This window comes from Flavobacterium sp. TC780 (assembly GCF_056783245.1).
On the sequence record NZ_JBXBAV010000017.1, the window covers coordinates 1 to 57671 of the forward strand.

Here is a 57671-nt window from a genome sequence, read left to right on the forward strand (position 1 = left end):
TTACGTATTGCTAAGGTTAATACATGCTCCTGTTGTTAGGGAGGCAGCACCTTTTTTCTATGTCAGCTCAGGACGATTCAAATATCCTCTTGCTAAACCAGAACCTCCAATATGAAGTTCTCCTATAACTCCTATTGGAACTATATTTTTAGATTCATCAAAAATTAAACAACTCAAGGTAGGTATAGGTCGTCCTATATTTGATTGCTCTGAATTTATTTCTTCTCTGCCAATTTCTTTATAAGTAACATGAACTGTAGTTTCTGGTAATCCCGTACATGTTTACCAATTTTGTTTCAGAGTACCTATTGAACCAATCAGATAGCATAAAAGGATTTAAAGCTTCGCCTCCAAAAATTATATATCTTAATTTAAAATTTCTCTTTTTGCTAAATCGGTCACATTCTATAAAATTATAAAAGGCTGAAGGAGTCTGATTTAATACAGTTACTGATTCATTACATACTAATTCTAAAAATTCAAGCGTGTTTTGAGCTAAGGTTTTCGGAATTACTATTAACTTTCCTCCAAATAGTAGTGCACCATACATTTCCCATACAGAAAAGTCAAAACTATAAGAATGAAACATCGTCCAAACATCTTTATCATTAAAATCGAATAAAGGTTTATCTGTAAAAAATAATCTTACCACATTTTTATGCTCCAATAGCGCTCCTTTAGGATTACCTGTTGTCCCTGAAGTATAAATTACATAGGCTAAATTGTTTGGTTTTACTTTCTTATCTAAATTAATCGTTGAATATTTGTTTTTTCCTGAACGAAATCTATTCAACTCATAATCATCAATTATAACTTTACAATTACTATCTTTTTCAATATAATCCTGTCTGCTCTCTGGATAACCTGGGTCTATTGGCACATAAGCTCCTCCTGATTTTAGAACAGCTAAGATTGAAATGATTAATTGCTCACTTCTTTCCAATTTTATACCTAATAAATCATCTGGCTGAATATCATATTGCTCTCTTAAATAACGGCCTAACTGATTGGCCTGCTCATTAAGCTCTTTATAAGTAAGTGCTCTCTCATTAAAAGCAACTGCAATATTATTAGGTGTTTTTTCTACCTGTTCCTCAAATAGATCTATTATTGTCTTATCATTAGGATAGTCAACTATAGTATCATTAAAATCAACTAAAAGATGATTCTTTTCTTCACCACTTAAATAATCAACTTGCTGAATCTTAGCCTCTGGTTGCTCCATCATTACACTAAGCAGCTGCTCAAAATGGGTAAACATTTTTTCTATAAATGAAGCCTCGTAAATATCTGTATTGTATTCAATTCCTAACATAAGGCCATCCGTTTCCATAAAAGCAAAAATCAAATCGAATTGTGCCGTTTTATGGATTACTTCCTGCTCATTAATCTCCAGTCCTAACAATTTATCATTCTCAAAATTATTAAGCTTAGACTGGCTCTGCAACACAACCATAATATCAAATAAAGCTGATCTGCTACTATCTCTTTTTATCTCCAGTTTGTCTACTAATTCATCAAACGGATATCCCTGATGTTCATAACCACCTAAGATTATCTCTTTTTCATGACGCAATAGATCTAAGAAATTGAAATCTTTATCCATTTGCGTACGCAAAGCCAAAGTGTTCAAATAAAGTCCAATTTGATTTTCTAAATCAGAATGTTCTCTTCCCGCTATAGGTGAGCCAATAACGATATCTTGCTGTCCAGTATACCTGTTCAATAAAGCATTTATTCCTGCCATCAATGCCATAAATAATGTGACATCCTGCTTTTTAGAAAAAGCTTTTAATTTTTCTGTAAATCCTTCAGGAAACTGATAGCTTAAATATGCCCCATTATACGTTTTTACCAAAGGACGCTTTTTAAATCCTGGCAACTCAATTATAGGAAGTGAACCTGAAAATTGATTCAACCAATATGTTTCTGACGTTTTATAGTGCTCTTGTTGTGCTTCCTGATTTAACCATTCTGCGTAATCCTTATATTGAATTCTTAATTCAGGTAAGTTTACTTCTTTCGACTGAATCAGTGAATTATAAATCGTTACCATTTCTCTGAATAATACAACAGATGACCAGCCATCTCCTATGATATGGTGCATTGCCATAAAGAAAGTATATTCCTGATCTCCCGATTTAATAAGCGAAACACGAAGTAAAGGGGCTTGCTCCAAATTAAAAGCAATCGAATTTTCTTTAGAAAGAAAAGCAGCGACAGCCTTTTCTTTTTCATTACTTAAACTTAAATCAACATAATTAAGACCAAAATCCAAATCATCCATTGAAGTAATGAACTGACGTACCTCACCTGTTTCATTTAATTTAAAAGAAGTACGCAACACTTCATGTCTGTTGATTAAGAAAAGAAAAGACTCTTCTAATTTTGACACATCTAAATCTCCGTTAAATTGAAGTGGCATTGATAAATTATAAGCTAAAGAAGCATCTCCAACCTGACTTTGTACCCAAAATCTGTACTGTGAAGCTGTTAAAGGATAAGAATTTAATACTGGAGATTTCTCAATAGGTATGTATTGTTTATCTTTTAATTGTTTAGATAAAGCTGCTATTGTTGGATTCTCGAAGAATGTTTTTACGGAAGTATTTAATCCTAATTCTTTTTTAATCCTGTTAATTGCTCTAACTGCTAGCAAGCTATGTCCTCCTAAATCGAAGAAATTATCTGTTACTCCAATTCTATCAATTTTTAAGACTTCTTGCCAAACAACTGCTAACTTTTCTTCTGTCTCATTCTGTGGTGCAACATACTCTTTTGCAGCTAAATTCTCCAATTGGACAGCTGGCAATCTATTTTTATCAATTTTACCATTTTTAGTCAACGGAAAACTTGACATATGTATAAAAGCTGACGGAATCATATATTTAGGAAGTTTTTTTACAAGCTCTTCTTCCATCAAAACCTTATCCAATTCTAAATCAGAAACATAATACAGTACTATGATTTGCTTATCTGTATGAGCAATTGCTTTTACGCTTTTAACTCCTTTAATATCAGCTGCAATGTTTTCTATCGCATCTAATTCTATTCTATGTCCTAATATCTTAACCTGATTGTCATTTCTGCCAATAAACTCCATCGTTCCATTAGGCATAAATCTTCCAAGATCTCCTGTTTTGTATATTCTTTCCTGATTTGTAATCCCTTCTATTGGTCCCTTTAGAAAAGCTTCTTTTGTGCGTTTCTCATCATTAAAATAACCTCTTCCTACGCAAGGACTTGCCAGATAGATCTCTCCTTTAACTCCTACAGGAACTCTTTGCTTATTTTCATCTAAAATATGAATTTCAAAATTTTGTATCGTCTGTTTCAATACGGGAACCGAATAGCTTTTAGGAACGTCATGCATGATAAAATGCGACATATCATCTGAAACCTCTGTAGCTCCATACGTATTTACAATTGGTATTTTTGAATAAGCTTCCAACCATCTTTTTACCATCCCTTTTGTTAAGGTCTCGGCATTTAAGATTAATATATTTAACGCTAGTTCTATTTTTTCTTCTTCACTTTCGATATAATTAAGCATTTCTAAAAGGTAAGAAGGTACTAGTTCTAATAGTGTGACTTTATCTTTCGCTATTCTCGTTACAAATTCATTAATCTCGAGAATAGTATCTTCATCATATATAATACTGGTACCTCCGGCTACTAATGGTGCAAAAAATTGCCAAACAGAAATATCAAAAGTATGAGGTGCATTTTGAGCAACAATACTATTTTTATCTATACCCATTTCTGTGATCTTAGACATAATATGATTTAGCATTCCATAGTGCTCAATCATGGCTCCTTTTGGCCTGCCAGTTGATCCACTGGTATAAATTACATATGAAAGATCTTCTGCTCCTATTGTTACATCTAATGGTGCATTAGATAAACCTTTTAGTAATTCGCTACTACCATTTAAATCAATAACTGCAATGTCAATAGATAATCCTTTCAATTGATCTATAACATTCTGATCATCTGTAATTATAGCTTTAAGATTCGAATTTTCGATAATATGCTGAAGCGCATCATCACCCAAGTTTGTAGCAACAGGAACATAAGCACTTCCTGCTTTCCAAACAGAGAGGATCCCACTTACCATATTGATCGATCTAGATAGCATTATACCGAAAAGATCATCTTTTCCAGCTGCAAATTGATCCTGGATGTATCGTGCTAATCTATTAGTCTGTTGATTTAGTTCCTTATACGTTATTGTTTGGGCATTGCTTAAAATTGCAACTTTATCACCTTGATTTTCACACTGCTCCGTAAGTAATTCAATAACATTTTTATCTAATAAGAAATTCGTCTCAGGCAAATTTATCTGACTTAAAACATGTAGTTCCTTATTTCCTCTGAACTCTATATTACTTATAGGTTCATATAAATTTTGAAGTGTTTCATTCAATAATTTATTAAAATTTTCTCCAAAAATATAAAGCAAATCAGCATCTATAATTTCTCCTTTACAGCGTATTTCTAGCGATGGAGTTGTGCTTTTAAAATCAAAAACAAACAGTGTTTTAACAATATCAAGGATATCGTTGTTTATTCCGTCTATAGTTATTCCAAATGAAATTTTATTTTTAAAGTCTTCAAAGTTTAAAAAAGAATCGTCAAAAATATCCAGTTCAAAGCTATTTTCAATCGATTCTAACAAAGAGCTTTTACTGGTTGAAAAATGGCTTTTAAAATTTTCAGATTTATCCAATTGATGCTGTAAAACAAAAAGCTGATTACTACTTTCTGCATACTCATCAAACTGTGATAAAGGTGAAATAAAAAAAGATGTTTCTTCATATTTATGAAGTAAAACACTTAAAACACAGCAATAAAAGTTATAAATCAAAATATCTGATCCATTACAGATTTCTTTTATTTTTTGTACATCCTTTATCTCTAACTGTAATTTAACATGAGAGTTACCTTCTTCATTTTTTATATGAATTCCTTCAAAAAACGGATTTGAATCAGTATTTTGATTGTCGTTTAAAAAACGATTTAAAAACTCTTCTGTTTTAGCTTTATTAAGACTCAATACTTTCATAACTTGCTGTAGTTTTTTTGATTTTAGACATTACTTCTTTAAAACATTGTTTTAAGACATCAACGATTTCATCTAATTGTTCTTCATTAATTACCAACGGTGGTGTAATTTGAAGGTGATCTCCTAGAGTTCCATCGACAGAACCTCTTCCAGGATATAAAACGACCCCTTTTTGAATAGCCATCTCGCCTATCATTTTTGAAATAGCCATAGATGCAGGAAATGGTTCTTTTGTATATTTATTTTGTACGATTTCAACACCGCACAACAGTCCAACACCACGAATATCTCCTACAATGTCAAACTCATTTAATACTTTTAGTTTTTCACGAAACAGAGTACCCATTTTCTCAGCATTACCAATAACATTTTCTCTTTCTAAAATATCCATTACTTTATTTCCTACAGCACAACCAACTGGATTACAGGCAAAAGTATAGCCTCCTAAAAATGTTGTTTTTGTGTCTACAAATGCTTGAGTTACATAAGACGAAGCAATTACTGCTGATAAAGGAAAATAACCTCCGCTCATCCCTTTTCCTGCTGCAATTATATCTGGTACTACGCCAAAGTTGTCCATACCGAAATTTCTTCCAGTTCTTCCAAAACCTGTCAATATCTCGTCTGTAATAAATAAGATTCCATATTTTTTACATATTCTTGAGATTCCTTTAAAATAATTTGCAGGAGGTGGAACTGCTCCCATAGCTGAGGCAATAACTGGTTCTGCTACAAATGCAGCTATTGATTCTGGACCTTCTTCAACAATAGTTGTTTCAAATTCCATAAGTAAACTTTGTACAAACTCTTCTTCATTTAAGCCATCAGGTCTTCTGTAATTATAAGCTGGAGAAATATGTGGGAAATTATTAAGCCATTGACTATAAAGCTCTCGTCTTATCTTCATTCCTCCAATATCAAGCATAAAAACAGAATTACCATGGTACGTATTCCATCTCGAAATAACTTTGTAACGATTAAATTCGCCTCTTATCTGATGGAATTGTAATGCCATTTTAACTGCACTCTCTACTGCTTCTGTCCCACTCATAACTGTCCAAGCTTTACTAAATCCTGGAGGTGCAAAAGACACTAAACGATCTAAATAATTTTCTACTACTTCTGAACTAAAAGCATGAGTTGGTAAAACAGATATTTTAGAAACCTGCTGGTGAATTACATCTGCTATTTCGCTTCGGCCATGCCCTATATTTGAAACTGATGAGGCTCCTGATGAACCATCTAAATATCTTTTGCCATTCTGGTCGTATATATATACTCCTTTACCGTAATCAATTTTAGGATAAACTTTGTTCATATCTGGGCATACTGCCATAGATTGTATTAATGACTTAATCATGATTTTTTAATTTAATGGTTAATTAATTGTATGTATTTAATAGATAGACTGGATTTTACTAGAAGTTTTCTTCGAGTAAAACTTTATTTTCATTTGGTAGTTTTTTACTCTGGAAATCAAAACTAATATTGTCAATATTGAACTGGCTGAACTCTTCTGGGTTCTCTAGTAGCTGATTGATAATAATGTTAAATCTTTCTATGAAAAGCATGATGTGACTCTTATCATACATCTGATTATTGTATATCAGAACACAATTAATCTCAGATTCATTTTCATAAAAATTGAATGACATATCGTGCACACTACTAACACTTTCTGTAAAAATGATATTTGAAGCAAATTCCTTTTCATTTTCTAAATACTGAAGGCTGTCAAGAGTCTGATTTTTAAAATAATTACATTTTATGTTGCATGTCGTTTCTTCGTTATTTTCATAAAAAGCATTCACCGCTTTTTCTGCCATCTGAAAATCTGCAAAGAGGGTCGTTTTTATTTCTTCTACCTCTCTATTTAACCTATCGTATATATCCTGTAGTAATTCTTTATTACTGATACTGCTAGCAACAGGCAAATCAAGTTTATGCCATTCATTAGGCTTTTCTTCAGGAAACGAAACTCCTAACACTACTAAATCATTATCAATATATTTTCGAATTGTAATTTTTAATAAGAATAATAAAGATGTAAAAAGGTTCCCGTTGTTAGCAATTGAGAATTTTTCTAACCTTTCTTTTAGTTCTTTCTTTATAGTAAATTGAAACTGAGATCCTGATGTTTCTAGTTTTTTAGAAACTGGTTTTTCAAAAGGAAATGCAACTGCTGGAAATACATTTTGAAATACATTTTTCCAATAACAAGACATTGCCATTTCTTTTTTCTCATTTTCCGAAAGGAACTCTATCGACAGTAATTTTGTTTCTGGTTTGGCTATTAATTCCGAAACCAATTTTTCAAAATGTATAAATATTTTCTCTATAAAAGATTTATCATAAATATCTGTGTTATAATTTATCTCTAGATACAAGGCTTCATTATCTGAAAATCGGAATGATAGATCAAACTGTGATGTTTTACGGCTTGATTCATAAGGTGCGATATATAAATCTACCAGTTTTTCTTCTTCAAACTTATTTAGTTTTGTCTGATTATGTAAAACCACCAATATATCAAACAACAATGATTTACTTGTATCTCTTTTCAGATGTAGTTTATCAATCAATTCATCAAATGGATAAACTTGGTGTTCATAAGCTCCCAAAATGACATTCTTTTCATGATCCAGTAATTCTAAGAAATTGTATTCTTTGTTTATTTTAGTTCTTAAAGCTAAAGTGTTCAGATAAAGACCAATTTGATTTTCTAAATCAGGGTGTTCTCTTCCTGCTACGGGAGTTCCAACAATGATATCATCCTGACCTGTATATCTGCTCAACAGCGTATTAATTCCTGCTGTTAAAACCATAAATAATGAAACATTATGCTGATTAGAAAATTCATTCAATCGCTCTGAAAATATTTCTGAAAACTGATAACCTAAATTATCTCCGTTATACGTTTTTAACAAAGGTCTCTTTTTGGCACCTGGCAATTCAATTGTAGGAAGTGTTCCAGAAAATTGATTTAACCAATATTGTTCTGAAATTTTGTAACCTTCTTTTTGAACTTCAGCATTCAGCCATGCTGCATAATCTTTATATTGAATTCTCAGCTCTGGCAATTCTACTTTTCTATCCTGAACAAAAGAATTATAAATAGACACAACTTCACCTACTAACAATTCTGAAGACCAGCCATCACCAATAATATGATGCATCGATATAAAGAATACAAACTTACCTTCTGCAACCTTGATTAATGAAGCACGAACTAGAGGTGCTTTTTCTAAATCAAATCGAACCGCATTTTCTTTCAGAACATAAGCTGCAACATCATCTTCAGTTGATTCGTTAAAACTTAAATCTGTATAATTAATGCTAAAATCTAGATCTTCTGTTGGTGTTATAAATTGTCTTAATTCTTCTTCTTCATTTAACTTAAAAGATGTTCTTAAGCTCTCATGTCTATCCATAAGAAAAGTAAAAGACTCTTTAAACTTTGGAATCACTAAATCTCCCTCAAGTCTAAATACGGTTAACATATTATAAGCCAACGATGCGTCTTCAAATTGGCTTATTAACCAAAACTTATATTGTGAAGCAGTTACTGGATAAGATTCAGATTCCATTACTTTTTCAATAAAATACGATTCTGCTTTTTTATCTTTTAATTGCTCTGATAAAGCATCTATCGTTGGATTTTCAAAGAATGTCTTTACAGATATATTTAACCCTAATTCTTTCTTAATCTGATTAATAATCCTAACTACCAATAAGCTGTGTCCTCCTAAATTAAAGAAATTGTCTGTTATCCCTATTGTATCTACTTTCAGTATTTCCTGCCAGATTTGGGCTAATTTTTCTTCCGTTTTATTTCTTGGCGCTACATATTCTTTTCTGATAATATCTTGATCAGATATATTAGGTAATGCTTTCTTGTTTATTTTCCCATTAGAAGTTAATGGTAGACTCTCCAATTCTACATAGTAAGACGGAACCATATATTCTGGTAGTACTGTAGAAAGATGAGACTGAATTTCTTTTTTATCCAGATGTGTTTCTGAAACATAATAAGCCACTAAAGTCTTTTCTTCGTTTTTTTGTTTTACAACAACTATTGATTGACTTATACCTGGTATCAAGAAAGTTTTCTTCCTATCTCTCCTAATTCTATTCGGTGTCCTCTTATTTTTACCTGATCATCAAATCGTCCTATATATTCTATATTTCCATTTGGACATTGAACTACTTTATCTCCTGTTTTGTAAAGCTTTGAATCGGTTTTATTAAGTAAGGTATCGGCAACAAATTGCTCTTCTGTCAATTTTAAATTATTCAGATAACCATTTGATACTCCATCTCCTCCAATTACTAATTCTCCTTCGACTCCTATAGGACAAAGCAAAAAGTTTTTATCGACAACAAATAAACTTGTATTTGAAAAAGGTCGCCCAATAGGAATGCGGACATATGAATTATCTAAATCAACTACATGAAGTAATTTTCCAATAGTTGTTTCTGTAGGTCCGTAATGATTAACAATAGTTATTTCTGGTTTTTCGGATTTAATTTTCTCTACAACATCAACTGTCAGTTCTTCTCCTCCAAAAATAATCATCTTGTTAGGTGACTGCCCTTTTATGTTTAATGACTTCCAATAACTCGGTACAATTTTTATACAATCGATAGAATTATTATCAAAATATTCTTCAATGTAATTTACATCTCTTAAGCTGTCTTTTGAAAATAAATGCAGTGTCTTCCCTGTCAGTAAAGAGCCAAATAGAACGGTATTTCCTAAATCTGTAGCTATTGTAGACATCAAACCAAAAGAATCATTCTTTGCTAGTTGAATCTTTGATGATAAACCAAAAACATAATCATTTATATTTTTATGACTAACTAATACACCTTTCGGATTTCCTGTTGAACCCGAAGTATAAATTATATAGGCGTTGTCTAAAATTTCTGCCTTTTTATAAGTGATTCCTGAAACGTTTTGAATTACTTCCAACTCGTCCAACACTATTAAATCAATAACTGTATTTTTGAAAATTGTAGAATCATTACTATTAGTGATTGCTACTTTGGCTTTAGTATCCTGAAGAATAAAATTGATTCTTTCTGCTGGATAATCCGAAATCTACTGGAACATACACAGCTCCTATTTTTAAGATCCCTAATATTCCTGCAATTGCTTTTTCTAGATGACTGTTAAAACAAATTACAACTTTATCCCCTTTTTCTATTTCTCTATCAGACAATTGTGCCATTACTGCATTTACTTCGTTAGATAAAGCTGCGTAAGAAACTTTCTTGCCTTCAAATACTATTGCTGTTCCCTCTGGATTAATAGCTGCTTGTTCCTCAAATAAATCAACAATAGTTTTGTCTTTTGGATAATCTATAATCGAGTCATTAAAATCAAATAATAATTGTTTTTTTTCAGCCTCCGTCAGGTAATCGGTCTTGTCTATAGCAATAGTTGGCTGATTTATAAGTTGATTTAAAAGGTTCTCAAAATGTGGAAACATCCTCTCGATTAAGAACTGATCATAAATATCTGTATTATAAGAAATTGACAAATTCAAGCTTTCTGTTTCAACAAAAGTGAATGTCAAATCAAACTTTGAAAAATTATTTTCAAAATCAACTGATTCTATTTTTAAACCACTCAATTCTTCTTTCGTATCCAGATCTGCAACCTGGTTTTGGTTTTGCAACACCACTAAAACGTCAAATAAAAATGAGCGGCTGTTATCTGGTTTTAAATTCAATTTCCATACTAATTCATCAAAAGGATATTCCTGATGCTCATAAGAATTTAATAACAATTGTTTTTCTTTTACCAATAAAGAATTAAAACTTTCGTTCTCTTCCAATTTTGTGCGAATAGCAACTGTATTTAAATAAGGGCCAATTTGATTTTCTAAACTTGGATGCACTCTCCCTGCAACAGGAGTCCCGATAATAATATCATCTTGTGATGAATATCTTGCCAATAACACATTTATACCTGCCATTAAGGTCATGAATAAAGTAGCATTCTGAGTTTCTGAAAATGATTTTAATTTTTGGGTGAATTCTGTTGAATAAACATGTTCTATCTTATTCCCGTTATTTGTTTTTACTAAAGGGCGTTTTTTAAAACCTGGTAATTCCAATATTGGTAATTCTCCTTCAAATTGATCAAGCCAATATCTTTCGGAAATTTTATTTTTCTCTAAATGGGTTTCATTCTGTGACCATGCCACATAATCTTTATACTGAACATTTAATGCTGGTAATGCTAATTCAGTACTCTTTAATAAGCTATTATAGGTGCTTATTATTTCTTTAAACAAAATCAGTGACGACCAGCCATCTCCAATAATATGGTGCATTGTAAAGTAAAATACATGCTCATTTTCGGCTACTTTAATTAAATAAGCTCTTAAAAGAGGTCCCTGCTCTAAATTAAATGGTTCTGCATTTAAAGCAATTAAATATGATTTAATTTCATCTAATGAATTGCTATTTGTAAAATCCTTTTGGGTAATATCAAACGCTACTTCTTGGATTGGTTTAATATATTGATGCACTTCGCCATCTCTATTTGATTTAAAAGAAGTTCGCAAAATTTCATGACGCTCTATAATATTTCTAAAAGATGCATTAAATTTTAAAACATCAATTTCCCCTTTAAAAAGAAAAGCATTAGGCATATTATAAGCAATTGAGCTACTTTCGATTTGTGACAAAACCCACATTCTATATTGTGTAGAAGACAGATCATAATATTCCTTAGTTTCAGCTTTTGCAATATGCTCAAAAACCGATTTTTTTGATTGAGCAATTAATGCCGCCTGTTCTTTTAAAACAGAATTGCTGAACAAATCATAAATACTGAGTTCTACATCAAATTTTTGCTGAATTCTAAGCCTTAATTGGATTAACTTGATGCTATTTCCTCCTAAAAACAGGTAATTATCATTCAGTCTAATTTTATCTACATTTAGTATTTCTTTCCATATCTGGATTAGTTTTTTCTCTGTTTCGTTAGCTTCATTTTCATCTGTAACTTCATTGTTATCTGCACTTAAAGTATCATCAATTATCTTTTTAAGGACAACTGGGTCAATTTTACCATTTGCATTAATTGGTACTTCATCAAGAGCTATAAAACGTGAAGGGATTTCATACTGTGACAAGTATTCAAGGCAATGTTTTCTTATTTTATTTTCGTCAATACTGTTTGATTTATAAAAGCATACTAAAATAACATTCAACAAATCCTGCTGATAAGTCAGACATTTTACCATGTCAACTTCTTTTAATTTCAATATGGTTTGTTCAATTGTATTAATATCAATACGCACTCCATTAATTTTTACTAAGCCATCTTCTCTGCCAGTAACAATTGTATTTCTTTGAGAATCATACTTTCCATAATCACCTGTCTTATAAATAATATCTGGAGAAGCAGATAATGGATTTTGCACAAATTTATCTGCTGTAAGCTCCGCGTTTTTATAATATCCTTTTGTTAAAAATGGAGTTTTTATATAAATACTTCCTACCTCATCAATTTTACAAAGTCTATTCTCTTTATTTAAAATTAATATTGCTGTATTTGATATAGGCTGTCCAACGCAAAACACATCAGATAATTCGCCTTGAAGCTCTGCCTCTATTCTATAAAATGTACTAAGTATTGTAGCTTCTGTTGTTCCATAAAAATTAATAATTTCTGTATTGCTACCATGACATTCTCTCCAGTTCACAACATCTTTTTGGTACAATTTTTCTCCTGCCAATAGTATATATTTCAAATCAGGAAAAGAAAGACTATTAATTTCTCCTTCAGAATAAATACTCAAAATTCTAAATAACGTTGGCACCATATGCAGTACCGTTACATTATAATTTCTTATCCAATTTTGTAATTGAATAATATCTTCTTGGTTCTGAATTGATTAAACAAAGTGTACTTCCATTAATTAATGCCATGAAAATTGCCTGAATAGAAGCATCAAATCGAAATGAAGGCAGTAGTCCTACTTTATCAGATTCTTTTATCTCCCAAGTTCTTTACGTTCCCAGTGTACGAAATGACTAAGACTTTTATGGCAACCCAAAACTGCTTTAGGATTACCTGTAGAACCAGATGTGAAATAAATATAATTAGAAATCATTATCCCCAAATTCTAGTTCTGGATTTTCAACAGATAACTGACCTTTACGTGTAATATCTACATAAGTATCTTTTGAATATTCATATAGTTTATGATGTAATACCTCGTCACTATCCATTGAAAGGGTAATGATATATGGAATAGAATAATCAAACGAATCACTAAATTGGTGAAGTAAACTAAAATTTCTGTGCTGTATGTGAAACTTTTGGGCGTATCGTAGTATACAATTCTTCCAGTGGTTTCTCTTATACTTTTTGTCAATTGGCAAATATATTACCCCCGACTTAAATGCACCAAGCAATGAAATAACCTGTAATCTCGGATCAGAAAAATAAACCGTAGCTATCTCATTTTTTGATATGTTGCTATTAAGCAAAAGATGAGCTAGTTTATTTGAATATTGATTTAACTCCTGATAAGATATATTTCCTTTATCACCTTGTAAAGCAATATTCTCTCCATAATTTTTAACTATATTTTCAAATACAGTTGTGGAATGATTTTTTTATTCATTTCTATACATTTAATTATTAAAGGTCAAATAGAATATTATGACTTCTATTCTTGGTGTTGATTCTTGTTTATGAGCTATTTTCTATTAAATCATTAAAAGCTAACTTCAAAAGATTTATCCAAAATTAGCAGTATGGTTCATCTAAATATTACGGGTATTTCGTGAAATCATTACGGCATTTAAAATACCCTAAGCACAACTGTATAAAGTGTATAAATTAAAAAAGACATTAAAATTTGCGTAAATCTTAATATCGTCCTCTCTCAATTTTAAACTATTATAAAAAAATAAGGGCCTGACTTAATGAAAAGTCAAACCCTTATTTTTTTAAATTCAGATGCTAGCATCCTAACACATCCAAGGCCTTCTTAATAAATACTAACTTCTTCTATAGTTACAGATTTTAGCTGACCAACTATTAGCTTTAAGCCAATCATTTGATAATTCAGGGAAAACTATACCATACGTGCTGAAAATTTCATTTGATTCATTACTCAGATACTTTACATTCCTCTTTTGTGAAAGAAATCTATTTACCCAAATATTATAGCCATAAATACACTCGTACTCTTTCTTTGAACCTTTAAAATTAAGTACTGCATTTTTAAAGACAGCGTCATCTACTATTTTACACGGATAGCCAATATGGTTCATCATGGATGCTAGTTCTTTAATAGATAAATAAGCTGTATTCTCTATATGAATACAGTCTAAGTCACATACTATTTTTTGCAATGCCATTGCTGCTACTATATTTGAAATAACATCTACATAAGAGAAAGATATTTTTTCTGTGTAAGAAACAGGAATTTGATTCAATGCAATAATTCCGTTTAATATTTGGATAACCCTATTGTCACCCGCATTTTTTTGGAATTTTCCTGTTACAGAATGCGCACCTATATGCCCTACTCTATATACCTTCCCTTTTAGCCCTTCATCAAAAGCCTTTCTGACAATCTTTTCAGCTTCAAACTTTGATTTTTCATACCCTGATAGGAATTTTTGATTATATCAAAATGATGTTCTGAAAATTCTTGCCCAGCAGTTGTGGTAAAACCGCTTACCGCCAATGTTGAAATGTAATGCAATGCCTTTACTTTTCCTTCTCTGGCAAAAGAAATAATCTGTTCTGTACCAAATACATTGGTGTCATTTAAATCATCGTATGACTTTACAAGATTTAGATTAGCTCCACAATGAATAATAACATCAATATGATTTGTGAGATAAGCATAATCACTCAAACCCAAATGCTTTTTGGATAAATCTCCCAATACTATATTATTGACTTTCTCTGACAGCATTTCCTCTGGAAAATAATAATCTAAAGTGTCTTTTAATCTTTGTTTTGCTGCATATAAATTTTCTGATTTAATAAGACAAAATACTTCAGCGCCTTCCAAAAGCAAATCTCTCAAAACGCTTGATCCCAAAAAGCCAGTTGCTCCTGTTAATAAAATCGTCTTATTGTGCTTTTTATTTTTTTTATAAATTGGGAAATTTAGCATTGGTTTTCCAACCGTACATACATTATTATAATACAGATGAGCAAAGTCGCTCAATTGCTTATTTTTTTCCAAATTAATATGAGATGCCAAATTACTTAAAAGAAGGTTTGCTATATCATGTATGTCCTGACTAGTAAAGCATGCTGTGTTATACTGAATATCAAAAATCAGTTTATCACCAATGAACCTGCCTGTAAAAAATAATTTGTACTCGCTATTGTTTTTATTAGATCTCGTAGGAGCTGTGGTGTAATGTGAAGGGGTGAATTTAAGAGATGTGTTTCCATAGGATTCTGGAAATTTTCCTAAATAATTAAACCTAATGTCTGCCTTAAGCTTTTCATTGTTTGAAAAAATACTACTGTGCGAATTAATGTTATTTGCATAATTAGCAATAGGAGACATATATTCTTTTAGCTGCTGGACAGATCTGTGACTTTCATCAAAATCAACCGGAATAGTAGTAGACCACCACGAAACTGATCTGCTCAAATCTACTCCTCCTCCATTTTCTTCTGGTCTTCCATGAAATTCGATATCTACTGAACATTCACTAATATTATAAAAGTCAAAAACTGAACTAACAAAACTACTTAAGAACAAATCCTGCAATTTTAAATGAGTGTCTGACATCAACTCAAATTGTCTTAGTTTTTCAGAGTATTCATTTGCAACAACAACAGAAACTACAGCATTAGAATGACAGGAATTACCTTTATTTATTGGGATTTCCTTAATTTCCTCGCTTATTCCCAAAGGCTTGTAGAAACCTTCTTGTCTTGTTATCTCTATCTCATTTTTTTTATAAAAATGATTTTGGAATTTGTTCTTTACTTACAGGCAATGCTCTTTCTATATTCAATGATTCATATCTCCATAAAATTTCTTCTAAAAGAGTATTAGGAAATTGCGTCGGTAATCAAATGATGGCTAACCAAAAACAAATAATTAAGGTTTTTAGCTGTATCAGTAATTAAAGCCGATTTAAACCAGTATTCCTTCTTCAATAGAGATACTTTTAACCAAATCATTGGTAATTTGTAATAATTGATCTGTAAATAATTTTTCTGAATTTAAATTATATACAACCAAAGGAGGCGTTGGATTTAAATTATTCTCAGGAAAGAAATCATTATTTACATTTACATATTTCAGGTTATAACTTTCATGAGATCTTAAGGATTCTTCGATTGCCTTCCCCAATAACTTAATATTTATTTCTCCTTCTATATCAAACAATAATGTCTGTGTATAAGGATTTGAGTCCAGTGATTTATTTTTTAAGAATGTTAACTGGGAACTGGTAAATTTCAAATCTGAAGATTCAACATCATTGTTAACCAAATGATTTTTCTGTGATTTGTTTAATGCTACAAAATGCTCAAAAGAAGGATTATCATACAGATCTGTTAAATTTACATCGAATCCATTCAATTGTAATTTGCCTACAAATTTGATTGCACTCAAGGAATCTCCTCCTAAATCTAAAAAATGTCCATCTCTGCTTTCTATACCAAATACTTCTTGCCAGCAGTACAATACATTGTCTTCCCAGCTATTTAAATCTAAGTCTTTAAAAAGCTTTGCATTTTTAGTGAAGTGTTGCTTTCTTTAGTGCCTTGAAATCTATTTTTCCGTTTCCAGTATAAACAATCTCATCTTGAATATAAATATAAGCAGGTATTTTATAGTCTGGTAATAACTTTTTTAACCATACTAATAACTCTTCTTTTTTAAGAGTTTCTCCTTGAACAACCTTTATGAAACACTCTATAGAAGCTGTATTGTTTTCATAAAATGTATTTAATCTACTGTAAAGAATTTTAGTATTTTTATTTAATGTAGATTCAATTTCATCAAGTTCTACACGATGTCCTCTAATTTTAACCTGATTATCATCTCTCCTTAAGAATATAAAGCTTCCATCTTCTGACATACTGCATATATCACCCGTCTTATAACCTCGGTTGTTTGTTTTTTCATTAAAAAAGAATTTTTCCTTAGTTTCTTCGTCATTATTAAAGTATCCTATTCCAACACCTGGCCCTTCGATATACAATTCTCCTGCTCCATTTTTCTTATTAATCAAATAAGCATTGCCGTTTCCGATTGGCTTTCCAATAGGAACGCTGTTTCTGTTCCTAATATTTCAGATATCGGATATACTAAGGCACCAACGGTTGTTTCACTAGGCCCATAATGATTCAAGATAGCATTAAATAATTCTAAATCTTTAATCTGTTTTACTAATTCCCATGGAAGTTTTTCACCTCCCAGAACAAGGAAATCTATTTTATAATCGGCACCAAAATCTAAAAAAGGTAGCATCACCTCTATATGTGAAGGTGTTGTCTTGATAAAATTGATTTGCTCTCTTTTAGTATGGAATTAAAAAGAAAAGGATCCCTACATTCATTTCTATCAAATATATAAAGCATACCACCTGATATTAGAGACAATAAAAAATTAGTATGCCCTAAATCTGTTGAGAAATTAGTAACATGTGCAGCATTTATATGATCTGGTCTCTTTAGGATTTCGTATAAATTAGATACATAATGCAGTACATTATTGTGTGAAATCTCTATTACTTTGGGCATGCCTGTTGTACCACTGGTTGTAATCATATAACATACATTGGCTATTTGATACGACTGCAGCGATTCTTCTTTTTCAAGTTCTTTTATTAGTTCAGACTCATGTAAGATCTGGGTTCCCGAAAGTATTTCTTCTTTATGATTATCACAATCTCGTATAATAATATAAGATGGTTGCGATGATTTTATCTTATTTTTAAGCACAAGAATTTCATCATCATTATCTAATAGTATTGGTATTCCACCTGCATAGGCAATACCCCAAAATAATACTATAGTAAGGTTGTCTTTTTTGGTTAAAAGTCCTATTCTGTCATTCACTTTTACTCCTTCTTTTTTTAATCTGGAAGCCAATTTAAGCACAAATTTTGTAATTCAGAATAAGTATAATGAGTACTGCTATCCTTAATCGCAATGCGGTCAGGATAATTATTTACAGTATGCTCAAATAAATCGGTAATTTTTTTTTGCTTTTCTATCATCTCAAAGAATAATCAAGTGAATAATTAAGGTGAATTATGGGTAGGACTGTCTAGTTGGCCTGATCAGAAATATTGTCTAAATGCACATTTGCTGGCATCTGAACTAAAAACTGAATCACTTTGGCAACATCATCTCCTACTAGTACAGGACCAATTTCATCGCAATAGTTTTCAAACCAATCCATGTCATAACCTGCAGACTCTTGAAAATTAGTTGCTACCAAACCGGGTTCAATAAGAGTAACTCTTATTCCTTTTGGTCCTAACTCTCTTCTTAAAGCCTCTGTTAAGCCGTGAGTTGCAAATTTTGTAGCTCCATAAACAGAATTAAATGGAGAAACATTTCGACCTATTGTTGAACCTAATACTACAATATCTGAAGGGGTTTTGTTTTCTGGATCTTTTTCTCTTGAGGCTATCATAACTTGAGAAATTGCTTTTAATTGATGTTGTAAACCCAGTACATTGATATTCCATAAATTCTCCCATTGCATTTCATCAGAAGTAATTAATGTTCCTGGTAATCCTCTTCCGGCACAAGCTATAAAAAGGCTTGGAATTAAATTCCAATGTGTTTCACAGGCTTCTATACATCTTTCGAGCGTTTTTTTATCAGTTATATCTCCTGCAACTACTATTGCTATTTCTGTTCCTGCCTGTATGTTGATTTCTTGTTTCAGTAAGTCTAATTCTTTTTCATTTCTCCCGTTTAAAACAACTCTAAAACCATCAGAGGCTATTCGTAAGGCTGTATTTCTACCTATACCTGAACTTGCGCCTGTTATAATTCCCACTCTATTAAAATTTTTCATTTTTTTATTTAATAATCATTAAACTTTATCCTTTTATCCGTCTGGATTAATCTGAAACCTCAGCAACTAAATGTGGCAAGCTGAGATGTATTTTTTAAAACTCTTCGCTTATTTCTGAAGTAATTGCATTTAAAAAATCTTCCTGTTCTAAAAGTTCCTTTTCGCTTATGATTAAATTCAAGCAATCATTAAGTGTCAGAGACTGGTCATCAGATACATTTTCCAATAATTTTTTAAAATCTGTAATTAATTTTTCAATACTATCTTTCTCAAATAAATTAGTATTATAAGTAAAACGACATTGCAGATTATTTTCAAACAAATCAAATTCAAACAAAAGATCATATTTGCTTGTTGCTTCTTCTTCCGTATATTGACCAACTTTAATTGAATTTTCATTGATCCCTTCATACTCATTTAAAGTAAGCATAACATCAAAAAGCGGGCTTCTGGACATATCCCTTCCTTGCTCCAAGTCTTCTAGCAAAACATCAAATGGATACGACTGATTATCAAAACTATTCAAAACAGTTTCTTTAATTGTCTCTACAAAACTCTGATAAGGTTTATCCTCTTCTAAAAATATTCTTAGCGGCAGCGTATTAACATAAAAACCAACCTGATCATCTAAATCTGGATGAACCCTTCCTGAAACGGGGCTTCCTATAATAATTTCCTTCTGAAGAGAGCTTCTGTATAAAACCATTGCTGCAATACCTAACAAATTAAGAAAGGGAGTAGTTCCTGTAGTCTTCGTTAATTCTATAAAGTTTTCAAAAGCATCTCCATTAATCAAATAAGTTAACATGGATCCATTATAGCTTTTAAGATTAGGCCTCTTATTTGCAAAATTTAAATCCAGTTGAGGTATTTCTCCCTGAAGCTGATTTTTCCAAAAAGTTTTTTGTTTTATATAATCTTCTTCTTCAACCGTTTTTAATTGCCAAATAGTAAAATCTTTATATTGAATACGTAAATCGGGAAGCGTTGGTTTTTCGGAATTCCTGAAAGCATTATAAAAAGCCATCACATCTCTTTTAAGAACTTTATAAGACCAACCATCAAAAATAATATGATGCAGATTACTGTAAAATACAAAAGTGTCTTTGTCAATTTTCAACAAAGAAAATAGTACCAATGGGCCATTTTTTATATCAAAAGGTTCGAATGAATCTTTATTAACATATTCAAATACTTCCTGATAAGGTTTCTTACTTTGGGTAAAATCATATAAACTGACTTTAAGATCTAACTCTTTTGAAGTCTTAATACATTGACTAAAATTACCAGCTGCATCTTCTTTAAATACAGTTCTCAAGATTTCATGCCTCTCGATAACTGCATGCAAAGCTTGAATAAAGAAATCTGGATCATAGCCGTCTTTAAGAACCAATGTTGTTGGTATATTGTAGGCTACAGAACTTTCTTTGATCTGGCTTAATGGCAATAATCTTCTTTGAGCAAATGAAACTGGATAACTTGATTCTGTTTGAGATACTGGAATCGTATTACTTAAATCAATTTCTAATGAAGCAATACGTTGTGCTTGAGATAATAATGTTGGATTGGTGAAAATTTCGCTTATTTTAAAATTAACTTCAAATTCTTCTTTTACCCTTGAAATCAATTTCATAGCCTTAATGCTATGTCCTCCTATTTCAAAAAAGTTATCTGCCAAACCTACTTTTTCAATCGCTAAAACTTCCTTCCAGATCGCTGCTAATCTAATTTCGATTTCAGTTTCTGGCTCCACATATTCAGTTTCTATCAAATCGGATAAAATTACTGCAGGAAGAGCCTTTTTGTCTACTTTCGCATTTGAAGTTAGTGGAATAGAATCTATTTGAATATAATAACTAGGTAACATATAATCGGGCAGTTTTTTTGATAAAAAGTCTTGGATTTCTTTTTTATCTATTTTCTTTTCCGAAACGTAATAAGACACAATATATTTATCGGCATCTTTTCCATTTACAACTGCAACTGATTGGCTTATTCCATTAATCATAGACATATTCCGATCAATTTCCTCCATCTCAATCCTATGTCCTCTAATTTTTACCTGATCATCTGTTCTTCCTAAAATATCAACATCTCCGTTAGGAAGCCATTTTCCTAAATCGCCGCTATTGTACATTTTTGTCCCTGGAACAAACGGATTTTCAATAAACTTTTCAGCCGTTAATTCTGGTTTATTCAAATAGCCTCTGGATAAACCATCACCTGCTACATATAACGTTCCTGCAATTCCAACAGGAACAGGCTCAAGATATTCGTCTAAAATATAAACGGTACTGTTTCCGATGGGTTTCCCTATAGAAATAGAAGGAGTATCTAGGTTTTTAATGTCATGTGTTAGTGAAAATGTAGTATTTTCTGTAGGTCCATAGGCATGAGTTAATTTAATATGTTTGAATGTATTGAATAATTTTTCTACATGCTTAGGAGACACCATTTCTCCACCAAAAATTAGGTGGTCAATTGTTTCAAAAATATCAATATCATTATCTATCAATTGATTAAGCCATGCAGTTGTTATAAAAAAACCATTAACTTTTTCTTCTTTTATAACATTTTTCAGACTATTGGTATCTAATAAACATTCTTGTGTTGTCATTATTAGTTTTGCACCGTTCAGCAATGTCCCAAAAAAGTCAAAAATAGTAGCATCAAAAGAAATTGCACCAGTGCTTAAAAGCACCTTATTCTCACTTAAAGGGAAATAAGCACCTGGTTTTACCAATCTTACTACGTTTCTGTGCTCCACCATCACCCCTTTAGGGTTGCCTGTTGTTCCCGAAGTATAAATCACATATGCCAAATTTTCAGAAGAATTCACTAACGGAAGATTTTCTTTCGTATTTTCTGCTTTAGATATCTTAAAAGAATTCCACTCCCCCTCGTCTATAACTACTTTACAACAAGTATCTTCTTCGATATATTTTATTCTATCGTCTGGATAATTAGTGTCGATAGGAGCATAAGCGCCTCCTGATTTTAAAATTCCAAGAATCGAAATGATTAATTCTTGACTTCTTCCTAATTTTATTCCAATAAAATCATCTGGCTTAATCTGATAATTATTTCTTAAATAATGTCCCAGTTTGTTCGCTTCCTCATTAAGTTCTCTGTATGTTATTTGCTTGTCTTCAAAAACAACTGCAACATGATTTGGTGTTTTTTCTACTTGTTCTTCAAACAATTCAACTATCGTTTTATCACTTGGATAAGCAACAGTTGTATCATTAAAATCAACCAAAATACGATGTTTTTCTTTTGGACTTAAATAATCAATTTGCTGAATATTAACTTCAGGATGATCTATCATCCTACTGACTAATTGCTCAAAATGTGCTGCTATTTTCTCTACAAAAGATGAATCGTAAATATCTGTGTTGTAATTAATTTCTAAAGACAATACAGCTGTTTCAGTAAAAGAAAAAATGAAATCAAATTTTGATGTTTTATCGTCTAATTGATATTCTATAAACTCTAATCCTGCCAACTTACCACTCTTAAAATTATTCAGTTTAGACTGGCTCTGAAGTACAACCATAACATCAAACAAAGCTGATCTGCTATTATCACGTTTCAATTTCAGTTTATCTACTAGTTCATCAAAAGGATAACTTTGATGCTGGTAAGCATCCAGTATTATTTCTTTTTCATGACGTAGTAAATCCAAGAAAACTGAAATTCTTATCCATTTGCGTACGCAATGCTAAAGTATTAAGATAAAGCCCAATTTGATTTTCTAAATCCGGATGTTCTCTTCCTGCAATTGGAGAACCAATAATGATATCCTGTTGTCCTGTATACCTGCTTAACAATGTATTAATTCCAGCCATCAGTGTCATGAATAAAGTGACATCGTGTTTTTTAGAAAAGGCTGTAAGTTTTTCTAAAAAGGCTTTTGGAAATTGGTAGTTCAGATAATCTCCATTATATGTTTTTACCAAAGGACGTTTCTTTGTCTCTGGCAATTCGATTACTGGAAGTGAACCTGAAAATTGATTTATCCAATAGGTTTGCTGATTTTTATATTGTTGCTTTCTGTGATTCTTCACTTAACCATCCCGCATAATCCTTATATTGAATTTTTAATTCTGGTAAGTTTATCTCTTTAGACTCAATCAAAGAATTGTAAATAGTTACCATTTCTTTTACCAACAGTTCTGATGACCAACCGTCTCCTATAATATGATGCATTGTCATAGAAAACACATATTCTTGATCTCCTGATTTAAGCAGCGAAACACGAAGTAAAGGTGCTTTTTCTAAATTAAAAACGTGGCGTTTTCTTTAGCCAGATAATCCGCCACAGCTGTATATTATTTCAGCGCTTAAACTCAAATCGGTATATGCAAGGTAAAATCCAGATCTTCCATTGAAGTGATGAATTGACGCACTTGTCCTGCTTCATCTAATTTGAAAGAAGTACGTAAAACTTCATGTCTGTTATTAAGTAACGGAACGATTCTTCAAATTTTAAAATATCTAATTCCCCTTTAAGCTGTAAGGCAACAGGCATGTTATATGCCAAAGAAGTATCTTCAAACTGACTTACAACCCAAAATCTGTTTTGAGAAGCGGTTAACGGATAAGATGCTGCCTGTTTGACTGGCTGAATTTCATCAATCTTATTTTTTGACAAAATAGCTGCAAAATAATCTATGATATCCTGCTTGTGTTTTTTGAGTAATTCAAGAGTTTCGTCTTGCTTCTATATGATTATTGAGCAAAACTATTTCGAGCTGGTCCTTGTTCAGCTTTACCATTACTCCTTCTTTTCTTAGTCTCTTAATAAATAAACCTATTTCCATATATTTTTATATAAATATTTTTGTTGATGAATCTTCTGAAATAGCTTCTTCAAGCCATTTTGTATTTTCTATGTTTAAAGCAAGTATTTCAATTGTGGGTGACGTAAAAATCTCTTTGATGTTAATCAACACGTCAAATTGTGTATTAATTCGATTAATCACTTGGCCAACAATGAGACTGTGCCCAGCCTAATTCGAAAGAAATTATGCTTGGTTATTTCCTATTTTATCTACTTTTAAAACTTATTGCCAAATGATCACCAGATTTTCTTCTGTTCATTTCTTGGTGCCACATATTCTTTCTTTATTACATCTTCTCCTGATATCCCTGGTAATGCTTTCCTATCTATTTTACCGTTAGGAGTCAGCGGCATATTCTCTAATTGCACATAATAATTTGGAATCATAAATTCTGACAGAACTGCCTGAAGATAATTCCTCAATTCTCCTTTGTCAATGGTTTCTGATGCTACGTAATAAGCAGCTAATACTTGTGTTGATTTTACTTCTTTGGCTTCCAAAATTACTTGTGTTATAAATTTTGAATATTTTAGAAATAGCTGTTTCAATTTCACCCAATTCAATCCTATAGCCACGTATCTTCACCTGATGGTCTTTTCTTCCTATAAACTCTATGTTTCCATCTGGCAGCCAATAAGCTAAATCACCTATAATACCATGTTTTCTCCTTCTATAAAAGGATTGCTTATAAACTTCTCTGCTGTCAGTTCTGGTTTATTCAAATACCCTCGTGTTATCCCTTTTCCTGAAAGATATATTTTTACCTGCTACTCCAATTGGTACTGGAGAAAGCTGATTCATTAAGTATCCATACCGTGTGTATTTGATATAGGACGTCCAACAGAAATAGTTCTCTGAGTTTTTGAAGTAATTAAATAACAGGTACTATAAGTTGTATCTTCAGATGGCCCATAAAGATTTCTTACTTCTATTGCATCTATTGGTAATTGATTGATAATATCTGTAGGCAATATTTCACCAGCCATATTAAGTACCTTGATATTTTCTAAAGAAATGGTATCTTCTAATAATTTTCTGACTACTGATGGAACTGTATTTAATAGCACATTCTTATCACTATGAGCATACGTTCCTATCTCTAAGGCATTTTTTAATATTCTTAATTTTTTTCCTGTGGTTAACGTGAAGAAAAATTCATAAACTGATAAATCAAAACAATATGAAGTAACTGCATAAACCATATCGAATTTACTTTGTGCATATTCTCTTTTTGACCATTCAATTAGCTCAGCAGCATTACTATGTTCCACCATTACTCCTTTTGGATTTCCAGTAGTTCCTGAGGTATAAATTACATAAGCTAAATCTTTAGAAGTATTATTCTTCTCAATATTCGATGGGGAATAATCTTGCTGCTCTTTATAAAACAATTCCAACACTGCCTCATCAATGATCAATTTGCTATTGCTATCCTGCTCTATATATTCAATTCTAGATTGTGGATATGTCAAGTCAATAGGTACATAAGCTCCTCCAGATTTTAAAATTCCAAGTATAGCCACCATCATGCGTTCGCTTCTTTCTAACTTAATTCCCACAAGATCATCAGGTTGAATATCATAATGCTTTCGTAAGTCGCCTCCCAATTGATTCGCCTGTTCATTCAAAGAACGATAACTCAATTCTTTGTCTTCAAAAACAACTGCTATTTGATTTGGAGTCTTTGCAGCCTGCTCTTCAAACATATCGATAATGGTCTTGTCTGTAGAATAATCTGCAAGGGTATCGTTGAAGATTTCTGTTACCTGAAGTTGCTCTTCTAAAGTAATATAAGACAGTTCTTCTACAGGTAAATAATTCTCTTCTATTGCCTGTGTCATCAAAAGTTCAAGATGGGCAAACATTCTCTCAATCAATACCGTATCATAAAGATCTGTATTGTATTGTATAGTCAGTGATATGCCTTCTTCTTTTTCTATAAAAACAAAACTCACATCAAACTGAGTCGTCTTGCTCTTAAACTCATAATTCTTAATCTCTAATCCTGTCAAACCTTCACTGTTTACAAGATTCTTTAACTGACCCTGATTTTGTAAAACTATCATCACATCAAAAAGCGCCGAACGACTCATGTCTCTCTTCAGATTCAGGTTACCAATTAGGGCATCAAAAGGATAATTCTGATGCTGATACGCTTCAAGTAAAGTGCTTTTTTCCTGATTTAGTACTTCCGAAAATTGTGTATTCTCCTTAAATTGAGTTCTTATCGCGAGTGTATTAAGATAAAGTCCTGCCTGGTTCTCTAAATCAGGATGTTCTCTTCCTGCTATAGGTGTACCAATAATAATATCATTCTGACCTGTGTATCGGTAAAGAAGTGTTTTTACTCCTGCCATCAAAGTCATAAACAAGGTGGCATCTTGTGTTTTAGAATATGCTTTTAGCTTTTCTGAAAATGCTTGTGAAAAAGTATGATTGATACTATCCCCTTTGTAGCTTTGTGTTAACGGACGTTTCTTGAAACTTGGAAGATCCAATACAGGAATTTCTCCTGTAAATTGAGACATCCAAAATTCTTTAGATTTCAAATGATTTTCCTTCTGAAGCTCCTTACTAAGCCACACTGCATAATCTTTATATTGAATACTTAAAGCTGGAAGATCAATTTCAAATCCTTGGCTTAATCCATTATAAATCTTTACAACTTCAGAAACTAACAGTTCAAGTGACCAGCCATCTCCAATAATATGGTGCATCGATAAAAAGAAAAAGACTGTTTCTGCTCCTCAAGCGTTACTAGTCCAGCACGCAATAAAGGGGCTTTCTCTAAATCGAAGGCTACATTACTTTGTTGCTGCAAATAATCTAATACAGCTGTCTGTTTATTATTTACTGAACTAAAATCTTCTCGAATCAGTTTAAAATTAACCGTATCAGCAGGCAAAATATACTGCTGTGCAAATCCTGATTTGTCAGACTTAAAGCAGGTTCTTAATATCTCATGACGTTCTATTACCTTTTGGAACGAAGCCTCGAATTTATCTTTATCCAAAACACCTGATAATTCAAGAGCAAACGGAATATTGTAAGCTAGAGAACCTCCATCGAGCTGGCTTAAAAGCCAAAGTCTATTCTGAGATGCTGTCAAAGGATAATTTTCTTGTAACGGTGCTTTAGGAATCGATAAATAACCTGTTTCTGTTAATTGATAGAACAAACCTTCTATCGTAGGATTTGAAAAGAAATCTTTAAAAGAAACTTTCTTACTTAATTGTTTTTGAATTCGGTTTATAACCTGTGCAGCGATAAGGCTATGTCCTCCTAATTCGAAGAAATTATCTGTTATTCCAATTCTGTCAACTTTTAAAACTTCCTCCCAGATAGTAGCAAGTTCCTGTTCAGTTGTATTTCGTGGAGATACATATTCTTTTCTGATAAGATCTTCTCCACTTATTCCTGGTAGCGCTTTACGATCCGTTTTTCCGTTAGGAGTCAAGGGAAGATTTTCTAGACCTACATAAAATCAGGAACCATATATTCAGGTAATTTCCCTTGTAGATAAGCTCGAATAGCTGATTTATCCTGCTCTTTCGCACTAACATAATAAGCTACCAATACTTTCTCTCCATTGATTTCTTTTACAGTAACAACCGTTTGTTTTAAATCAGCAGCATATTGCAATAAAGCTGTTTCAATCTCACCAAGCTCTATCCTAAAACCACGAATCTTAACCTGATGATCGATTCTGCCCATGTACTCAATATTACCATCAGGATGCCAATAAGCTAAATCGCCTGTATCATACATCCTTTCTCCTTCTATAAAAGGATTGCTAATAAATTTTTCTGTAGTTAACTCTAACTTATTTACATATCCTCTGGCTAAACCTACTCCTGAAATATATAATCTTCCTACGATTCCAACAGGAAGTACCTGTAAATCATTACCTAAAATATAAAGTTGGATGTTTTCAATTGGTTTACCTATGGGAACTGACAATAAGTTTTCTGAACAATCGAAATAACTCACATCAATTGTGGCTTCAGTAGGTCCGTATAAATTTACCAATGAAACGTTTGGCAATTGAAGGAAGAAGTTACGATTATGGTCGGCAGTTAAAGCTTCTCCACTTGTAAATACTCTTTTAAGGCTTTCTAAATTTTGGATTTCATGTTTGTTTTCTTCTAAATAATCTAAAAATAGATTTAACATTGAAGGTACAAAATGAAGAACCGACACTTTATATTTCTTAATATAATCAATAATTTCTTTTGGATTCTTTTGCCCATCAGGCTTTAATACACAGAGTTTAGATCCTGTAAATGACCACCAGAATAATTCCCATACAGAAACATCAAAAGAATAACTTGTTTTCTGTAAAATGACATCATCTTCACTAAGGGGGTAAAAATTCTGCATCCATTCCAAACGGTTAATTAAAGCGGTATGCTCCACCATTACTCCTTTTGGATTCCCGGTAGTTCCCGAAGTATAAATTACATAAGCTAAATCTTTAGGAGTATTATTCTTCTCAATATTTGATGGGGAATAATCTTGTTGCTCTTTATAAAACAATTCCAACACTGCTTCATCAATAATCAATTTACTATTGCTATCCTGCTCTATATATTCAATTGTAAATTGTGGATATGTCAAGTCAATAGGTACATAAGTCCTCCAGATTTTAAGATTCCAAATATAGCCACCATCATCCGTTGCTTCTTCCAGTTAATCCCGACACAGATAATTCATCTGGTTGAGATGTCATAATGTTTTCGCAAATAACCTCCAAGCTGGTTAGCCTGCTCATTCAAAGAACGATAACTCAATTCTTTGTCTTCAAAAACAATTGCTATTTGATCTGGAGTCTTTGCAGCCTGCTCTTCAAAAATATCAATAACAGTCTTATCTGTAGAGTAATCTGCAAAGGTATCGTTGAAGGTTTCTGTTACTTGAAGAATTTTTCCTCCAAAGTAATATATGATAGTTCTTCTACATTTAGATAAGGGTTCTCCAAAGCCTGAATATCAAAAGTTCTAGATGAGAACATTTTCTCAATCAACACCATATCATAAAGATCTGTATTGTATTGTATCGTCAGTGACAACCCTTCTTCTTTTTCTATAAAAACAAAACTCACATCAAACTGAGTAGTCATTACTTTAAAACTCATAATTCTTGATGAGTAATCCTGCCAATTCTTCATTATTTACAAGGTTTTTTAATTGACCCTGATTTTGTAAAACTATCATCACATCAAAAAGTGCTGAACGACTCATGTCTCTCTTCATATTCAATATACTGATTAGATCATCAAAAGGATAGTTCTGATACTGATATGCCTCTAGTAAAGTATGTTTCTCTTGGTTTACAACTTCTGAGAAATGTACTTTATCCTTAAATTGAGTTCTAATGGCAAGTGTATTAAGATAAAGCCCTGCTTGATTCTCTAAATCAGGATGTTCTCTTCCTGCTATAGGTGTACCAATAAAGATATCAGTTGACCTGTGTATCGGTAAAGAAGGGTTTTTACTCCAGCCATCAAAGTCATAAACAAAGTAGCATCTTGTGTTTTAGAATATGCTTTTAGCTTTTCTGAAAATGCTTGTGAAAAAGTATGATTGATACTGTCTCCCTTGTAGCTTTGTGTTAACGGACGCTTCTTGAAACTTGGAAGATCCAATACAGGAATTTCTCCTGCAAATTGAGACATCCAAAATTCTTTAGACTTCAAATATTTTTCCTGCTGAAGCTCCTTACTAAGCCATACTGCATAATCTTTATATTGAATACTTAAAGCTGGAAGATCAATTTCAAGTCCCTGACTTAATGCATTATAAATCTTTACGACCTAGGAAGCCAACAGTTCAAGTGACCAGCCATCTCCAATAATATGGTGCATTGATAAAAAGAAAAGAGTGTTTCTGCTCCTCAAGTGTTACAAGTCCAGCACGCAATAAAGGAGTCTGCTCTAAATCGAAAACAACACTGCTCTCCTCTCGCAAATAATCTGATACAGCTGCCTGTTTATTATTTACTGAACTAAAATCTTCTCGAATCAGTTTAAAATTAACCTCATCAGCAGGCAAAATATACTGCTGTGCAAATCCTGATTTATCAGACTTAAAGCAAGTTCTTAATATCTCATGACGTTCTATTACCTTTTGGAACGAAGCCTCGAATTTCTTTATCCAAAACACCTGATATTTCAAGAGCAAACGGAATATCATAAGCTAGAGAACCTCCATCGAGCTGGCTTAAAAACCAAAGTCTATTTTGAGAAGCTGTCAAAGGATAACTTTCCTGTACTGAGTGCTTGAGGAATCGATAAAATAATCTACTTCAGTTAATTGCAGAGACAAACCTTCTATAGTAGGATTGAGAAGAAACTCTTAAACGAAACTTTCTTACTTAATTGTTTTTGAATTCGGTTTATAACCTGTGCTGCAATAAGGCTATGTCCTCCTAATTCGAAGAAATTATCTGTTATTCCAATTCTGTCAACTTTTAAAACTTCCTGCAAGATACCAGCAAGTTCTTGCTCAGTTGTATTTCTTGGAGATACATATTCTTTTCTAATAAGATCTTCTCCGCTTATTCCTGGTAGCGCTTTACGATCCGTTTTTCCGTTAGGAGTTAAAGGAAGATCATCTAGTCCTACATAAAATCAGGAACCATATATTCTGGTAATTTCCCTTGTAGATATGTTCGGATTGCCAATTTGTCCAAGTTCTTTCGCACTAACATAATAAGCAACCAATACTTTCTTCTCCATTGATTTCTTTTACAGCAACAACTGATTGTTTTAAATCAGCAGTATATTGCAATAAAGCTGTTTCAATCTCACCAAGCTCTATCCTAAAACCACGAATCTTAACTTGATGATCGATTCTGCCCATATATTCAATATTACCATCAGGATGCCAATAAGCTAAATCACCTGTACGGTACATTCTTTCTCCTTCAATAAAAGGATTACTTATAAACTTTTCTGCAGTTAATTCTGATTGATTCAAATAACCTGCTGACAGTCCTTTCCCTGATATACAGAGCTCTCCCATAACTCCTACTGGGGCTAATTGAGTACTTTCTGGCTCTACAATATACACTTGTCTGTTAGCAATAGGCTTCCCAATCGGAATAGCGATTTGTTTTTCTGTTACTTGATAATAGGTAGCACATACAGTACTTTCAGTTGGACCATAAGTGTTATATATAGCGATCGTATCCCATAAATTACTTATGTAGTCTGATTGCAAAACATCTCCACCACTAATCAGAATTCTTATTTTAAGATTATATTGTTTATGAGCCCCATTCAGATACTGCAATGCATATGGGTTTGTACTCAAAACGGTTATGTTGGCGCGTTCACAAAGACGGAATAATGTTTCGAAATCTCCTTTTGATTCATATACTACCAAAGTTCCTCCGCTAATAAGGATTGGAAATATTTCTTCTATTGAAGTGTCAAAAGAAATACTTGCTTGTTGTACTATACTATCTTGTGATGATAATTGAAAGTAGTCTTTAAATGTTACTGCATAATCTACCAAAGAAGCATGAGTGATTTGAACGCCTTTCGGATTTCCTGTAGATCCTGAAGTATATATCACATAAGCTAAATCTGTTGGACTTATGTTAGATGTATATTCTCCACTATAATGATCAGAAGTACTTCTAAATTCTTCCAAAATAGTATTTGTTATTGTCAGCTTGCAACTACTATCTTGTTCTATATAAGCTTTTCTTTCTTCAGGATATGTAGGATCTATTGGTATATATACAGCTCCTGTTTTTAATACAGCCAGGATTGTTATAATAGTCCATGAATTTCTTTCTAATTCTATTCCAATAAAATCACCTTTCTTAACATGAAGCTGATGCTGAAGATAGTTTGCCAGTTTGCTGCTGTATTTTTCTAAAAGCGCATAATTTATTTCTTCTTCCTGATAAACTAGTGCTGCTTTGTTTAAGTTTTCAGCTGCTGCTGATTTTATAAGATCTATAATTGTTAAAGAAGTTTCAGAAAAAATAGATGGCTTATTAAATTCAGTAAGTATCTTATTTTTTTCTGCCAAAGTCAAAATAGCAATAGAGTTTATAGGTTGACTTGGTTTTTGCAATCCCGATTTTATAAATCCTTCAAAATGATGCAAAAGGCTAACAATAAAACTTTCATTATAAATATCTGTATTGTATTCCACACTCAAAGACAAACCTTCTTCTTTTTCTACAAAAACAAAACTGATATCGAGCTGACTAACTCCTCTCTCAATCTCATTATATTCAGAAGCTACGATTCCATTTATCCCTTTTTGATCATTAATCTCCAAGCTTTGGTGATTTTGCAATAAAACCATAATATCAAACAAAGCCGATCTGCTTTGGTCTTTAGGCAGTGTTAAATGATTCACAAGTGCAGTAAAAGGATACTCTTTATTTTCATATGCTTTTATTAATGTCTGCTTTTGTTTTTGCATCAATTCAATAAAACTATCTTGTTTTTCAAACTGCGTACGTATAGGTAAAGCATTAGAATATAGTCCTATTTGATGCTCTAAATCAGCATGCTCTCTTCCTGCTACAGTAGTTCCTAATGTGATATCGGTTTGACCTGTATATTTAGAAAACAGTCCGTTTAATCCCCCCATTAATAACATAAATAGTGTCATTTGCTGCTCTTTGGCAAAGACATTTAATTCTCCTAAAAACTGTTTAGAAAATTCATGATTGTGTATGCGCCCATTATAAGTTTTAACAGCTGGGCGTTTTCCCTGAATCAAATCTAGTACAGGAGACTTTGTTTCAAATTGTTGTTTCCAATATTCTAATTTTGTAGCATATTCAGAACTTACAAGCTTTTCATTAAGCCATTCACTGTAGTCTTTGTATTGTATTGAAAGTTCAGGTAACTCTATTGCCTGCGCGCTAGCTAGACTGTTATAAACAAACATAACTTCTCTCGTAAGTAATTGCAATGACCAGCCGTCTCCAATAATATGATGCAAGACAAACAAAAGAATATGTTCTTCTTCACTACTCTTTAATAAAGTAGCACTTAACAAAAGATCTTTTTCTAAATCAAAAACTTTTTGATATTCTTCTTTAATTTGATTCTGAAGCTGCTCTACAGAGAAATGCTGTAAAGCTAAAGTCTGTAGGTTAAACTCCGTTTCTTCTTTTGTTAGAATGTACTGTTGTATTTCTTCTTTTTGATTTTTTCTAAAAATAGTTCTTAGTGATTCGTGTCGAGCTATAACCTCCTGAAATGCTTTTTCAAGAAGTGCTTCATCAAGTTTTCCTTTTAGTTTCAATGTTGAAGTAATATTATATGCTCTGTCACCTCCAAGATATTCATGGGTAAACCACATAAAAGATTGTGTTGGAGTTAATCCATAGCTTTCCTTTACCTCAGCTTTAGGAATGGATACACTAACTGCCATCAGAGCCATTAAATACTCTTTGTGCTCTTTAATTTCCTCTAATAATTCTTTTGTTAATACACCTTTAGGTGCATTAATTTTAAGATTACCATCACTTATTTTTAACTGAACTCCTAAAGAAAGAAGTTTATGTAGAATGTTATTTTTCATAAAAATTTATTTAGCCTGGTATTGTTGGATTTATACTTTTACTTTTTTTAATGATTGTTTTTTTGAAAATCTTTATAAAATAATTTCATCTTGATCTTCTTCTTGAAGAACCATTTCAAACTCATTTTTTTGAGTTATATAGAAGTTCAATAAAACGGATAAACCTGCTATCGTTAAACTTTCGTAAAGATTTGTTATAGAAAACATTGTGTTGTATGCCTTATTTATTTTATTAATCAGAACAACAGCTTGCAAACTATTTCCTCCCAATTCAAAAAAGTTATCCTCAGTTCCTACTATCTCAGGTCGAGTTTAAGAACTTCAGCCCAAATTTTTACCAATTCATATTCTATCTCATTTTTTGGGGCTGCATAAGGCACTGTTTTCAAATCAGAAACAGTAGGGTTGGGTAATGCCTTTCTTTCTATTTTTCCAGTTCGTGTCAACGGAAATTCTTCCATAGCCATATAAATTGTCGGAATCATATATTTAGGTAATATTTGTCCTAAAAGTATTTTGATAGCAGTCACATCTAAAACTTCTGTTAATCTTATGTATGCCGTTATATAATTATTGCCTTGCAATTCTTTAAGCAAAACCACTGCTTCTTTTATAAACTCAATCTGTTCCAGTTGATATTCTATCTCAGATAGTTCTATTCGCAATCCATTGATTTTTACCTGAGAATCTTTTCGTTGCATAAATTCAATTTCACCAGTAGGAAGCATTTTTCCAATATCTCCTGATTTATAAATCCTGCCTTCTCCTGTTATCGGGTCCGTTATAAAAACATTATCTGTTAACTCCTGTCTGTTTAAATACCCCAATGAGAGATAGTCACTTTTGAAAACAATTTCTCCTGTTTGATAAACACCTCGTGATTGATTGTTTTCATCTAATAAGAACATCGGTTTCTATTACTGCACTACCCAGAGGTATATTATTTCTTGTCAATAGCGAAGAATGTGTTAAGAATTTTTGACTTACAATAGTAGATTCTGTTGGTCCATAATCATTTACTAAAAAAGCACCTTCAAGGAAATATTTCTTGAATAAGTCCAAATCTGACTTATGACATGACTCTCCCCCTAAATCAACTAATCTCACTGTAGGCAAAACCAAGCCTTCTTCCAGTCCTTTTAAGAAGTTTCTGTAGATTGTTGGTACCATATGTATAATTGTAATATTCTGAACAAGCAGCCATTCTGAAAGCTGGTCAAGTCCATTTTCAACTATATCATAGAAGCTAACTTTTCCACCGTTTAAGATTGCTCCATAAATATCTTTTACAGAAGCATCAAACGTATAGGTTGAGAAAACACTTAAATTATCATTTTCTCCTATTTGTACATTATTTGTATATACTCGTATAAAATGAAGTACATTTTTTTGATTCTGCAAAACGCCTTTTGGCATTCCTGTAGATCCTGAAGTATATAAAACATAAGCCTCCTCCAAGGAATTTAAGCTATTATTTGGGTTTGAAATTTGAGGAAGGACATAATTTTTGGACAGCTTTGTAATCGATAATTCTGGTACTATCTGCTGTAGTTGTCGTGCCGTTTCCAGCGTAACATCATTACATACCAACTGGTTACAACCTGAGTCTTCAATAATATACTGAATCCTGCTCAAAGGAGTATTCGGATCTATAGGAACATAAGCATATCCAGCTTTAAGTACTCCTAACATTCCTATCACACAAGTTTCATTGTGGTTTAAAAGCAATGCTATTCGTTTTGTTTCTTGATTTGCTTTTTCATTGATTTGTTGGGCTAAATGATTTGCACAATTATTCAGCATCGTATAAGTAAGTTCAATTTTATTTGAAAATACCGCTTGATGATCTGGAAATCGCTCCACTTGTTTTTCAAATCGTTGCGCAATACTTTGTTGAATTTCGCTCGCTTCAAAAAATCTAAAATCATTAATTGGTTTTAAGTCTTCTTCCTGGTTAATAAATTCTTCAAATATTTTTATTGTTTGTAATGGTTTTTCTTCACTTACTGTTACTTGATCAATAATCGATAAATAAGCATTTATCCAATATTGAATGGTTTCTTTTTTAAAGAGTTCATTATCATACACACAGTTGATACTATATCCATTAGCAAAACTTTTTATATAGCATTCCATATCAAATTTTGGTGTTGCTTCAAGCACTTCATGATTTGGATTAAACTCAGTAATTACTTCCAGTGTTTTTGCATCAAAGTCAACCATATTTAGAAAAACTGGACTTATAGGAAAACGATTGTCGTTTTGAGGTATATCTATCAGTTCTAACAACTGTTCAAAAGGATAATTTTGATGTGCTAAAGCATTTATCAGTGTTCCGTTAATGGTTTGTAGCCACGTTTGAAAAGATGCATTTTTATCTATTTTATCTCTTAGCATAAGCGTATTTATAAAACAGCCCACTTCGTCTAATTGATAATGATTTCTATTTGCTACCGGAATTCCAACAATAATATCTTCTTCTGAAGTAAGTCTATACAACAGAATCTTCAGACTGCAACAAATACTGCAAATACACTACTTCCATTTTCTAGATAGTTCATCTATTTTTTTCTTCTTATCTTCTGTAATATATACAGTATAGGAAGAAGAAGTATTCGCCTTTTTTAATTTTGAACTATAATCCGATGGTAACTGTAAATACGATAACGGTCCAGCAAGTTGTCTTTCCAATAATTTCCCCTGAACAGTAATTTCAGGTGATTGGAGTAGTTTATTCTGCCATTGCGCATAATCTTTATACTGTATAGATAACTCAGGAAGTTCAACTGTTTTCCCTGCTATTATTGCTGCATAAATATCCATTAGATCTCTGGATATGATCCCCATGACCAACCATCACCTATGCTGTGATGCATATTAAAATACAATTTATGAGCTGAATCTTCTTCTAAAATGGCTATTTTAAACAAAGGATAAGTTTCAAGATCAAACTCATATTCGAATACATCATTTTTAATCTCAATTGCTGATTCAAAAAATGGAATAGAGACTGGCAAATGTGATATAATTCTTTGTTGAGGAATACCTGCCTTTTCAACAAATACGCTTCTTAAAATCTCATGACGCTCCGAAAAGAATATTAAATGCCGATTGAAAAGCTGGACTATTTAGATTATTTGGTAATTCAAACGTGCTGTAAATATTGAATTCTCTAGACTTTCCATTTATCTTATAAAGTAACCAGTAACGAATTTGCGAAGGAGATAAATCATAACATTCCTTATAAGCTAGTTTTTCAATCTCACTCACTTCTTCTTCTGAATCATTTAAAAGAAGAGCATGACTTTTTAGGCTTGTATTTGTATAAAGTGCTTTAAGGTCAATCGTTATTTTAAATACTTTCTGGTATTCGCTTAATCGTTTGGTCAATAATAAACTGTGTCCTCCAAGTTCAAAAAAATCATCTGTAACACCTATTTTATTATGTCCTAAAAGTTTATACCAAGTATAGCAATCTTTGCTTCAGTTTCGTACTTGGTGCAACATATTCTTCAAAATATACTTGCAAATGCATCCGCATCTGAAATATCTATCTTTCCATTTGCATTCAATAGTAATGTTTCCAGTACTACGTAATAACTCGGTACCATATAGTCTGCTAAATGCTCTTTCAAATAATTCTAAGTGCTACTCTATACCACTGTAGTAGTGTAATAGGCAATTATAGCTGGTTCATTATTTATTTCTTTTACCAATACCAAAGCATTCGTAATTGCAGGCTCATATTCTCTAATAACATGCTCTATTTCACCCAATTCAACTCTATTACCTCGTATTTTTACCTGATTGTCTTTTCTACCTATAAATTCAAGAGTACCATCAGGAAGCCATCGGGCTAGATCTCCGGTTTTATATAGTTTCTCTTCTGCTTTAAATGGATTTTGAATAAACTTCTCTGCTGTAAGCTCTGGTTGATGTAAATACCCTTTTGAAAGTCCTATTCCCGAAACACATAATTCTCCAGCAACTCCAATCGGTTGTAATTTTAAATTTTCAGATAAGATATAAACTGTTGTATTCGCTATTGGTTTTCCAATAGATACCTTTTCTTTTACAGCTTGCTTACAATCATAATAAGTCGTTACAACTGTATTTTCCGTTGGTCCATAATTATTATATATCTGCAAAGAAGTATTTACGGAATAATTTAAACGTTCTCCACCAGTAAGTATAATAGTCGATAATTCTAAACTATCATCCGCCATAATATCCTGACATATTTTTGAAGGTAGATAAGCATGAGTAATTTCGTTCTTTTGTAAAAAAGAAGTTAACATTTGTGTATTAAGGCGTATTGCTTCTTTTTTAATCGGATAAAGCGCAGCACCTGATATTAAGTACGGATAGATTTCCCAAACTGAAGCATCGAATCCAACTCCAGAAAGTAAACTTCCTCTACTAGTTGCATCAACCTTATAGGCCTCGATATGCCAAAGACACAAGTTTACCAAACTTTGATGTGTAATCATAACTCCCTTTGGTTTTCCTGTAGAACCTGAAGTGTAGATTACATAAGCTAAGTCAGTACTTACAGTTTTTATTTGAGGTTGTAAAGGAGATGTTTCGCTACAATAAAAATCATCTAAAAAGGCATCATCTATTACTACTTTGGCTGCAACATCTTCCAAAATATCCTTAATTCTATTTTCAGGATAATTCATATCTATTGGTACATAAGCTGCACCTGTTTTTAGAACTGCCAATAAGGATATAATCAAGCGTTCTCCCCTATCTAGTTTAACAGCAATCAGGCTTTTCGGGCAACTCTATGTTTTTGAATAAGATAATTAGCTAGTCTATTAGATAATTCGTCTAATTCGATATAACTTAAAGTCTTATCATCTTCAATAACAACCAATTTTTGAGGAGTTCTCTGTACTTGAGATAAAAAATGATCTATAACTGTTATATCGGTATCAAAAACAGAATCTGTGTTATTGAATGTGTGGAGTAACGTTTCTTTTTCGCTTTCAGAAACTAATTCGATTTCCTCCAATAGTATTTCTGGTTTTTGCACCACCTGCTGAAACAGATTTTCCAAGTGCCAGGAAATACCCTCAATAAATTCAGTTGTATAAATGTCTGTATTGTAAAGAATTTCTAAATGAAGTGATTCTTTTTCCGTGAAGGTAAAAACAATATCAAACGGAGAAACATTACTGCTGATTTCAAATTCTTCCATAGCAATGTCAGAAGAATTGTTATTTGTAAAATTGGATACCTGGTTCTGATTTTGCAAAACAACCATAATATCAAATAAAGGGGATCTTGAAGTATCTCTAGCAATTTTCAATTGTTCTACTAAAGCATCAAATGGAAAATTCTGATGTTCATAAGCTTCTAAAAGCTGTTTTCCTTCTCTTTGAAGCAATCTCGAAAATTCCTCTTTCTGGTTTAGTAATGTTCGTACTGCAAGTGTGTTGATATACAAACCAATCTGGTGCTCCAAATCCGGATGCTCACGCCCCGCTATTGGAGTCCCAATAACAATATCACTTTGATTGCTGTATCTTGATAATAATGTCTTCATTCCAGTCATTAACACCGTAAATAGCGTAACCTGAGAATTCTTAGAAAGTTTTTTTAATTCTGTAAGTAATTCTGTTGAGAAAATACAGCGAAACTGGCTTCCTGTATATGTTTTTATAACAGGGCGGTTAGTGTAGCCTGGTAATTGAAGTACTGGAACTGGTTCTTCAAATTGTTTAAGCCAATATCTTTCTGCTGTCTGAAAGGCATCTTTTTTCTGTTGATCTTCTAGCCATAATGTATAATCTTTAAACTGAACAGAATGCTCAGGCAATATAATAGTCCCTCCATTCTGTAAAGTCTCATAACATTCTAAAACTTGTGCTGTCAATACTTTAAGTGACCATCCGTCACTGATAAGGTGATGAATAGATAGATAAAATACATAATCATTATCACCAGTCTTTAATAAAGATGCTCTAAATAAAGGTGCTTGAGCAAGATTATAACTTAGCTTTTCTTTTTCTTCAATATACTCTTCTACATGCTTATACGGCATATCCTGATTAGAGAAATCATTCTTTTCTATCGTAAAATGAAATTCATCATTTGGAACAACATATTGCTTCACTTCTCCTTCATCATCCTTCTTAAAAAAAGTTCTTAAAATTTCATGATGCGCAACAACCTGAGTAAATGCTTTGGTAAAATTATCAGCATTAACATTTCCTTTTAATGATAACGCACCTGAAATTTGATACGCTTCACTTCCCCCATCCAACTGGCTTAACAACCATAATCGGTTTTGAGAATGCGTCAATGGATACGATTCTGAATAAGAGACCAAAGGAATTGGCAAATACTCTTGATTTTTCAATACCTTTACCTAATTCACTGATCGTAGGATTGGTATAAAACACTTTATACGGAACACTCTTATTAAGATTTTTATAGATCGCATTAATAATTTGTGAAATCATAAGACTATGGCCTCCCAATTCAAAAAAATGATCATTCATACCTATGGGAGAAATTCCCAATATCTGTTCCCAAATATCAACCAATGCTTTTTCTACCGCATCAGTAGGTGCCACATATTCTTTTTTAACAATCGTAATATCAGCCATTTCGGCAAGTGCATCCTTGTTTATTTTTCCATTAGGAGTTAGCGGGATTGTCTCTACTTTATGAAGAATGAAGGAACCATGTAAGCCGGGAGCTGTTTTCTAAATAGACTCTCAAGTCTATTTGATCTACAGCTGCGTTTTCTGTATAATATCCAACTAAAACATCTTCACCATTACTTTTTCTAACAGCAACAACTGCTTGTGATACATTTTCAGAAAATGAAGCTATTACATTTTCTATTTCTTCTATTCATACGATAGCCTCTTAATTTTATCTGATGATCTTTTCTACCTAAAAAAGCAAGATTTCCATCAGGCATCCATTTTACTAAATCGCCTGTACATAACTCTCTTCTGTCCCTAATTCAAAAGGATTATGCTAGAACTTGGCAGAAGTTAATTCTGGTTTATTACGATAACCTTCTTGATCCCATATCCAGAAAGATTATAATTTACCAATAATTCCCACTGGCACCAATTGCAAGTTTTCATCTAAAATATAAGCTTGTGTATTAGTAATAGGTTTACCTATAGGAATAGTTTGGTACACTTTTCCAAAGACAACTTGTAACAAGTACTATAAGTTGTATCCTCTGATGGACCGTATAAATTCCTAATTTCTGCGCTGTTTGTAATAACTTTTTAGCAATATCTACTGCAAATGGCTCACCAGCAAGATTAATTACGCTAACATTCTCAAATGAAAAACCTTCACCTAAAATATTACGAATGCTAGATGGAACTGTATTCAATAAAATCTTTTGATCTTTTTCTAATTCTGTTCCAATCTCTAAAGCATTATTTAATATTTTTATTTTTTTCCCTATAGAAAGCGGATAAAACATCTCTCATAAACAGAAAGGTCAAAACAATGTGATGTTGCTGCATAAACAATATCAAAATTATCCGAATTAAATTCCTCATGCGCCCAGTTAATTAAAGCTATAGCATTTTGATGCGTAATCATCACTCCTTTAGGGTTACCAGTAGTACCCGAAGTATAAATAATATAAGCTACATCATCTGATTTTCGATTAGACAAAGGATTTTCTACAGAATAATTAACCTGATTTTCTTGAAAACTAGCATATACATCTGCATCAATAACCAACTTGCAGTTACTATCTGATTCGATATAAGCAATTCATCTTTAGGATAATTAACATCTTATCGGAACATATGTGGCTCCCGCTTTTAAAATTGCTACTATCGCTATTAGTAATTTTTCGCTTCTTTTTCCATTTTGACCCCTACAAAATTACCTTCTGAAATACCATGATTTAAAAGATACGAGAAAGCTGGTTCCTGCTTCGTTAAGTGATTCGTAAGTAAGCGACGTTTCTTTATAAACAACAGCAGTATTTTGAGGTGTTTTATTGGCTTGTTTTTCTACAATTCCTGCTAATGTAATAGTGTAGTCATAGTCGCATTTCGCAGCATTCAAATTATCTAGCAAGAATTTTTCTTCCTCTTTGGTAGTTAATGAAACCTTAGATGCCGAAACATTAATATTATTTTTCTAACCCTTCAAGCCATATTTCAAAATTCTTTAGAAAATGAAACGCAATATTATTTTCTGCAAATTTATCAGAGTAAAATAAAGAAATCTTTAAGTCTTTATTTTCAAGTTTTTCAATATTAAGTAACAACTCGTTATGCAATGCATCAGATTCATTATTCGCCCCATAATTAAACTGAAAAGGAATATAATTTACATATGAAGCTTGTTCTGTAAAAGCTTTTTCATAATAAGGAGCATATTTATAAACCTCTTGAACTTCTTCTTTAGTTTGCTGTATACATTCTTTTATTGTTTTTTGTACAATAGGTTGAAATTCATAACACAACATTTCATTTTGAGAAGATAAAAATGATTTTAAAGACAATACATTATCATCTGCAAAATAGCGCTGAAGCAGCATATTATACAATGCAATTAAGCTTAAATTCTGCATCAGTATTTTCTGTTGTTACCTTATAGAAGTAAGAAAGCTTACTTGCATCGACAGTAATAAAATCTACAGAAGAAGTACCTGAAAAACCTTCTTTAGATAAACAATCTTACCGTTTTTTTTATGCCAATAGTCTTTGGCTATTTTGTCATTAATGTTCTCCATTCTATTATAATACTTTATACGATTAATATCAATCTGTGAGGTCCCTTTATACATAATATTTTTTTCACTTTAAATATAGCTTGCTGTCTTTATTCTGAAAACTCGCATCTAACTGTTTAATTTTCAATATTAAAGCACAATAGAATTTATGCTAAAATAGTAGTAACATTTATTTAGAGATTACGGATTTTTAATATAAAAATTACGGACTTATCTCTATCTGAAACAAAATAGGAATCTTTACCCTAAAGGATAAGGCCCGCATAAAAACACAAAAAATCGATAATTTTGAGCACACCAATTCCATATCCGAATTGAATGTAGTTTATCAGCAAATCATGCTGGTCATCTAAGATTAAATGGTATTTTAACTCTAGTCTTTATGTACATTACTCTGCATCTATTTTTAGTGTAGAAAAGTGAACATCTAGATTATTGCATCTTAGATTTTTATTGATGAGATTATGCCCGATAGATTTACTCTAAATCGTAAAGTTTTTTCTTTCGGGTCTTTTTAAAGTATTGCTCCTATAGATTTATTATATACTAATTGTCAATTAAAAAACGATTCAATCTTCAGATTAAAATATAACTTAAACAATCTATTAATAAAGAAGTTGGTTTTGAACAGTAGCGTCTAATTTCTCCAGCATCTCTAAAGTCATACTTGATAAATCAAATTTATTTTTCCAGTTCCAATCCATTCTAGCAGAGCTATCGTCTATACTATCAGGCCAGCTATCCGCAATTAGCTGACGAAAATCATTGTCCTTATAATCTCAAAATCAGAAATATGTTTTTTAATTTCTGCAGCTATTTCATTAGGATTAAAACTCATAGCTGACAAGTTATAAGAGGAACGAATTTTTACCTGATTACTTGGAGCCTCCATAATATCAATTGCTGCATCAATTGCATCATCAATATACATCATTGGCAGATTAGTCTCAGAAGATAAAAAGCACTCATATTTTTGCTCTTTAATCGCTGAATGAAAAATATCTACAGCATAATCTGTTGTCCCTCCACCTGGAGGAGCTGACCAGCTAATAATTCCTGGGTATCTCACACTTCTAACATCGACACCAAAAGTCTTATGATAATATTCGCACCATCTTTCTCCAGTTTGCTTACTTATTCCATATACAGTTGAAGGCTCCATAATCGTATATTGAGCCGTTTTCTTGCGTGGGGTATTATTTCCAAAAACAGCTATACTAGAAGGCCAAAATATTTTTTTTATTTTTTTTGCCTTAGCCAAATTGAGTACATGAAAAAGTGAATTCATATTTAAATCCCATGCATGAGCGTGAGCCTTTTCTGCTGATGCAGATAATAAAGCAGATAATAAATATACTTCATCAATAGCATACTTATCTACAAAATATTCAATCTGATCAAAATTAAGTGCATTAATAATTTCAAAATATCCATGATTAACAATATCATTATCTGGCTTTACAATATCAGAAGCGATAACATTTTCAACTCCATAAATTTGTCTTAATCTCAACGTAAGTTCAGTGCCTATCTGGCCGCAAGCACCTATAACTAAAATTTTCTTATCCATACTGTTTTTTTAAATGATTACTATTTTAAATCGTCTTCGTATACTACTTGACTATTTTTTAATTCTAATTCAACAACAATTCTCCCAATCACAAATAGCAAACTATTTATCCTCTGATTATATCTGAAATCTGCTGCTTTTAAATTTTACCATTAGCAACTTTGCACTATATTTTTTTTATGTTAATCTGATCAATTGGCATATCTGAAGAGATATAGCATTTATATTTTTCATCAATTTTTATTTCCTTTAGGAAAAAATTTTGCCCATTGATAATAGCTGTATCTTCTGAAATTTCGAATGTTTTTAATGGTATTGATAATCCATGACCATGTGTCTTAATAACAGCTTCTTTTTGCGTCCAATAATCAAAAAATGATTCCATTCTTTTACTGGATGAAGTAATTGTCAACCATTCATTTTCGGTCATCTGCCATTTAAAATCATCTATTTGAATATCTGATATAATTTCGATGTCAATTCCTATTTGTGATTTTTCACATAATGCACAAACAACTATTTCTCCCGAGTGTGAAATATTAAACTGGATATGACTATCCTTAAAATAAGGCTTGTTATACTTTGCATGCATTATTTCTTTGTAGTCAGGTTTGCATTTGTAAATCTGCTCAATTGCTTTAAATAATATCACTCTTCCTAAAAGTGATAATTGCGCATCTTGCCATCTTCTGTAACCTTTTATTTTTTCTTGATAATCTAATGAGAACTTTGATAATTCGTTTTCTAACAAACTATCAAAATTATCTTCAGATATATGTGTATAATAGATGTAAATCAAAACTATAAGGTATTTAAAGATTTAAAGTCAAAATCAAATTCGTTATTTTCAAAACTCTAATTCACAGTCTCACAATTTCACTGGTAAGACTTAATTTGATACGAAAAACATATTTGGTTTTCTCATACTAACAAATCATATCTATTTATGATTTAAGTTGGATAGAGTTTTTTTTTACGAAAATAAGAGTCATTTATAAAAAAAAATTACGGACTTTTTGTTTAAAATTTACGGGGTTACTTTATTAAAACAACTACATAACAATCAACTAGGTAAATGCCACAAACAATAGGTATTAATTGGTAGTATTTTTAAAATTTAAAATAATTATAGAGCAGAAAAACGTAGTAAATTATTTTAAGAAAAAAAAGGGGAATATCATTGAAGATTTAATATTCCAAGGGTATTATAAAAGATTAAATACAAAGCTGGATAAACTTATTACTCTAATTTTATAGAATAAAAAAACCCAGAATATCGGGGTTTAAAAAAAATAAAATGTCTAAACTATAGCATCGAGATTAAAAATAGCTTCTATCTCTGTTCCTTTTCCAATTTTAGAATTGATTTTTAACTTTCCTTTTAAGGTGGCTATTCGATCCTTCATATTAGTTAGTCCAATACCATCTTTTGAGGATTTAACCTTAAATCCTTTTCCATCATCAATAATACTTAACCTCAAAGAATTATTTTTTATTTTTTGAATTTTTATTTCGCAATTATTAGCATTTGCATATTTATTAACATTTAAAATCGCCTCTTGAATTATTCGATATAAATTTATTTTATAAACATTCTGAACAGTACTCCAATCTATAGAATCATCAATTATGTATTCAAATTGTGTTGTACTGATATCTTTTTGACCATCAACCAAGATTGTCAACATTTTATTAAAATCATTTCCTTCAAAAAAGGAATTTCGATTTAATTCATGAGATATCGTTCTAATTTCATTTTCAACATTTTGCAACTCAGCAATATAATTTTTACGTTTTTCAATTATTTCAGCTTCAATTTTTGCATTAAAAAAACCTAAATTCATTCGAATTCCGTAAATTTTATTCATCACTCCATCATGTAATTCTCTTGCTATTTTAGTTTTCTCATTTTCTCTAGCAATATTTATTTTCTCATTTTGCTCAATGAGCAATAAATAAATCTCTTCATTAGCCTTTTTTTGCTTAATCAAAAACTGTAATTCTTTGTTTTTATATTTTGAATATCTAAAAACAAGAATGATTACAAATAAAAGTATTAGTATAAAAGATATAATTAACATGTATAGATTTTTTTTGGTCAAAACTTTATTTTCATCTTCAATTCTTGAAGTTTCATACTCAATTCTAGCATATTTATTATGTGCATTTTTTTGAACAATGTTGATACTATCACTCAAATTAATGTATTCATTTGCATAATAAAAGTTATTCTCTTTATCTAAAGTAGAAAGTAGTTTTAATGACGTTAGAACCTCATTACTATTCTTAATTCTTATAGCTAACAGATATGCTTCTTTGAGATCTGAACTGCTTGTAAAGTATCTTTCTGTGTTAAAAAGTATTCCCCAATGTGAATTTTTTTATAAAGAATATCAGATTCGTCTCCACTTTTTTCTAAAATTTTTAATGATCTTGAAAACATTGAATAGACATTGTGATACTGCCCGTTTTTCATCTTAGAATAGGCCAGATTACTAAGTACATTTGCATATAATCTTGGCCATTTTTCTTCCAAATCTTTAGAAAGCAACGCTTGCAGCTTTTCAATAGATTTTGAATATTCTCCTTTTAAATCATAAAGATTACAAATATTAATAGTAGACGCTACATTATAATTGTTCAGCTCTTCTTTATCAATAGTATTGAGTTTCATTTTTTCTAAATTATTCAAAGCCATTTGGTGATACCATAATGCCTTATCATAATTAGTCAACTTCTCTAAGCAATTACCCATTAACGCATTACAAGAATAAATTAACCGCTGATCTTTAGAACCTTTTAAATGCTGTAAAGCCTTAGAAATTTCTACTTCACATTCTATATAATTTCCATCATAAAATAAAACACGCGCTTTACTAAATAACATCCTTGCTGTGTTATCATAATCTGATAACTTATAATATAATTTTTCTGCTTGCAAATAATAAAAATAGGCACTGTCCTTTTTTACATTTCCATAACCATCTCCAATATAATATAATGCCTTTGCAATCCCCTCTTTATCGTTAACCTCTTTTGATAATTTAAGAGCTCTCAAACTAGCAGCTAAAGATTTATTTAGGTTCTCATTATAATAATACTCTGTCGCTATACTGAAATACAGATTTCTAATGACAGAATCATTTTTTTTGGCATTTAGCAAATTAAATATAGAGTCTAAATGTTTTTCTTTTTTAGCACCTTCTAAATACTTATTACTGAAAGATATAGAGGTTTTTATTTCGCTGCTGGATGATTCCTTCTTTTTGCATGAAAAAATTATCAGCATAAGAAATAAAGAAATTATTTTTAGAAATGTTCTCAAAGTTTAAGTATTATTTTACAATTTCAAATATACCATTTTGAAATAAAAACAATGTGAATTTTAAGAATAAATGAAATAATCACTATTTCAGAAAATAATAAAAAAAAATTAATTTTTTCTAGGTGGTATTACAATAATTGGATCACCTTCAGTCCCTGTTGTAACATCACCTTCAGAAACATTAGTTTCATTTATAGAATCTTTTACTTTCGAATTAATTTTTTTATCCAAATTCGTTTTCAATTCCTCTTTTGACATAACTTTTAATGAGGTATTTTTAATTTCTGGAATTTCATAATCATCATTTGTACATGAAGTAGTCAATAAAGAAATAGAAAGTAGTAATCCTGAAATAAGCAATTTGTTTTTCATAGCATAATTTTTTAGCTGATTATTATTACAGCAAAAAAACAGCTATATTGAAATTAAAATGTACGGTAAATCCGTAACATTTCATTTATTATTAAAAAAAAATAGAACATAACTAATTGTTAATAAGAACATAAGCCCTCTTGTAAAACTCTCAAAACCAAAGTACGGAAAGTCCGTAATATTTCATTTTTATTTTCAAGGAGTTAAACGCATTGATTTTTATTAAAAACAAAAAAAAAGAATATGAATTTATTAAAATTGTACGGAAAGTCCGTAATATTTATTAAATTTGTTTCAATAATAGAATTAAACCTATATGAGTCTTAATATTTTAATTGTTGATGATCACCCAATGACTGTGGATGGTTATGTTAATCTTTTATCTGATGGCGGGTTTCAAAAAGAACTGCCAAACTTTATAAAAAGCCATAATTGTGAAGATGCTTATAATAAAATAATTTTTGAATTAAAGCAAGATAAGAATATTGATTTTGCCCTCTTAGATATTAATCTTCCTCCATTCAAAAAGCTTAATATTAATAATGGTATTGATTTGGCTCTACTCATTAGAGAGAAATTTAAAAACTGTAAAATAGTTCTTCTTACTATGCACAGTGAACCACTAACCGTTGACAAAATAATTAAGGGTGTAAAACCTGAAGGTCTAATATCCAAAAGTGACATTAATTTTGAGTTATTTCCTCTTATTTGTAAAAGAATTTTAGAAGGAGAGATAGTACAAAGTGAAACTATTATAGAATCACAAAGAGATTTGTTCAAAAAAAATATTAATTGGGATAATCATGATAATCAAATCTTAATCTTAATTTCCCAAGGTGTCAAAACAGTCAATCTTCCTAATTATATACCTCTTTCAATGAGTGCAATAGAAAAAAGAAAAGCAAATATAAAAGATCAGCTTTTGAAAGAGAAAGGAAGTGATAAAGATTTAATTGAAAAAGCAAAAAATTTAGGTTTATTATAAGAAAAGATAAACATATCTACTCAAATCTTCTTATCAACATAAGAGTAAAGTTAAAGTAGGATAAATCAAAAAACGAATTAAAATAGTAGTTTACCTATTTTAATTCGTTTTTCTTTATTTCAGTATTTTTAATCACATCCTCTAAAATGAAACCGATATCAATCAAATTTTTCTTTTCATCTCAAACTGTGATACTTTATTTAAAAGCCCCAAATCCTTTAAAAAAGCATTTGTTTCTATTGAATTGTCATCAACGTTATTTATGAACAATTCTTTAGAATCTGTATCTCCTAACATCTTATTTACTAATTGTGTCCCCACTCCTTTACGCCTATGGTTAGCAACAACAGCAATTTGTAAAATTCGTCGTGATGTAGGATTATAAACCATATAACCTACTGGTTCATTTTTGATATAAGCTCCCAAAATACGGCAGCGCTCCTTACTATTATCTAAGCTTTGAATTGTATTTTGCCAGGTAGGCTCTATAGACCAAAAAGAGAGAAAAGTATCCCATTCAAAATCTTCTAATTCTTTAATTTCAACAGTATTCTTTTTATCAGTTATTTTAATAGGTCCGCCATAGCAATTAACTGTTCTGTGAATTTTATAATTCATTTTTTCATAAGCTCGAATTGCTGCATTATTACCTACAATAACTTCGAGTATCATTTCCTTTACATCTAAATCTTTTAGTTTAGGTAGTAGATAATCATACATTTTAGCAACTAAACCTTGACCTCTATAATCTGGAATAACTCCTGTTGCAGCATTATAAGCAACCAATTGCCCATCTAATTTATTTACAGCATGAAGCATAAAACCAACTAGTTTACCTGATGAAAAAACACCAATCGATAAATCTAATTTTATGTTTTCGGCAAGAAATCTTAGCTTCTAACTGTTCTGAATTAAGCTGTAGTGGCACAATATAATCTGAAAATGAAAGATTTAACACATCAACTATATTATTAATTCCAACTTTTTCTAAGGTATTAAGTTCCATTTTTATTTTTTAATCTTTTAAAGAATATTCTATTTATTATTTTTTTGATTCTCCCACATTCGCAAAATAAACCAATTATTTTAAAAACTGGATATTTAAAATATAGTAACTCCACGTTTTCAAAATCGGTTGAATCCGTTTTTCATTCCTGAATGAAAGTCATTTTTTTGGCTACTTTCTTTTGCCAACCGTAAGGCAGAATAGAATGATTATTTTTAACCATTGAATTTATCTGTTCCAAAATTTTATCTTGTATTTTCTTTGGAACAGTATAAAAATCAGCATCTACGCTAAAGTTTCTTTCATCATCTAAGATTCCGTTTTGAATTCGAATTCCAGTCTTTTTGTCTTTGTAATACAGCAGAATTTTGATTCTTCCATCATCATATCCATTATTACCACTTGTTCCATAAATTACTATTGGCTCAATAATACCATCATTATCAAAATCTTCTACATAAATATATCGTGTCCAAAACCAAATACTTTCTTCGTTCTTCCCTTTAGCATCATTAATTTCAAAAGTTTTTACTAAACGGTTGTTTTCTTTTTTAAAGTTGAATGCCTTAATCGAATTATTAAAAAAATTTCCATCTGCAGGTTCTTTAAATTTATTTTCTGTCAAGACTAAATAATATTCTCCTGTCTTATCCTTATAATTGTAAACTTTCCAGATATCAAATTTTATCTCTAATTCCTTTTTTTTCTTGTCCGTGAAAATTTCATCTGTCTTTTCTTTTGAAATTATTTTGTACTTACTATTATTTTCATTCACTAGAGCTTCAGAAATCTCACTAATTCGTTGCGTTAGGATTGCAATGTTTTTAATTTCAATATCTGAATAAATAATACTATTGTTATCATTTACTGGCTTATACCAATTATGCTTCTTAAAAAAATTGATATATTCCAGATTTGAAAAAACATATCCTTTTCTTGCGTAAATTTCATTTTTCAATAATTTCAAAGAATTAAGATCTTCATTTTGTAGTTTGCTTTCATCAATAAGCTCCACTAAACATTTAGAACAATCTAACTTATTTTGTGCTTTTAATGAAAGTGTTATTAATAGAATTATACAGAGATAAAACTTCATATACATACTGTTTGCTTAATAATTTCAAATCCTATTGTACCGTATGGTTCTTTGGTGGAAAAAAGAAATGTGAAGGCTTACTTAGAAAATACCTGAAAATTGCCCCTGTTACCTGTTTTAATTCAGAAATCGGAATATCTCGGGAGCGGAATGCAAGTCCTAGTGACAAACTGAAACTAACAAGGAAATTGACCAGACCAATAATCCCTATACCTAGAACAGACCAAAAAAACATCCATTGAGTAATAGCAAAGTCTGCTCCATATAAACCCATGGCAAAGTTCCCGCTAGCAAAAGTAATGTGTCTGATATCAATATTCAATCCAAAGAAGATTCCAATAAAAACTGTACTTCCCATAAAAACACCAAACCAAAAATTAGAAATAATTCCTGCCCATTTTTTTTCATATAACGAAGCTAATTTTTTAGTCATCCTTTTTCCTAAACTTAATTTAAGCAATGGATGCTCTTGAATACGGTAATAAATATGATTGTGCTTGTCACGATTGGCAATACTTCCAGCAATAATTCCAGATAAGAACAGAAAAACTCCTGCTATAGCAGCATGAAAAATTGCAGCAGAATAAATCGGATTCAGATCATTTATTAGAATTGGCCATTTTCCTTTAGCAATATTATAATGAAATACTATGTCAATAAGCCAGATACCAAGTAATGAAACTGGAAAAGCGATAATAACATTCCCTACGAATGCAATAAACTGTGAGCGAAATACTCGTGCAAAAAATATCGCAAACTCTTTATACTTGTACTCATTCTTGTCTTGATCCTTGTGTTTAAAACCTTCCTGTAAGGCTCTTACCAAAGCAGAAGCTGTCATTGCTGGTTGCTTAGTTGCAAGTGTAAATCCGAGGATATAAATTATGATAAATCCTATCGAGTAATTCATACTATATAAGAGAACATGTCCAAATCCACTGGCATTTACTTTTCCTAATAATAGTTTGATAATACACAATATTTGAACAAACAATAAAACCACCACCAGCTGCAGAATAAAACATTTTATAATATTCCTTTCGACTGTTTGTAGATAATGTTCACCCGTATTAGCTGTATGTTGTGTTATTTCGTATGATAGCAATTGTGTACTCACTAATTAGTTTGTCAATATTATTTTTATCACAATTGTATTTAATCAGTATGTAAGACAGGTAAATGGTGTTCTTATTTGCATCATGCTCTTCGTTTGTATTAAAAGCGGGTAATAATGATTTCAAGCGATTAAGTTGCTGACGGATTCGCAATAGGCTTTGATTTACACGCAATGAGATTCCAAATTTATTACTGTTTTTAAAGGCAGTTTCTATATAATCTGTACATTGTTGTGTAAAATAATTCAATGTTTGTATCCTAGATATCGGGATGCATAACGTTCACGCTAGACTCAATCAGCTTTTCACTTATTAGCAATAACTCTCGTTGGAAAGCAAGAAAGGAAATTTCATAATTTTCATATTCAGGAACCATCTGGATGACATCAGTCTTGATTGGCTTATCGACATATACGATAGGTAATAACCTCCATTGCAAAAACTAGCTCCGTAAGCGATGACTTTTCATCACTCGATTCATAAATAGAACGAAATTCTAATAAAGAGTACAACTCCCATATTTGTTCCTCAGGTATTTTCTTTATCCATAGCGGATCAGTCTTAACAAAGAATACCTGATTTAGTATAAATTGCAGTGTATCTTTTTCGGGTTGTTCAGGAATTAATTTAGCAAATAACCGCCTACGCACCTCATAAAAGAAATTGGCATTCTGGAGAATACCCGCATCAGAAAGAATTTTATTAAATTTTTTCTTTTCTAAATGTGCACTAACACAGGTCATCAGGCCATCACGATAATTTTGATTTCCCTTAAGCAAATCAATAAGTTCAGATAAATCTACAACAGTTGTTTTTTTTATTTTCTTTGGACGAACCAAATTCACTAATTCTACCAGTAACTCTACATTTCCTTTGTTATATTCCCATAACTTCTGGTCTTCAAAGTTTTCTTCAAAATAGCGCTTTAAGGTCATTTTTGGTTTTCTCCTCAATTTCATTCTAATCAAATTTAATTATTACGAATCCTTTTTTATCTGATACAAAAAAGAAGCTCGTTCTTGTTATGCAATATACCATCTAAAAATAACACTCTTTTTAATTTTTTCATAAAGAATTCTTACAATACATTATTTAGATAGAATTTTAATTTCATTCTCATTTCTATATTTACCTTCAGAGAATCAAAAAACAGCATATCATCTATCATTTTTCTATGCACTTACTATTCTTAAATTAAATCATAAGTAGCTAATAATTAAACTTTTTACAACTAACATTATATTTTAATAACTACATCGCATTCATGCAGCTGAAAGTGAATTTTAGCTTAAAATCAATCCATAAACTTTAGATGACAATACCTTTTACATTTTAAATAAAAAAAATAATCATTATACTATTTTTATTATAAACAGACAGCAAATCACTCTATAAAACATCAAAAGAGGCTAAATCACAATATGAAATAGCCTCTCTTTTGCCTTTAATCCAGATTTTTTGTAAATAATATAAACTTCTTAGGCTACAAGTAATCTTCAAAAATAGCCTTCTAAATAGTAAATTAGGATCTTAATTATTTTACTCTTAATGATTATGATTATCGTGATTATCATTTGCTGACTTTGTTCCTTCTAACACATTTACAGTAAAATCAGCTGTACGAACTATGCCATCTATTTTAAACTGTACCCACATTCTATATAAACCTACTTTTTTAACTTTTGTCTCAGCATAAATAGGGAATTCTTTATCTGATATTGGATGAATATGAAGAAAGTCTTTTGTCTCTTTGGCAATCATTACAATATGTGCATTTGCTCCTAGATACGGTTGAATATCTTTCTGTTCTAGTTTCTTACCATCTCTTTCAACTGTAAACTTTAATAGCTGCCCTCTCTCAGTCTTCAAATCGTTTCCATTTGTAAGTAACAAAGTATAATTATAAACTTCGAGAAACAAGCTTTTCGGCTGTCGTTTTTGATACTTTTAAAGGAGTTCCTTTTACATCAGCTTCCAGCATTTTTACTTTACCCGAAGTACCATTTGGTTTATAATCTACAAATAGAAGATATTTTCCTCCTGCTGGAAATGTTTCCGGAATAGTAAATGTTCCATCTGTTTGTTCTTCTGGATGAATATGATTAAACCATGTTAATTCTTCATTCATAATTAACAGATGTAGTTTCATTTCGTGCACCACATCCATTACTACATTTTTACCTCCCTCTGTAATTGAAATAGAAAGTTTTGCAGGTTTCCCCGCCTCAATTACCTCAGGATTACTAGACAACTTAACTTCAAAATCCTTTGCTTTCTCTGTTGCTATCGGTTCCAATTCCATTCCACATTTTGAGCATTTTTCGCCTTTTTTTCCCGTTACTTCAGGATGCATCGGGCAAGTATAATTACTTTCTCCTTTTTCGTTCTGATGTGTACTCATATCTGCTGATTTTTGTTTGTTCCCAGAATTATTACAAGCCGATAGCATTGCAATAGATACAATTCCTGTGAGCAGTGTTTTTTTAAATTTATTCATATAATCTTCTATTATCTTATAGGTTCTGCACTAAACCCTTTACTTTTTATGATTGTAACTATTTCATCTTCTGTAATCCCTTCTGATTGAACTGTGAGGATTTTATCACTGCTATCGGTATCTACATTCCATTGTCCGATTCCTACGTTATTATCTAAATCAGATTTTACTTTAGCTACACATCCACCACAATTAAGGGTTGTTTTAAATTGAATATCTTTATTTTCCATTTTATTAATTCTTTTATTATTATTTAATACAGCAAATTTATACAGATTACCTCTCTTATCGTTTACAATATTCCTTGTTTGATTTGTGATATTTACTGATTAAGTGATAAAATCATTTACTTTAGAATTTCATTCTTTGTATTCGAACGGCATTCAATATAGCCAATAGTGCCACGCCTACATCTGCAAACACAGCTTCCCACATAGTGGCAAATCCGCCTGCACCAAGTACCAATACGATAGCTTTTATAGAAAATGCTAATATGATATTTTGCCAAACTATTTTTTTGGTTTGCTTACCTATATTTATTGCCATTGGTATTTTTGAAGGCATATCGTCTTGGATGACTACATCGGCAGTTTCAATGGCAGCATCACTTCCCAAACCTCCCATTGCAATACCTGCATCACTTAAAGCAATTACTGGAGCATCGTTTACTCCGTCGCCTACAAATGCTACACTCCTGTTATTGGCCTTGATTTCTTTTACTTTATTAACTTTGTCTTCAGGAAGTAAGTCTCCATAGGCACTATCTATTCTTAATTGTTTTGCAACATGATCTACAACCGCACTTTTATCTCCACTAAGCATGGTAACCCTAATATTCATGCTATGCAATTTATCTATAGCACTTTTTGCATCCACTTTAATACTATCTGAGATTGTGAGATAACCAGCAAATTTTCTATCGTAAGAAATAGCAATTACTGTGTAGACAATATTAGAAGTATTGGCATTATGACTGATATTAAATTTATCAAGCAGCTTAAAATTACCAACCAGTAATTCTTTTCCATTAACAGTAGATTTGAGTCCATATCCAGCAATTTCTTCAGTATCTAACAAGTTGATGGTATGATCTACTTCTCCAACATAGTTATGAATAGCAGAAGCTACGGGATGTGTACTTTGACTTTCGAGAGCGTTAACCATTTTAAGTATTTCATCTTTATCAAATTCGGGATTGATCAGTACTTCCTGAACTTTAAAAACACCTTCTGTCATTGTTCCTGTTTTATCAATCACCACATGCTGAACGTTGGCAAGAATATCCAAGAAATTAGAACCTTTAAACAAAATACCATTATGGCTTGCTGCTCCAATACCACCAAAATATCCTAACGGAATAGAGATTACCAAAGCACACGGGCATGAAATAACTAAAAACACCAATGCTCTATACAGCCATTCGCTAAATACATAATTATCAACAAACAGTGCCGGTAACAACGTGATGGCTATCGAAAGAAAAACTATAATTGGTGTATATATCTTAGCAAACTTACGAATGAACAATTCCGTTGGTGCTTTTTGGCTAGTTGCATCTTGTACCAGTTCTAGTATCTTACTTAACTTACTATCAGAATAAGCAACGGTTACTCTGACCTGACTCACTGTATTGAGGTTAATCATACCTGCCAGTACTTTTTCTCCCTTTGATTTGGTATCTGGTTTACTTTCTCCAGTAAGTGCTGCGGTATTGTATGAAGCGCTTTCTGAAATGAGCTCTCCATCGAGTCCTAATTTCTCACCCGGTTTTAACTGAATAATATCTCCAATTTTTGCCTCTTCTGCCTTTATAACTGTTAGTTTGCCTTCTTTTAATATTGTAACCTCATCGGGGCGTTGATCTAATAACGCTTTAATGTTTCCTTTAGCACGAGATACAGCAAGTGTTTGAAACACTTCGCCCACAGCATAAAACAACATAACGGCTACAGCTTCGGGATATTCACCTATTGCAAAAGCTCCCATTGTAGCAATTACCATTAGAAAAAATTCTGAAAAGAAATCTTTGTAGCGAATACTCTCAATAGCTTCTTTTATGACTGGTAATCCAACCGGAATATAAGCCACCACATACCACACTAATCTTACCGAATTAGTAAACCAATCCTGAGGAAAATAATTATCTAATCCTATACCAGTGAGCAATAAAACTAATGAAATGGCAGATGGTAAAAATAACTGAAATGCCGTTTTACCTTCAAGATCGTGACTGTGATCATGGTCATGTTCGTGATTATGATCATGATGATTTCCTATTTTCTCTCTTTTTCCGTGACTATGGTCGTGATTATGCTGATGTCCCTCTTTTGTTTGAGGTTTTAAATAAACATCTGTACTACAACATTGCTTTGACATATCTAATTATTTTTTAATTCTTATGTCAAAATTATCACCCTATTTTGGGAACCTGGTTGCAAATGCAGGATGGCTTTTTTTGGAACAATTTTCACAAATTCCTTTCATTACAAAATTGACACTCTCTAATAAGAATTTTTCAGGAAGTTGAATGGGTGGTATAGAAATACTTTCAAGACAATACGTACTATGACAACGGTTGCAATTAAAATGAACATGCAACTCTCCAAGCGTACACATACAGGATTCCATGCAAATTGAATATTTCATGGACAGAAGCCATCGTCAATAGTATGGATAAGCAAATTTTCATGAAACAAACTCAATGTTCTAAAAATGGTTGATTTATTGACGGTTTCTAATTTCGTCTCAAGATCAGTTAAGGCTAAACGCTTTTTTAAATTCAGTCATAGTCTTGAATATTAATAACCGTACTGATGTTGGTTTTATATTCCTGTTCAACAACTTTTTTTCTCAGTGCTTTTCATCTTTTATACTTTACTTACACTTCTATAACAAACTTAGAAAAAAACAAACACAAAAAATCACTGTTATAAATGTCTTAAACATTTTTATAAAACAGAAGTAAAAAATTTTGTATTCTATTTTGAATTTAGAATGCTACAATTATTCATTATATCATAAATACGAAATTAGGCAATCTAGCTAATCACAAATAATGGATATAACCGATTTCTGGCAGGTACATACAGTTCTCGCAATTATCATATTCTAAAGTTGATTGAGCTGGTTGTTCAAAATTGGCTTTTAAAAATGCATCTGAGAATAAAGCATAAGGCGGAAATTTGGCAATATGATTTTTGAGCATTTTGTGTGCTTCCACAACTGGTGCTCCATATAGCATTTTCAAACCTTCCAATTTTATATTTGGTAAAAGCTCCATAGTGCACAATAATTTTCAATGATAAAGGAATTTTTATATCAAGCTGTAAGGAAAGCTTGGCTACTTCTTTTTTAAAGTTATCGTACATTACTTCTATCTGAGTTATTGTATCATCAAACGAAGGTATTTTGCGGTATTTATAAAACAATATAGCATCTCCTTCAATTTCAGAAA

Annotated in this window: 49 protein-coding genes and 6 pseudogenes (1 of these 55 running past the window's edge); 1 reads left to right on the forward strand and 54 read right to left on the reverse strand. The window is 31.5% G+C overall.

Annotated elements, in window-relative coordinates:
- Nucleotides 1–57 precede the first annotated feature (57 nt).
- From AC1RYN_RS01495 to AC1RYN_RS01710, 44 genes and pseudogenes are all read right to left on the reverse strand, one after another.
- A complete protein-coding gene (locus AC1RYN_RS01495; RefSeq protein ID WP_481805588.1) occupies nt 58–234 on the reverse strand; it encodes an AMP-binding protein in 177 nt (58 codons plus the stop codon).
- Between the two features lie 4 nt (nt 235–238).
- On the reverse strand, nt 239–5065 hold the full coding sequence (locus tag AC1RYN_RS01500; RefSeq protein WP_481805548.1) for an amino acid adenylation domain-containing protein: 4827 nt from the start codon (nt 5063–5065) through the stop codon (nt 239–241).
- Entirely contained in the window at nt 5046–6425 is a 1380-nt protein-coding gene (locus AC1RYN_RS01505) for an aminotransferase family protein (RefSeq protein ID WP_481805549.1), read from the reverse strand. The genes AC1RYN_RS01500 and AC1RYN_RS01505 overlap by 20 nt, the downstream gene beginning before the upstream one ends.
- A 58-nt stretch (nt 6426–6483) precedes the next feature.
- Nucleotides 6484–9165: a condensation domain-containing protein gene (locus AC1RYN_RS01510; protein WP_481805550.1), complete on the reverse strand. Its 2682-nt coding sequence runs from the start codon at nt 9163–9165 to the stop codon at nt 6484–6486.
- Complete coding sequence (locus AC1RYN_RS01515) at nt 9162–10166, reverse strand: AMP-binding protein (RefSeq protein WP_481805589.1); 1005 nt, start codon at nt 10164–10166, stop codon at nt 9162–9164. Before AC1RYN_RS01515 ends, AC1RYN_RS01510 begins: the two co-directional genes overlap by 4 nt.
- Complete coding sequence (locus AC1RYN_RS01520) at nt 10117–12975, reverse strand: condensation domain-containing protein (protein ID WP_481805590.1); 2859 nt, start codon at nt 12973–12975, stop codon at nt 10117–10119. The genes AC1RYN_RS01515 and AC1RYN_RS01520 overlap by 50 nt, the downstream gene beginning before the upstream one ends.
- Nucleotides 12976–13186: 211 nt before the next feature.
- Nucleotides 13187–13675, reverse strand: a complete 489-nt coding sequence (locus AC1RYN_RS01525) for an AMP-binding protein (RefSeq protein ID WP_481805591.1) — start codon at nt 13673–13675, stop codon at nt 13187–13189.
- A 417-nt stretch (nt 13676–14092) separates the two neighbouring features.
- Nucleotides 14093–15981, reverse strand: a pseudogene (locus tag AC1RYN_RS01530) (SDR family oxidoreductase).
- Nucleotides 15982–16209: 228 nt separating this feature from the next.
- Entirely contained in the window at nt 16210–16764 is a 555-nt protein-coding gene (locus tag AC1RYN_RS01535; RefSeq protein WP_481805551.1) for a phosphopantetheine-binding protein, read from the reverse strand.
- 52 nt (nt 16765–16816) lie between these two features.
- Nucleotides 16817–17314, reverse strand: a complete 498-nt coding sequence (locus AC1RYN_RS01540; protein WP_481805552.1) for a hypothetical protein — start codon at nt 17312–17314, stop codon at nt 16817–16819.
- Complete coding sequence (locus tag AC1RYN_RS01545; RefSeq protein WP_481805553.1) at nt 17311–17556, reverse strand: hypothetical protein; 246 nt, start codon at nt 17554–17556, stop codon at nt 17311–17313. The genes AC1RYN_RS01540 and AC1RYN_RS01545 overlap by 4 nt, the downstream gene beginning before the upstream one ends.
- 2 nt (nt 17557–17558) lie before the next feature.
- Complete coding sequence (locus tag AC1RYN_RS01550; RefSeq protein WP_481805554.1) at nt 17559–18176, reverse strand: AMP-binding protein; 618 nt, start codon at nt 18174–18176, stop codon at nt 17559–17561.
- A gap of 178 nt (nt 18177–18354) precedes the next feature.
- On the reverse strand, nt 18355–19116 hold the full coding sequence (locus AC1RYN_RS01555; protein WP_481805555.1) for an SDR family NAD(P)-dependent oxidoreductase: 762 nt from the start codon (nt 19114–19116) through the stop codon (nt 18355–18357).
- Nucleotides 19117–19210: 94 nt separating this feature from the next.
- The gene (locus tag AC1RYN_RS01560) at nt 19211–22801 is read right to left on the reverse strand and encodes an amino acid adenylation domain-containing protein (RefSeq protein ID WP_481805556.1); all 3591 of its coding nucleotides are present in this window, start codon (nt 22799–22801) and stop codon (nt 19211–19213) included.
- Nucleotides 22782–23183, reverse strand: a complete 402-nt coding sequence (locus AC1RYN_RS01565) for a condensation domain-containing protein (protein ID WP_481805557.1) — start codon at nt 23181–23183, stop codon at nt 22782–22784. Before AC1RYN_RS01565 ends, AC1RYN_RS01560 begins: the two co-directional genes overlap by 20 nt.
- On the reverse strand, nt 23155–23367 hold the full coding sequence (locus AC1RYN_RS01570) for a condensation domain-containing protein (protein WP_481805592.1): 213 nt from the start codon (nt 23365–23367) through the stop codon (nt 23155–23157). Before AC1RYN_RS01570 ends, AC1RYN_RS01565 begins: the two co-directional genes overlap by 29 nt.
- Before the next feature lie 172 nt (nt 23368–23539).
- Entirely contained in the window at nt 23540–23770 is a 231-nt protein-coding gene (locus AC1RYN_RS01575) for a condensation domain-containing protein (protein WP_481805558.1), read from the reverse strand.
- 426 nt (nt 23771–24196) lie between these two features.
- Nucleotides 24197–24508 carry a hypothetical protein gene (locus AC1RYN_RS01580; protein WP_481805559.1) on the reverse strand — a complete coding sequence of 104 codons (312 nt, stop codon included), beginning with the start codon at nt 24506–24508 and terminating at the stop codon, nt 24197–24199.
- Nucleotides 24509–24760: 252 nt separating this feature from the next.
- A complete protein-coding gene (locus AC1RYN_RS01585; protein WP_481805560.1) occupies nt 24761–26677 on the reverse strand; it encodes a non-ribosomal peptide synthetase in 1917 nt (638 codons plus the stop codon).
- On the reverse strand, nt 26635–27417 hold the full coding sequence (locus tag AC1RYN_RS01590) for a condensation domain-containing protein (protein ID WP_481805561.1): 783 nt from the start codon (nt 27415–27417) through the stop codon (nt 26635–26637). Before AC1RYN_RS01590 ends, AC1RYN_RS01585 begins: the two co-directional genes overlap by 43 nt.
- Before the next feature lie 17 nt (nt 27418–27434).
- Nucleotides 27435–28649: an amino acid adenylation domain-containing protein gene (locus AC1RYN_RS01595; RefSeq protein WP_481805593.1), complete on the reverse strand. Its 1215-nt coding sequence runs from the start codon at nt 28647–28649 to the stop codon at nt 27435–27437.
- A 20-nt stretch (nt 28650–28669) separates the two neighbouring features.
- Nucleotides 28670–28906, reverse strand: a complete 237-nt coding sequence (locus AC1RYN_RS01600) for an AMP-binding protein (protein WP_481805594.1) — start codon at nt 28904–28906, stop codon at nt 28670–28672.
- The gene (locus AC1RYN_RS01605) at nt 28870–29127 is read right to left on the reverse strand and encodes a hypothetical protein (RefSeq protein WP_481805597.1); all 258 of its coding nucleotides are present in this window, start codon (nt 29125–29127) and stop codon (nt 28870–28872) included. Before AC1RYN_RS01605 ends, AC1RYN_RS01600 begins: the two co-directional genes overlap by 37 nt.
- Nucleotides 29084–29763: pseudogene (locus AC1RYN_RS01610) on the reverse strand (condensation domain-containing protein). The gene AC1RYN_RS01605 and the pseudogene AC1RYN_RS01610 overlap by 44 nt, the downstream one beginning before the upstream one ends.
- Before the next feature lie 25 nt (nt 29764–29788).
- The gene (locus AC1RYN_RS01615) at nt 29789–30121 is read right to left on the reverse strand and encodes a condensation domain-containing protein (protein ID WP_481805562.1); all 333 of its coding nucleotides are present in this window, start codon (nt 30119–30121) and stop codon (nt 29789–29791) included.
- Between the two features lie 167 nt (nt 30122–30288).
- Nucleotides 30289–30519, reverse strand: a complete 231-nt coding sequence (locus AC1RYN_RS01620; RefSeq protein WP_481805595.1) for a phosphopantetheine-binding protein — start codon at nt 30517–30519, stop codon at nt 30289–30291.
- Between the two features lie 142 nt (nt 30520–30661).
- Nucleotides 30662–33517, reverse strand: coding sequence for a non-ribosomal peptide synthetase (locus AC1RYN_RS01625; protein ID WP_481805563.1), 2856 nt, complete (start codon nt 33515–33517; stop codon nt 30662–30664).
- A gap of 72 nt (nt 33518–33589) precedes the next feature.
- A complete protein-coding gene (locus AC1RYN_RS01630; protein WP_481805564.1) occupies nt 33590–33787 on the reverse strand; it encodes an acyl carrier protein in 198 nt (65 codons plus the stop codon).
- Between the two features lie 26 nt (nt 33788–33813).
- Nucleotides 33814–34425, reverse strand: coding sequence for an acyl-CoA synthetase family protein (locus AC1RYN_RS01635; RefSeq protein ID WP_481805565.1), 612 nt, complete (start codon nt 34423–34425; stop codon nt 33814–33816).
- Nucleotides 34409–35380: an AMP-binding protein gene (locus AC1RYN_RS01640; RefSeq protein WP_481805596.1), complete on the reverse strand. Its 972-nt coding sequence runs from the start codon at nt 35378–35380 to the stop codon at nt 34409–34411. Before AC1RYN_RS01640 ends, AC1RYN_RS01635 begins: the two co-directional genes overlap by 17 nt.
- 147 nt (nt 35381–35527) lie before the next feature.
- Nucleotides 35528–36645, reverse strand: a pseudogene (locus AC1RYN_RS01645) (condensation domain-containing protein); the annotation flags it as partial.
- Nucleotides 36596–36958 (reverse strand): annotated as a pseudogene (locus AC1RYN_RS01650) (phosphopantetheine-binding protein); the annotation flags it as partial. The pseudogenes AC1RYN_RS01650 and AC1RYN_RS01645, both read right to left, overlap by 50 nt.
- A 212-nt stretch (nt 36959–37170) precedes the next feature.
- Nucleotides 37171–38241, reverse strand: a complete 1071-nt coding sequence (locus tag AC1RYN_RS01655; RefSeq protein WP_481805566.1) for an amino acid adenylation domain-containing protein — start codon at nt 38239–38241, stop codon at nt 37171–37173.
- A 44-nt stretch (nt 38242–38285) separates the two neighbouring features.
- Entirely contained in the window at nt 38286–39800 is a 1515-nt protein-coding gene (locus AC1RYN_RS01660) for a condensation domain-containing protein (RefSeq protein WP_481805567.1), read from the reverse strand.
- Nucleotides 39772–40134, reverse strand: a complete 363-nt coding sequence (locus tag AC1RYN_RS01665) for a phosphopantetheine-binding protein (RefSeq protein WP_481805568.1) — start codon at nt 40132–40134, stop codon at nt 39772–39774. The genes AC1RYN_RS01660 and AC1RYN_RS01665 overlap by 29 nt, the downstream gene beginning before the upstream one ends.
- 524 nt (nt 40135–40658) lie before the next feature.
- On the reverse strand, nt 40659–40979 hold the full coding sequence (locus AC1RYN_RS01670) for a hypothetical protein (RefSeq protein ID WP_481805569.1): 321 nt from the start codon (nt 40977–40979) through the stop codon (nt 40659–40661).
- Complete coding sequence (locus AC1RYN_RS01675) at nt 40958–41245, reverse strand: AMP-binding protein (protein WP_481805570.1); 288 nt, start codon at nt 41243–41245, stop codon at nt 40958–40960. The genes AC1RYN_RS01670 and AC1RYN_RS01675 overlap by 22 nt, the downstream gene beginning before the upstream one ends.
- 147 nt (nt 41246–41392) lie before the next feature.
- A complete protein-coding gene (locus AC1RYN_RS01680) occupies nt 41393–41578 on the reverse strand; it encodes a hypothetical protein (RefSeq protein WP_481805571.1) in 186 nt (61 codons plus the stop codon).
- Between the two features lie 67 nt (nt 41579–41645).
- On the reverse strand, nt 41646–42089 hold the full coding sequence (locus AC1RYN_RS01685; RefSeq protein ID WP_481805572.1) for a hypothetical protein: 444 nt from the start codon (nt 42087–42089) through the stop codon (nt 41646–41648).
- A gap of 767 nt (nt 42090–42856) precedes the next feature.
- A pseudogene (locus AC1RYN_RS01690) lies at nt 42857–43821 on the reverse strand (NAD-dependent epimerase/dehydratase family protein).
- Nucleotides 43822–43987: 166 nt separating this feature from the next.
- Complete coding sequence (locus AC1RYN_RS01695) at nt 43988–44620, reverse strand: 4'-phosphopantetheinyl transferase family protein (protein ID WP_481805573.1); 633 nt, start codon at nt 44618–44620, stop codon at nt 43988–43990.
- 502 nt (nt 44621–45122) lie between these two features.
- The gene (locus AC1RYN_RS01700; RefSeq protein WP_481805574.1) at nt 45123–46019 is read right to left on the reverse strand and encodes a sensor histidine kinase; all 897 of its coding nucleotides are present in this window, start codon (nt 46017–46019) and stop codon (nt 45123–45125) included.
- Between the two features lie 101 nt (nt 46020–46120).
- Entirely contained in the window at nt 46121–47146 is a 1026-nt protein-coding gene (locus AC1RYN_RS01705) for a hypothetical protein (RefSeq protein WP_481805575.1), read from the reverse strand.
- 108 nt (nt 47147–47254) lie between these two features.
- Nucleotides 47255–47518, reverse strand: a complete 264-nt coding sequence (locus AC1RYN_RS01710; protein WP_481805576.1) for a hypothetical protein — start codon at nt 47516–47518, stop codon at nt 47255–47257.
- Between the two features lie 316 nt (nt 47519–47834).
- On the opposite strand from AC1RYN_RS01710, the gene AC1RYN_RS01715 reads away from it, so the two are divergent.
- The gene (locus AC1RYN_RS01715; RefSeq protein ID WP_481805577.1) at nt 47835–48503 is read left to right on the forward strand and encodes a response regulator; all 669 of its coding nucleotides are present in this window, start codon (nt 47835–47837) and stop codon (nt 48501–48503) included.
- A 162-nt stretch (nt 48504–48665) separates the two neighbouring features.
- Here the strand turns inward: AC1RYN_RS01715 and AC1RYN_RS01720 are convergent, their stop codons facing one another.
- The 10 genes and pseudogenes from AC1RYN_RS01720 to AC1RYN_RS01765 form a co-directional block, all read right to left on the reverse strand.
- Nucleotides 48666–49322: a GNAT family N-acetyltransferase gene (locus AC1RYN_RS01720; protein WP_481805578.1), complete on the reverse strand. Its 657-nt coding sequence runs from the start codon at nt 49320–49322 to the stop codon at nt 48666–48668.
- Nucleotides 49323–49335: 13 nt separating this feature from the next.
- A complete protein-coding gene (locus AC1RYN_RS01725; protein WP_481805579.1) occupies nt 49336–49509 on the reverse strand; it encodes a hypothetical protein in 174 nt (57 codons plus the stop codon).
- A gap of 142 nt (nt 49510–49651) precedes the next feature.
- Complete coding sequence (locus AC1RYN_RS01730) at nt 49652–50605, reverse strand: YARHG domain-containing protein (protein ID WP_481805580.1); 954 nt, start codon at nt 50603–50605, stop codon at nt 49652–49654.
- A gap of 31 nt (nt 50606–50636) precedes the next feature.
- Nucleotides 50637–51969, reverse strand: a pseudogene (locus AC1RYN_RS01735) (hypothetical protein).
- 152 nt (nt 51970–52121) lie between these two features.
- Complete coding sequence (locus tag AC1RYN_RS01740) at nt 52122–52679, reverse strand: hypothetical protein (RefSeq protein ID WP_481805581.1); 558 nt, start codon at nt 52677–52679, stop codon at nt 52122–52124.
- Between the two features lie 586 nt (nt 52680–53265).
- Nucleotides 53266–53589: a hypothetical protein gene (locus AC1RYN_RS01745; protein WP_481805582.1), complete on the reverse strand. Its 324-nt coding sequence runs from the start codon at nt 53587–53589 to the stop codon at nt 53266–53268.
- Between the two features lie 31 nt (nt 53590–53620).
- Nucleotides 53621–54217, reverse strand: a complete 597-nt coding sequence (locus AC1RYN_RS01750; protein ID WP_481805583.1) for a heavy metal-binding domain-containing protein — start codon at nt 54215–54217, stop codon at nt 53621–53623.
- An 11-nt stretch (nt 54218–54228) separates the two neighbouring features.
- The gene (locus AC1RYN_RS01755; RefSeq protein ID WP_481805584.1) at nt 54229–54447 is read right to left on the reverse strand and encodes a heavy-metal-associated domain-containing protein; all 219 of its coding nucleotides are present in this window, start codon (nt 54445–54447) and stop codon (nt 54229–54231) included.
- A 121-nt stretch (nt 54448–54568) separates the two neighbouring features.
- Nucleotides 54569–56593: a heavy metal translocating P-type ATPase gene (locus tag AC1RYN_RS01760; protein WP_481805585.1), complete on the reverse strand. Its 2025-nt coding sequence runs from the start codon at nt 56591–56593 to the stop codon at nt 54569–54571.
- A gap of 755 nt (nt 56594–57348) precedes the next feature.
- A protein-coding gene (locus AC1RYN_RS01765; protein WP_481805586.1) for a DUF2652 domain-containing protein crosses the window boundary here: on the reverse strand, nt 57349–57671 show its 3' portion. It continues 163 nt past the right edge of the window; only the last 323 of its 486 coding nucleotides appear in the window; its start codon lies beyond the right edge, outside the window; it ends in the stop codon at nt 57349–57351.

Bases quoted from the DNA above. Each gene is read 5' to 3' on its own strand.
- AC1RYN_RS01715 (WP_481805577.1), top strand. From the start codon at position 47,835: ATGAGTCTTAATATTTTAATTGTTGATGATCACCCAATGACTGTGGAT.
- AC1RYN_RS01740 (WP_481805581.1), bottom strand. From the start codon at position 52,679: ATGAAATTGAGGAGAAAACCAAAAATGACCTTAAAGCGCTATTTTGAA.
- AC1RYN_RS01710 (WP_481805576.1), bottom strand. From the start codon at position 47,518: ATGAAAAACAAATTGCTTATTTCAGGATTACTACTTTCTATTTCTTTA.
- AC1RYN_RS01755 (WP_481805584.1), bottom strand. From the start codon at position 54,447: ATGGAAAATAAAGATATTCAATTTAAAACAACCCTTAATTGTGGTGGA.
- AC1RYN_RS01685 (WP_481805572.1), bottom strand. From the start codon at position 42,089: ATGCAGAATTTAAGCTTAATTGCATTGTATAATATGCTGCTTCAGCGC.
- AC1RYN_RS01725 (WP_481805579.1), bottom strand. From the start codon at position 49,509: ATGGAACTTAATACCTTAGAAAAAGTTGGAATTAATAATATAGTTGAT.
- AC1RYN_RS01730 (WP_481805580.1), bottom strand. From the start codon at position 50,605: ATGAAGTTTTATCTCTGTATAATTCTATTAATAACACTTTCATTAAAA.
- AC1RYN_RS01585 (WP_481805560.1), bottom strand. From the start codon at position 26,677: ATGCACCATATTATTGGAGATGGCTGGTCACTTGAACTGTTAGTTTCT.
- AC1RYN_RS01720 (WP_481805578.1), bottom strand. From the start codon at position 49,322: ATGCTTCATGCTGTAAATAAATTAGATGGGCAATTGGTTGCTTATAAT.
- AC1RYN_RS01635 (WP_481805565.1), bottom strand. From the start codon at position 34,425: ATGTTCTTATTAGATGAAAACAATCAATCACGAGGTGTTTATCAAACA.
- AC1RYN_RS01505 (WP_481805549.1), bottom strand. From the start codon at position 6,425: ATGATTAAGTCATTAATACAATCTATGGCAGTATGCCCAGATATGAAC.
- AC1RYN_RS01555 (WP_481805555.1), bottom strand. From the start codon at position 19,116: ATGAAAAATTTTAATAGAGTGGGAATTATAACAGGCGCAAGTTCAGGT.
- AC1RYN_RS01750 (WP_481805583.1), bottom strand. From the start codon at position 54,217: ATGAATAAATTTAAAAAAACACTGCTCACAGGAATTGTATCTATTGCA.
- AC1RYN_RS01670 (WP_481805569.1), bottom strand. From the start codon at position 40,979: ATGTTTTATCCGCTTTCTATAGGGAAAAAAATAAAAATATTAAATAAT.
- AC1RYN_RS01665 (WP_481805568.1), bottom strand. From the start codon at position 40,134: ATGGCTGATATTACGATTGTTAAAAAAGAATATGTGGCACCTACTGAT.
- AC1RYN_RS01605 (WP_481805597.1), bottom strand. From the start codon at position 29,127: ATGAAGAATTGGCAGGATTACTCATCAAGAATTATGAGTTTTAAAGTA.
- AC1RYN_RS01625 (WP_481805563.1), bottom strand. From the start codon at position 33,517: ATGAAAAATAACATTCTACATAAACTTCTTTCTTTAGGAGTTCAGTTA.
- AC1RYN_RS01760 (WP_481805585.1), bottom strand. From the start codon at position 56,593: ATGTCAAAGCAATGTTGTAGTACAGATGTTTATTTAAAACCTCAAACA.
- AC1RYN_RS01500 (WP_481805548.1), bottom strand. From the start codon at position 5,065: ATGAAAGTATTGAGTCTTAATAAAGCTAAAACAGAAGAGTTTTTAAAT.